We start from the raw sequence: 57,671 nt of genomic DNA on the forward strand, positions 1-57,671 counted from the left end.
TATCGGCGTTCGCGCCCATCGGTGCACCCAGCCAGGTGCCGTGGGGCGAGAAGGCCTTTACCCGTTACCTCGGCGACGACCGCGAACAATGGAAGCAGTGGGACGCCAGTGCGCTGATTGCCGGCGCCGACGAGCGTTTGCCGTTGTTGATCGACCAGGGCGACGCCGACGATTTCCTCCAGGCCCAGCTCAAGCCCGAACTGCTGCGTGCCGCCTGCGAAGCCGCCGGCCATCCGCTGACGCTGCGCCTGCAGCCCGGTTATGACCACAGCTACTACTTCATCGCCAGCTTCATCGGCGAGCACATCGCCTACCACGCGAAGGCGCTGAAGGGCTAAGTCGCCGGGGTTCAGAGCAGCGGTTGCGCCGGGCTCGCCAGATGGAAATCGCTAAACGCGAACCGGCCGTCACGCAACACGGTTTCCCCTTGTTCCATGCGCAGTTCCGTGGCGAACATCGGGCCATCGTGGACCAGGGTGTGGAACTCGCCGTTCTCGCCGCAGGGGTCGCAACGCTCGGGCAGCTCGGCCAGCAATGACGCGTCGAACGATCGACCGCTGAAACCGGCATCGAGTTGTTGGGTATCCACGCAACAAAGACGGGTGCGCAGGCCGCCGGCGATCATCTCCCGGGCCAGGGAAGCGGTATCGGCGCCGAACAGCGGGGTCTCGATCCGCCAGCCATGGCGATCGCACAATGCCTCGCGCCAGGCGCGTACATCGGCCAGGAACAGGTCGCCGAAGGCGATGGTGTCGATGCCGGGCCACCGTTCGCGCGCGGCAGTCAAGGTCGCGGCGAAGGCGGCTTCGTAGGTGTCGTTGTCGCCGCCGTGGGGGATCACCGACTCCAGCAACGGCAACCCCACGGCGGCGACCTGCGCGTAAAGCACGTCTCGGCGGATGCCATGCATGGCGACACGATCGAAGTCTCCGTTGAGCGTGGTCAGCAGGCCGACGACGCGGACATCGTCGCGCTGGCGCAGATGGTGCAGTGCCCAGGCCGCGTCCTTGCCGCCACTCCAAGCGAGCAGGAGATTCTTTTTCATGCGGTCGGCAGCGGCGTGGCGCGCGGGCTCAAGCGGCGGTCACGTCACGCAGTTCCCAGGCGCTGCCGGCCAGCAGGCGCAAACGTTGTTTGAGCACGTTGCCGGGGATGGACGTGGTGACCACCAGGTCGATGTGCAAGTCATCCTGGGCGCCTTCCACGGTCGCGCTGGCGTCGGTCGCGGCAAGGGAGCGGTCGACCTCGTCGGGCTCCTCCTGCTTGCGGCGCCAACGCTCGAACAAGGCATTGCTGCGCAGTGCGTCCTGCAGCTCCGCGGCGAAGCCGGGGCCGCTGTGTGCGGTGAACGACAGGTCGGGATCGGCACCGCGGGCACGGGCCCCGTCGGGCAGGGTGATGTAGTAGCGAGTGGCCATGCAGCCTCCTTCAGCGGTGGATGACAGCCTAGTCGCGACGGCATTGGGTCTTCGTGAAATCACGCCGTCGGTTCAATCCAGGTGCACGTGCGCCCCGTGGCCCTTGGGACAATGGCAGACCGCGGTCGGACCGAATTCGGTGCCGAAGGTCTGACCGTCGCGGTGGCGCTGCCAGTAGAAATTCGGCTCCGGAATCTGGTCGTTGCCAATCTCGGCCATGTCGGCGTCGACATCGAACAACCGACCGTCGACCATCACGTAGCGGGTGTCGATGGTGGCGCGGATGTCCTCCAGCGGGTTGCTGTTGAGCACCACCAGGTCGGCCTGCTTGCCGACTTCCAACGAGCCGATGTCGCTGTCCAGCCCGAGGTAGTCGGCACCATCGATGGTGGCCGCGCGCAAGGCCTCGAAATTGCTGAAGCCGCCGTGGGTCAGCAGCCAGATCTCCCAGTTGGCGCTCAGGCCCTGCAACTGGCCGTGGCCGCCGATCTGGATGCCGACGCCGGCATCGCGCAGGACCTTGGCGGCCTTGGCCACATCGACGTGGTGATAATCCCAGTCCGGCGCGGTCTCGCGGCGGATGCTGCGCGCATCCAGCGTCTCGCGCGGGAAGAAACGGTTGAGCTTGTCGTTCTCCCAGACATTGTCGCGCGCGTACCACCAGTACTCGCCCGACAGTCCGCCGTAGCTGACCACCAGGGTAGGAGTGTTGCGCACGTCGGTCTGTGACCACAGCTCGACCACGTCCTTGTACAGCGGCGCGACCGGGAGGTTGTGCTCGATGCCGGTGGCGCCGTCGAGGATCATCGTCATGTTGTGGTGGAAGGTGCTGCCGCCTTCCTCGACCACCAGCATGCCCAGCTCCCTTGCGGCGGTGTTGATCTGCTGTCGCTGGTCGCGGCGCGGCTGGTTGTAGCTCTTGACCGAGAACGCGCCGTTGGCCTTCATCCGGCGCAGGTGGCTGCGGGCGTCATCGAGCGAGTTCACCTCTGCCTTGAAGTCGCCATCGGCGCCGTACAGGATCGTGCCGGTCGAGAAAATCCGCGGGCCGACCATCTTGCCGGCCTTCTGCAACTCGGCCTCGGAGAACACGAACTCGGTGGTTGCCGACGGGTCGTGCATCGAGGTGATGCCGAACGCGAGGTTGGTGTAGTACGCCCAGTTTTCCTGCGGCACGACCCCTTGGCCGAAGTGCGCGGCGTGGGCGTGGACGTCGATGTAGCCGGGCAGGATGGTCTTGCCGGTCGCATCGATGACGTTGGCGCCGGCCGGCACCTGCACAGCATCGCTGGTGCCAACCGCGACGATCTCGTCACCACGCAGCACGATGGTGCCGTTCTCGATGACCTCCTCGGAATCCTCCGCGTCGCGCATGGTGATGATCCGAGCGTTGGTGAACGCGACCAGTTCGTCGGGCGCGTCGACCGGCACCGTCAGCCCGACCGCGATGCCGCCGCCGTGGACCGGTGCGGCGATGTCCGCCGGCGCGCCGGGCAGGAATGCCACGCTCTCATCGAGCGTGCGCGAGTGGTACCTGTCGCCCACCATCCAATGCAACGATTCCGAGTCGGCCGCCCAGTGCAGGTAGCTGCCGACATCGGCGCTGATCGGCGTCACCGGGATCGCCTTGGAATCCTTGCCCAGTTCGATCGGCTTGCCGATCGAGACCATCGGCGCAACATAGGCTTTGAACAACTCGGTGAACGCGACCCACTTGCCGTCCGGGCTGACCTGCACCGCGTCGACGTACTTGAGGTTGAACACCTCGCGCGCGTCCTCGCCATGCAGCCCGACCGACATCAGCTTCTTCTCCAGCCCACCGCCGGTGAGGTACAGCACGCGGCTGCCGTCGGCGTTGAACTGCGGCGCGCTGCCCTTTTCGGCGACCCGCACCGGCTCACCGCCACCTGCGGGCATCACGTAGACGCCGCGATCGACCGACCACAGGCTGCCGGTCAGGCCGCTGCCGCCGGTCTTGGAGTAGACAATTCGCTTGCCGTCGGGCGAGAACCGCGGGTTGTAGTAGAAGCCCTTCTCATCGGTCAGGCGGGTGCCCTTGCCAGAACCGTTGGCGTTGCGCACGTAGATCGCGCCCAACGCCGCGTCCGACCAAGTGGTGTAGAGCAGCTTGTTGCCGTCGGCGCTGAAGCTGGGCTCGTATTCGTACAGGCCCTCGTTGCCGGTCAGGCGTTTGGGCTCGCCGCCTGGCAGCGACTTGCGCCACAGCTTGCCGAGCGCGTGGAACACCAGCGTGTCGCCATCGGCCGAGGTGGCGACGTCGCGGATCATCTTCGGCGCGAAGCGGCCCTCGTCGATGTCCTGCGTAAAGCGCAGCGGCTCGGTCACGGTCTGCTCGACCTGCGCGGTGAACGGGATTTCGGTCGCCTCGCCGCCCGGCATCGCGATCCGCCACAGTTTGCCCTGCGCCCACAGCACAACCGACTTGGAATCGGGCATCCAGTCGAAGCCGGTGTACGGGCCGAAGATCGCCCAGGCTTCCTGCTGGTCGTGGCTGAGGCCGTCCCACACCGGTCGCACCTCGCCGCTGGCCAGGTCGAGCACGTGCAGCACCGACTTGTCGCGCACGCGCTTGACGAACGCCAGCGACTTGCCGTCGGGCGAGGGCTGCGGCCGCACCGCGCCACCGGGGGTCGCGAGCAGGGTGTCGGTCTTGCCGGTCTGGCGATCGAGCCGCTTGATCGCGTAGATCACCCCATGCGGGTCGCGGTTGTAATTGAACGCGCCACCGTCACTGACATCCTCGGAGTAGTACACGTAGCGGCCGTCGGGCGACACCGCCGGCTCGCCGAGATCCTGCTGGTCGTTCTTGCGCTCGGTCAGCTGCAGGCCTTCCTTGCCGCCGCTGACGTGGTACATCCACAGCTCGCCGGCGCCGAGCGAACGCTCCGAGGTGAAGTGCTTGCGGCCGATGATGAAACGGCCGTCCGGCGTCCACGCCGGGTTGTTGAGCAGGCGGAAGTCCTCCTCGGTGACCTGCACCGGGTCGCTGCCGTCGGTATCAATGCGCCATAGGTTGTTGCCGCCACCACGGTCGGAGGTGAAGGCGAACTCGGCGCCGTCGGGCGAATAGCGTGGCTGCACGTCCCACGCCGGACCGCTGGTGATGCGCTGCGCGGTGCCGCCACCGATGGGCAGGCGGTACAGGTCGCCCAGCAGCGAGAACACCAGCTCGTTGCCATCCGGTGAGACATCGACATCCATCCAGGTGCCTTCATCGGTGCTGAAGCGCACGGTCTTGGTCGGGCCGTGCGCGGCGGTGATGTCCCATTTCTCTGCTTCTTCGTCCTCGCCATCGCGCTGGGTCCTGCCCTTGGCGGCGTCGGGCGCGGCCTGCGCGGGGTCGGTGCCGACCGGGTCGAGCGCGTCCTGCTCCAGTTGCACCGGGTCCCCGGTGGCGTCGCTGGTGTCGCGATCCAGCGGCGGAGTCGGCGTCGGTTGGGGGGCGGGCTGCGGTGCCGGCTGCGGCGGCTTCGGCGGCGGGTCCTGCGCCAGCACGGGCAGGGCAAGGGACGCGGACAGCACGCTGGACAGCGCAAGGACAAGCAGGCGAGGGGTCATGGACAGGCACGCATGGCGGACGAATCGTGCAGCCTAGCCTGCATCCGACGCGCGGTCGTAGGCTGATAGTCCCGGGTCGAGGCGCGGCCGTGTGACCGGCCACCCATTGCCGTTGCCTTGGGGCTCGGCGTGGATTAATCGAAGCGGATGCCGCCCTCGGACGCGAAGCCCACCACCACCGCGCCCTTGCCGACGTTGACCATGCCGGTCAGGCTCATCACGCTTTCGAACACCTCTATGTTGTTCTCGGCGCAGGTCGCGAGCAATTCGTGATAACCCGGCAGGTGGCGCATCTCGTCGAGTTCGCCGCCGTAGCTAAGGCACACCGTCGGGGTCATCAAGCCGGCCTGGATGCGCTTGATGGTGCCGGCGAACACCTTTTCCACCGCCGCATCGAAGCCCTTGATCTTGGCCGCCGGGCCAGTCTCGCCACGGTTGCAATGCAGCACCGGCTTGATGTCGAGCGCGCTGCCGAGCGCAGCGCTGAGCAGGCCGACGCTGCGGTCGCCCTTCTTGCGGGCGCGGGCACGCAGGTAGTACAGGTCGCGCGGCACCAGGTAGCCGTGGGTGTGCAGGGCGAGGTTTTCCAACCGTGCACGGATCTTCGGCGCGCCCTCGCCGGCGTCACGCAGGCGGACGGCCTCCACCGCGGTGATGCCCTGCGCGGCGAACAGGTTCTGAGTGTCGATGACTCGCAGTGCAAACGGCGTGTTGTTGCCGGCGGCCGACCGCGTGGCCCGGTACTCGTTGAGGATCGCGAAGCTGGCCTGCTGGGCGTTGTCGAAGATCGGGCTGCGGCTCTTGGTGATGGTCATGCAGAACACGTAGTCGTAGTCGACCACCATCCGGCCCAGGAACAGCTCCTGGATCTGCTGCACCGTGAACGGCATGGTCTCGGCCTCGGCGCCGCCCTCGGCGACGTGCGCGTGCAGGAACTCCAACGTCGCCTCTTCGTTGCGATGGTCGGCGAGCACCGCCTCGCCTATGCGCACGGTGATCGGCAGCACCGTCACGTCGTGTTGCTGCAGGTACTCCAACGGCAAGTCGCATGCCGAGTCGACAACCAGTCCAATGCGCATGAATCCCCCTGGAGGAAATGACGACGTCGTCACAGAATGCTTGCAGCATAGCGCCGGTGGGGTGGTCGTGCGCGGTGCCGGTGACGAGGCAATCGTCTTGCCATGGTTCGACGGGCTGAGCTTGGTGGAACTTGTCCTGCTGCTCCAGGATCGGCGCGGCACGGCATTCATATTCTCGCCGGCGCCTGACCTGGCACAGCGGCTGGACGCCTGACACGGACTTGTCCGTTTCTGGCCGTTGGCCGCCCACGCGTTTTACGAAATCCTAACGTCACATTCCCTTCGTAGCCTGTGCGGGCCCAGCGATGACGAGCCGATCCCCGCCCTCGATGGCTGGATCGGTGCGCCGCTGCAGCGGACCCCCACACAACCACGAGAACAGCATGTCGCATCGCAATCGAGCCACCCGTGTTTTCGCGCCGCAACCCAGGCCGCTGAGCCGGATCATCCACGGCCTGCTGATTGCCGGCATGGCATCGATGCCGCTGCAGGCCCTGGCCCAGAGCGAGTCGGACGCCGCGGCCGAGCCCACGGAACTCGACGCCGTCCAGGTGACCGGCAGCTACAGCCGCAGCCTCGAGCAGGCGGTGGATATCAAGCGCAGCAACGTCGGCATCTCGGACTCGATTGTCGCCACCGACGTGGTGGACTTCCCCGAGCAGAACCTGGCCGAGGCGTTGCAGCGCATGCCCGGCGTGACCATCGAGCGCAACAAGGGCCTGGGCACCGCGGTCAACGTCCGCGGGCTGCCGTCCGACTACACCCACGTCTCGATCAACGACCTTGCGACGGCCTCGGGCAGCGGCGGGCGCGACGTCGAGTTCGACATCTTCGCCTCGGAGATCATCCAGCAGGTCACGGTGCAGAAGTCGCCCATCGCCTCCGACGAGGAAGGCGGCATCGCCGGTTCGGTCAAGATCTCCACCGCGCGTCCGTTCGACTACAGCGAGCGCAAGCTGGCGTTCTCCGCGGAAGGCGCCCACAACTCCATCTCCGGCGAGACCGATCCCAAGTACTCGTTCCTGGCCAGCGACACCTGGGGCGACTGGGGCGCGCTGGTGTCGTTCTCCAAGGCGGAGCGCACCAACCGCACCGACTCCAACTCGGGGATCAACTTCCGTCCGATGTCGCGGTTCCTGGGTGCCGGCGGCGACCGCAGCGCGCAGGCGGCCGCGGTGCTCGAGCGCGACGCCGGGATCGTGGTCCAGGATCCGGACAACAGCGACGAAACCAACCTCATCATCTTCCAGGACAAGGTCGGCGACCGCATCTACGTCAACGACCAGGACAAGTGGGGCGCCACTGCGGCGCTGCAGTACCGGCCCAGCCGCGACTTCAGCCTGACCTTCGACGCCATGGTCGGCGGCTACGACACCACCGAGGACGAGTACGACGCCGCGGCCTACTCGGCCTCCAGCCGCAGCACGCTGGACACCATCCACGAGTACGACGCCGCCACCCTGGACCAGTACGGCATGGTGGTGCTGCGCGACGTGTCCTACACCGCCACCCAGCACGAGTTCCTGAGTAAGGAGCGCATCAACAAGAGCGACTTCGGCCAGTACAGCATGGCGCTGGACTGGAAGGGCGACAGCTGGACCGTCGATGGCCTGCTCGGCTACTCCGGCGCGGAAAAGACCCTGGACCACGCCAACCTCAAGCACGTGGCCTATGCGCCGTCGCGCACGCGCTGGACCGACACCGGCGGCGAGACGATCCCCAGCGGCGACCCGGCCACCATCGACATGTACGACGCGCCCGAGAGCTACCTGTTCGAGGCGTACGAGACCAGCTTGGAAAAGGTGAGCGACGACAAGTACGCCGCGCAGGTGAACTTCCGCAAGACGCTGGACCTGGCGTTCTTCCCGGCGCTGCACAACGTGCAGTTCGGTGCGCGCTACACCGACAAGTCGAAGGAGCGCAACCGCGGCGAACGCAACATCAAGGGGCCGGGCGAAGGCGATGAGTCATGGGCCGGCGACCGCACCCTGGCCGACAGCGAGCTGGAGTGGGTGACCGACATCGTTCCGGGCGGGAAGTACGAGGCGCGCGACCTGGCCTGGAAGCAGGTGTCCAATGACTACGCGCGGGCTACCTTCCGCTACCCCGGCTTCTCCACGCCGTTCGACGACGGCGAGTACTACCGCGTCGACGAGGAAGCGACCGCCCTGTACGCGATGGCCGACTTCAACTTCGACCTCGGCCGGTTCCCGATATTCATCAACGCCGGTGCGCGCTACGTCGACACCTCGGTGGTGTCCTTCGGCTACCACCCGATCCAGAACCCCGACGGTACCCCGGGCTTCACCGAGGACCCGGTGTCGCAGAAGGGCGACTACTCGGACGTGCTGCCCAGCCTGAACATGACCGCCGAGCTGTCCGACGGCCTGCTGCTGCGCGCGGCCGCGTCGGAGGCGATGATGCGCCCCGCCCTGAGCGACCTGGCCTACAAGCGCACGGCCAGCTGGAGCTCGTTCCGCTTCACCGACGGCAACCCCAACCTGGCGCCGACCTCGGCCGAGCAATGGGACGTCGGCCTGGAGAAGTACCTGGACAACGGTGGCCTGCTGGCGGCGTCGTACTTCCAGAAGAAGATCGACGGTGTGGTCATCAACGCGCTGACCGGGGTGGTACCGGACGTGGCGGTGTACAACGCCAACGGCACGCTCGCCGGCTACTACGACTTCGACGTGTACCAGCCGGTGAACGCCAGTGGCTCCTACGATGTCGACGGCTTCGAGCTGATCGCGCAGTTGCCGTTGAGCATGCTGCACCCCTCGCTGGAAGGTTTCGGCATCAACGCCAACTACACCTCGCTGGACAGCTCGCTCGCTGGCGAGTCGGCGCTCGGCATCAAGACGCCGATGCCGGGCCTGGCCGAGGAGACCTACAACTTCACCCTGTACTACGACAACGCGCGCTTCGACGCGCGTGTGTCGTACAACTACAAGGACGAGTACGTCGAGAGCCTCGGCTACAACATGTATCCGATCTACCGCGATGCCTACGGCCAGACCGACATCTCGGTCGGCTATTGGGTCACCGACAACGTCAAGCTCAGCCTGAAGGGCATCAACATCACCGACGAGGAGACGACCGGCTACACCATGGACCCGTCGTTCCCGACGATGCACGAGTTGTCCGGCCGCCGCCTCAGCCTGGGCGTGCGGGTCGACTTCTGAGCCGGCAGTCACGCGTGGCGATGAGTCGATGAGGGCGCGGATGTCCTTCGGTCGCGCGATGGGGGTGGTGGCGCTGGCCGGACTGCTGGCGGATGGCGTGCCGCCGACGTCCGCGTCCGCCCGCGCCCCGGTCCGCATCGCCTTCATGCCGGACATCCACTTCCACGATGTCTACGCGGAGTTCCAGGACGGGTCCTTCCCGGGGGTGCGCAACCCCCGGAACAGCCGTAACGCCACCGTCCGCACCATGCAGGCGCAGCTGACCTCCACGCGCCTGTTCAACGAGAACTACTTCGCGTTCATCGCCGCGCTGGACAACGCGGTGGCACGCGGCGTGAAGTACATCGCGCTGCCCGGTGACTTTTCCGACGACGGCCAGCCGGTCCACATGCGCGGACTCGCCCGGCTCATGGACGAGTACTCGGCCAGGCACGGCATCGAGTTCTTCGCTGCTCCGGGCAATCACGACCCGGTCCGTCCATTCGAGCAGGCCGGAGGCAAGGACGACTACCTCGGCTACGATCCCGCCACTGGTGCGATCGGCTTTTCGCAGCCCATCTACAGCCGCGGCGGCAACGCCGATTGCAGCACTCCGTATGCGGGCGGGTGGTCCAGGGTAGGCGTGAGCTACTGCACGCAGGAAGTGCGGCACATGGGGTACGCGGGCATCACGCAGGTGCTGGCGCAGCACGGCTTCATGCCGAAGCCGCAGTACCTCTACTACGAGACGCCCTACAGCACCTATAACTACGACGATTACGACTACCCCACGGCGCTGGAACAGGCCGACTGGGTGAACCGCCAGTACGAGATCTGCCACACCTTCTGCAAGACGGTCACCGACACCTCGTACGTGGTGGAGCCGGTCGAGGGCGTCTGGTTGGTGGGGCTGGATGCCAACGTTTATGTACCAACCGGCCCCGGGCCCAACGACCTTACCGGCTCGGGCAACCAGGGCTACAACGCGATGATCCGCCACAAGCCGCATGTGATCGAGTGGCTGCGCAGTGTCGTGGCCCGCGGCGAGGCCCGGGGCAAGCAGGTGATCGCGTTCAGCCACTTCCCGATGGCCGAGTTCTACAACGGCGCATCGGACGATATCGAGGCGCTGCTGGGCGCGGACGCGATGCAGCTGGTGCGCCGGCCTGCCGAGGACACCACCCGCGCGCTGGCCGAAACCGGCCTGAAGGTGCACGTCGGCGGCCATATGCATTTCAACGACATGGCCGTGCGCAACTACGGTGGCGGTACCGCGCTGTTCAACATCCAGGCGCCGTCCCTGGCCGCCTATGTGCCGGCCTACAAACTGATGACGCTCGACGGCACCGCCCGGATCGAGGTCGAGACCGTGCGGCTGGACGAGGTGCCGCGCTTCGACGAACTGTTTGACCTCTATCGCGCCGAGCATGCCTACACCAAGCCCGCGCTATGGAACCTCTCCATCCTGGACGCGACAAGCTATGGCGATTTCACCCATCGCTACATGACCGAGCTTGTACGCCTGCGTCTGTTGAACGACGACTGGCACTGCGACATGCGCGAACTCGTCAAAAGTCCGCTGACCGGCGCCGACCTGCTCGTGCTGTCGCAACTGCAGACTGAGGTCACGCTGAAGGAGCTGGCCAATACTGGTGCGCGCGCTGGGCTTTCGACGGCATTCTTCGACTGCCTGTCCGACGCGGGCGGCAGCGGCGCAAGCAATCCCGCGTTCGCGGCGGACCTCGCCGCCGCAGAAGCCACGGCGCGTGCGCTGGCGCGGGCCAGCGGCATGCAACTGGAGGACCTAGCCCGGTGGCAGGCACTCGAAATGGTCGGTGATTTCGTACGCCTGGCCAATGCCGGCGACCTCGCATTCGCCGATATTTCCGCCGAGCGCGCGGCCCACTACCAACTGATCGCCCGGGCCCTGCGACAAACCGATGCGAGCCTGGTCATGCACGGCGAGCGCGTCAGCAATGCCAACACCATCGGCGACGTGGTGCAGGCGCGTTTCAAGCCGTTGATGGCGATCATGCTCAAGCTCGCCGCAGGCGCGCCGTCCGAGCATGTCCGATTGGACCTGGGGAGCAACGAGCTGATCGACTTGTCGGACAAGCCCTCGCCGTTCTGAGGGGCCGGACCACGGTCACGGTCACGGCCACGAGTACGCGCCGTGCACCGTGCACGGCCGGTTCTTTGCGTTTTGGGGCGCCACGTCGCACTGCCCGGGCCTTTCGGCACACTGCGCCGGCGGCATCGTTTACGGCATGATCAGCCTTCCGGGGGCGCCGCTCCCACTTCAGTCCGGAGCTCCCATGCGCCGCACCCTCGTCGTATCCGCCCTCACCCTGGCCCTGTGCGTCGCCTGCTCGCCCGGCGCGCCTACGGCTGCCACCACTCCTGAGACCACCTCCGCCCAGGCCGGCGCAGCTACCACGGACGCGCGCCTCAACGAATGGTTCGAGCAGAAGTACGAGGAGCAACTGCAGTTCAGTCCGATCCGGATGGCGTTCCTCGGCCGCAAGGATCGCTACTCGGAACTCGACGACATGTCGCGCGAGGGTGCGGCCAAGCAGCTGGCCTGGCAGGTCGCGGCGGCCGAGGAGATGAAGTCCACTTTCGATTACGACGCACTGGGTGATGACGCCAAGCTGTCGTGGGACCTGTTCGTGTACCAGACGGAGGCCGCCAAGGCCGCCGACCGCTTCAGCGACCACCACTATCCGTTCGAGCAGATGGGCGGGGCGCAGTCGTTCCTGCCGACGTTCCTGATCAACTTCCACAAAGTGGATGAGGAGTCCGACTACACCGCCTATGTCGCACGCCTGCGCGAGGTGCCGCGTGCGTTCGGGCAGTTGATGGACCACGTCAAGCGCTCGGCCGGACTCGACATCCGCCCGCCGCGCTTCGCCCATGAAGGCGTGATCGAGCAGGCCGGCAAGGTCATCACCGGCGCACCGTTCACTGATGGCGAGGACAGCGCGCTGTGGGCCGACGCGCAGGCCAAGGCCGATGCGCTGGTGAAGGCCGGCAAGATCGACGAGGCGCGCGCGCAGGAACTGAAAGACGCCGCCCGCGCGGCGCTGGTGGAGGCGGTGCAGCCGGCCTTTGCCGATGTCATCGCCTGGTACAAGGCCGACCTGCCGAATGCGCTGGTCAACCCGTCGGGCGTCGGCACCACCCACCCGGACGGCGCCGCGTACTACACCGAGCGCCTGGCGGCGTCGACCACCACCGACCTCACCCCGGACCAGGTCCACCAGATCGGACTGGACGAGGTCGCGCGCATCCGCGGCGAGATGGAGGCGCTGAAGGACAAGGTCGGCTTCGAGGGCGACCTGAAGGAGTTCTTCCACTTCGTCCGGACCGACCCGCAGTTCAAGTACCCCGACACCGACGCCGGCCGCCAGGCCTACATCGACGACGCCACCGCGGCGATCGACACCATCAAGAAGCAGTTGCCCAATTACTTCGGCCTGCTGCCGAAGGCGGACCTGGTGGTCAAGCGGGTCGAGTCGTTCCGCGAGGTCGACGGCGCCGCGCAGCACTACTACCCGAGCACGCCGGATGGCAGCCGCCCGGGCGTGTACTACGCACACCTGTCCGACATGAACGCGATGCCGAAGACCGAGCTGGAGGTCATCGCCTACCACGAGGGCCTGCCGGGCCACCACATGCAGATCGCTATCGCGCAGGAGCTGGAAGGCGTGCCGGAGTTCCGCAAGCAGGCCGGCTTCAGCGCGTACTCGGAAGGCTGGGGCCTGTACTCGGAGTGGCTGGCGCGCGAGATGCCCGGCACCTACGCCGACCCGTACTCGGAATACGGCCGGCTCACTTCGGAGATGTGGCGCGCGATCCGGCTGGTGGTCGACACCGGCCTGCACGCCAAGGGCTGGACCCAGGAGCAGGCGGTGGCGTTCTTCGCCGAGAACAGTTCGATCCCGCTGGAGGCGGTCCAGGCCGAAGTGCGCCGCTACATCACCTGGCCGGGCCAGGCGACCAGCTACAAGATCGGCATGATCAAGATCCAGGAGCTGCGCGCGAAGGCCGAGACCGAGCTGGGTGAGGACTTCGATATCCGCGGCTTCCACGACGCTGTGCTCGGCGGCGGCGCGCTGCCGTTGATGCTTCTGGAGCGCAAGATCGACCAGTGGATTGCAGGCGAGAAAAAGGTCTGACGCCCGTCATGTCAGGCACCATGCCGGGAGAAACATCACCGGAAATGCGATGAACCACTGGGTCGTCATCTACGCGATCGGCGCCGCACAAGCGGTGCTGCTCGCGCTTGCGTTGTCGCGGCGGCGGCCCAATCAGGCCGCGAACCGGGTTCTGGCGGCGTGGGTGGCGATCATCGGCGTGGACCTGGCGATCAAGGCGATGTTCCTGGCCGAGCCGACGGTGTGGTTGTTCAAGCCGGCCCGGTTCGTCGCGTTGTTTCCATTCCTGTACGCCAGCCTGTTTTATTTGTACGTGCGGGTGTTGACGACCGGGCGCGCGCCACGTTGGCGCGACGTGGGGCATTTCGCCGTCTTCGCCTTCGTACTGGTCTGGGCGGGTGGGTTGTTCCTGCTGGGTGCCGAGGAAACGGCGGCGGTGTTCGATCGCTTCCAGAACGGCAACGGGTCGTGGTTGCCTGCGTGGTTCAATCCGCTGCTTTTCGCATACGCGTTCGCCTACATCGTCGCCGCGTTGGTGCGGGCGCAGCGCTACCACCGGCAGCTCCGCGAGCATCGTTCCGATGCCGACCGTCAGCCGCTGCGCTGGATCACGATCATGGCGGTATGCCAGTTGGTGATCTGGGGCATTGCAGCGGTTCAGTCGGCGGTGCGCATCCCCGTGGTCGATTACTACCTGATCTACGGTGCGGTCGCGGCGTGGGTGTGCGTGGTCGGCTACTTCAGCCTCGGGCAACCGCCCGTGGTGGAGCTGTCAGCTGCGTCGTCGGCCACGCCCATCGATGATGGCCCGGCCAAGGCGGACGACCCGCGCTTCGACGAGGTCGAGTCACGGCTGTCGCGACTGATGCGCGAGGAGCGGCTGTACCGGGAACCGGCGCTGACCATCGGCCAGCTCGCCAAGCGCAGCGGTTATCCGGAGTACCTGGTCTCGGCGGTCATCAACCGGCGCCTCGGCGGCAACTTCTGGGAGTACATCAACCGCCAGCGCATCGACGCGGCCAGCGCCTGCCTGGCCGATCCCGAGGACGCACGCACCATCCTCGATATCGCCTACGCGTGCGGGTTCACGTCCAAGTCCACCTTCAACGCGGCGTTCAAGCGTCAACGGGGTGAGACGCCAAGCGGCTATAGGCGCGGACATGCCGGGTGATCGCCGGCCACCGCAGGATCAGCTCGCATATCGCCAGATTGATGAGCCACGACAACCACGCTGCGGCGATGTAGACGGGAATGAACGGCCACTGCAGTATCACGCCGGTCGCCAGTATCAAGCGCAGGGTGATGGCCGCGGTCGTCAGCGCCGCGCTGCGGAACATCCAGCGTCGGTGCGCGGCGGTGTTGCCGGCGATCGCGTGACGGATCCCGATTGCCGTGACCACCGGCCACAGCAGCGACAGCGCGGTGAACCCCAACGTGCTAGCGAGGCCGCCTTGTGCGTTTTCCGCCAGCGAGAGCCCCGAGCCGGCGCCGATCGCGACCGCGGCGACATAGAGCCAACCGCCCAGTCGGTGCAGCCGCGGCAGGCGACAGCGAACCGACGTGCTGAGCTGTAGCGGTACCAGCAGCAGCGCCAACCCGGCGGCGAAGAAATGCGCCGGCACGTCCCAGCCGGAGATCGCGAACTGGGCCGCGAACGGGTCGCCCGGACGGAACTCGCCGTACATGTACGCAAACGCGTAGCCCGCCACCCCCACGCAAGCCAGGGTGAACACTCCGCGAATCGACCATCCGGCCAATTTCCCCAGCCAATCAAACATCTCTTGCTCCCGGATCGATGAACCGGGAGAAAGAGTGACTGGCTTGGCTTTGAAGGTCGTCCCAGACGGCGTAACCGGCCCCGGCCGGGGTGCGAAACCGGGGAGTCGTACGGCTTGGTCCCCGGTGTGACTACTGGTCCGCGGCCGGATACGCCCGTGGCAGGCCGCCGTTCTCGCGCGGCACCCGTGGGTCGCAGGTAGCGGTCGCGCAGTTCGGTCTGGCGGCTGCTGGATGCCGAGTTGGATCGATCGCGAATGGCCTTGCTCCGCGATTGTTTCCATAGCCGTGGGTTATACCGCTGGCCAGCATTGCTGCACGACAAAGCGAAATGCCACTGCCACCCTGCGGTCATCGACAGGTGCTCTGCTGGCAGGTTTTGCATGCTGACTGGCCACCGACATTCATTTCGAGGGAAGGCTCGCATGGTCCGCAATTTCAGGAAAACGATACTGTTCTGTGCTGTCATCGGTTGCTTGCATGCCACCGCATCCGCGCAGGAAATCGCCACGCAGCCCGCTCCGGAGCAGGCCGTACCGGAGCAGCCCGTAATGGAGCAGGCAGTACCGGCACAGCCCGCAACGACGGCAGAACAGGCTCCCGCCACCGCTACAGCCACGGATCTCGACAAGGTCGTGGTGGTGGGCAGCCGCCTGGTCGGCAACAGCGGAACCGGCATGGCCCCGGTCATCATCCTGGGCGAAGACGACATCGCCGACACCGGGGCGGTGTCCGGCGAAGAACTCCTGCAGACCCTGCCGCAGGTCGGCGACCTCATGTTCGACAACACCGACACCGGGGCCAACATCAACGCCGCGCGCGGCGACGTCGGCTCGATCAACCTGCGCAACATCGGCACCGGCAACACGCTGCTGCTGGTCAACGGGCGTCGCGTCGTGCCGCATCCGGGTACACAGACCGAGAACTTTGTCCCGCGCCAGACCGGGAACATCAACGCCATTCCGCTGTATGGCGTCCGTCGCATGGAAACCCTGCTCGGCGGCGCCTCGGCCCTGTACGGCTCCGACGCGGTGGCCGGCGTGATGAACGTGGTGATGGACACGACCTACCAGGGATTCAAGGTGCAGAGCCAGTTCGGCGGCTCCGAAGGCACCGATTTCCGCGAGGGCAACATCAACTTCAAGGCCGGCAAGTGGTTCAACGACGGCCGCACCCGGGTGACCTTGCTTGGTGGTTACACGGATCGATCCAACCTGGCTTCGTCCGAGCGCTGGTACAGCGCCGACATGGACAAGCGCTCGCGGCTGGAAGGCACGCCGTTCGAAGGTTATACCGCGTTCGATGACCGCCTGTCCGCCTCGTCCTGGGGATCGTTCCAGACACGCGACAAGGATGCGGTCAGTCAGAACGGGGAGCGGATCACCAGTGCATCCGGTTACTTCCATATCGAGCCGGGATCGGGGTTGGGTGAGTGCGCGGCGGGCATCGATGAGAATGCATGCATCGTGACTGGATCAACGAAGCCACGCGAGCTGCGTTTCAATGCCGCCTCGCAGCGCAACCTGCTCGGAGGCGTCGAGCGCAAGAACGTGTTCGGCACCATCGAGCATGACATCAACGACAACTTCGTCGCATTCGGCGAACTGAGCTACTACAACTCTCGCTACGAGGGCATGCGCGAGCAGGCCGCGTCGGTGGGTTCGGCGCCGATCGTGGTGCCTAAAACCGGCTATTACAATCCGTTCGGCGCGATGTACCTGCCTGACGGCTCCCTCAATCCGAACCGTCTGGAGGGCATCGACGCGCCGGAAGAGGGGCTGGACGTGAGGATGGTCAGTTATCGCGCGACCGATACCGAGCGTCCCTACACGGTGGATGACAATGCGTACCGGGTCGTGGCCGGTATCCGCGGCATGGTGGGCGCGTTCGATTGGGAAAGCGCGGTGCTGTACTCGGCCGCGAAGACCCGCGACGAGCAGCACGGATCGATCAGCAATACGTTGTTCACGCAAGCGCTGGGACGCAGCGATCCAGGCGCCTACAACCCGTTCAATGGCGGCGATCCGCTGGACTGGTCAGGGCGGGACGGCACGCCGAACGACCCGGCCACGATCGCCTCGTTCACGGTTCCGGTGATCCGCAAGAGCCGCAGCACGTTGTTCCAGGTGGATTCGCGTCTCGTGCGCGACGATCTGTTCTCGCTTCCGGGCGGCGACGTTGGCCTGGCGACGGGCGTCGAATGGCGCCGCGAAACGCTCACCGATAACCGCGACATCCACCACGACGGCACGATCACCTATACCGACCCCATGACCGGCGCGATCACCAGCGACATCCTGGGTGCGAGCCCTGCGCCGGACAACGAAGGTGAGCGTTCGGTCAGCTCGCTCTACGCCGAGCTGGCGGTGCCGCTGGTCTCGCCGCAGATGGAGGTGCCGCTGGTGCGCTACCTGGACCTGCAGCTGGCCGCTCGCTATGAGCATTACTCGGACTTCGGCAGCGTCTCCAAGCCGAAGGTCGCCCTGGCATGGGGACTGTCCGATGACCTGATGATGCGTGCCAGCTGGTCGCAGAGCTTCCTGGCGCCGAACATCATGCTGACCAACTCGAACGACCTGACGCTCAGCAACTCGCGGACCGACTACTACGTTTGCGAAGCCAATATCCGCAACGGCGACATCGACAGCATCAACCAATGTGGCGAAAGCTACAGCACGGTCGAGCAGCGCAGCGGCAACAAGGAGCTGGAGCCGGAAACCGCCGATACCTGGTCGGCCGGTTTCGTGTTCCAGCCGAAATTCCTGCCTGAGAGCGCCGGCAACCTGACCCTTACCGCGGACTACTGGTCGATCGAGCAGGAAGACGTGATCGGCATCCTCGGCGGACGGACCCAGTTGGCGTTGGATTACCTGATGCGCATGCAGGACTCCTACAACCCGGCGGTGATCCGCAACGATCCGGATGACGACCGCCTGGAGCAGTTCGAAGGCACCGGCCTGGAGGCGGTGGGCACGGTCGCACGGATCGATGACGTCTACATCAACCGCTTGCCGCGTACCACGCGGGGCCTCGACTTCTCGGCCGGCTGGCGCCTGAAGACCGAGAACACCGGCACCTTCAATGTCAAGCTCAACGCGTCCCGGTTGATCGAACTGACCCAGGAGTTGACCGCGGACGAGCGGCAGATTCTTGAGGCGCAGGAGCAGGGCATCATCGACGATGGTTTCAACATCAGTGGAGCCGGCAACACGGTGGGGCTGAATGGCACTCCGGAATGGCGCGCGTCGCTAAGCACGTCGTGGCGGTACGGCGACTGGAAGCTGGGCACGTTCACCCGCTACGCGGGCAAGTTCGAATCCACCAGCGCGTCGCTCGACGACGGCAGCCTGTTCAAGGTTCCGAGCTGGAGCCGGACCAACGTCTACGTGGAACGCCGTTTTGGCGAGACCGACAGCTTCCTCAACAATTCGTCGATCCGTTTCACCGTGCGTGATGTCACCAACAACGAACCGCCGCTGTCATCCACGACATCCGGCTTCTACACCAAGGTGCACAGCGCCCGTGGCCGCGGCTACTACATGACCCTGACCAAGGAATTCGAATAGAGCCGGATCGGAGAGACCAGTGACTGCTTACACGATGATGCATCGGGCGCGCATCGCATGCGCGCTCCTGCTGGCCCTGCTGGTTGCGCCCGGCGGCCTGCCGTCGGCAACCGCGCAAGCGCGGCAACTGCTTAATTACGAGGCGATCCACAAGCCGGAGCATGCCGATCGCGGCATGGTGGCCAGCCAGAACGAAGTCGCCAGCGCGATCGGCGCCCAGGTCCTGCGCGATGGTGGAAACGCGGTGGATGCCGCGGTGGCCACGGCGTTCGCGATGGCGGTGGTCTTGCCGCGCGCGGGCAACATCGGTGGCGACGGCTTCATGCTGGTGTACCTGGCGAAGGAGAAGCGCACGGTCGCGATTGACTACCGCTCGGTGGCGCCGGAGGCGGCAACGCTGGAGCGCTATCTCGACGACGACGGAAAGGTAATCGGCGACAAGGCCGGCTACATGGCCGCGGGCGTACCCGGCACTGTGGCGGGGCTGGCACTAGCGCACCACAAGTACGGCCGGATGCCGTGGTCGTCCCTGCTGCAACCCGCCATCCGCTTGGCCGCCGAAGGGATCGTGCTGACGCGTGATGAGGCCTTCGCACTGGACTGGGGCAAGCAACGGCTGGCGCGCAGCGCGGCGGGTGCCAAGGTGTTCCTGCACGCCGACGGCAGCGCAATGCGTGCCGGCGAACGCCTTGTGCAGCAGGATCTGGCATGGTCGCTGCGGCAGATCGCCGAGCACGGTGCGGACGCGTTCTATCGCGGCGAGATCGCTGAACGCCTGGCTGCCGGCATGGAAAAACACGGCGGCCTGATCACCCGCGCCGACCTTGCGGCCTATCGCGCCATCGAGCGCGATGCGCTGCTGGGCAGCTATCGCGGCCATGGCATCGCCACCATGCCGCCGGTCAGCGGTGGCGGCGCCAGCGTCATCGAGATGCTCAACATCCTCGAAACGAAGGATCTGGCCGGGTTCGGCGCGGGATCCGCCGACGCGCTGCACTACATGGCCGAGGCGATCAAGCTGGCCTGGAGCGACCGCAGCCGGTTCGCCGGGGATCCGGGATTCTGGGACATCCCGGCACGCGGCCTGACATCAAAGGCGTACGCCGCCACGCGCGCGAAGCTGATCTCGCCGACGAAAACGCTGCCGGCGCCGGAACTCGCAGCCGGCGACCCGTGGCAATACGAGAGCACTGAAACCACGCAGATCTCGGTGATCGACGCCGACGGCAACGCGGTCAGCAACACCTACACGCTGGGTTCGGATTTCGGCGCCGGGGTGATGATCGAAGGCACCGGCTTTCTGCTCGGCAACCTGATCGGCAACTTCCCGATCACGGCGCAGGCGAGGGCGGGCAAGGACGCGAAGAAGACCATGGCCAATCTGCTGGGCCCGGGCCGGCGTCCGGTGTCGAGCATGTCGCCGACGATGCTGTTCCGTGACGGCAAACTGTGGATGGTGACCGGCAGCCCGGGCGGCAACACGATCCCCGGCACGGTGATGCAGACCATCGTCGATGTGGTCGACTTCGATATGAACATCGCCGAAGCCACCAGCATGCCGCGCATCCACCAGGAAATGCGCAGCGGCGACCTGCGGGTCGAGCGCGGCTTCAGCCCGGACACTCTGCGGCTGCTGGAGGCGCGTGGCCACGAGGTAACGCAGGACGAAACCATCGGCAGTACCCAGTCCCTGCTCAAGAACGAGGACGGCGTTGAAGGCGCCGCCGATCCGCGCCGCCCGGGAGCCGCCGCCGTCGCGCAGTGACGGAGCATACGTCTGGGGCTACTGGTCCGCGGCCGGATACGCCCGCGGCAGGCCGCCGTTCTCGCGCGGTACCTGGGGCCGCAGGTAACGGTCGCGCAGTTCGGTCTGGCGGCTACGCATCTCGATCGGCTTGCCATCCAGCCACACCTGCAACGCCACCGCGCTGACTTCCAGCGGGTCGCCGCTCCACAGCACCAGGTCGGCGCGCTTACCGACGGCGATGCTGCCGAGCTTGTCGGCGACACCGAACGCCTTCGCCGGCACCGAGGTCAGCCCGGCCAGGCCGTCTTCCCATGGCAGCCCATTGGCGACCGCGTTGCCGGCGAGCTGGCGGATCTTGCGCGCGTTGTGGCTGGCATCGCCGCCCTGGCTGAAGCCGACTGCGACGCCGGCGGCATCCAGCCGCGCCGCGTTCTCCATGCTGGCGCCGAGCTGGTCGAAGCTGGCCGGCAGGTTGGCCAGCGGGTCGACGAATACCGGTACGTTGGCCGCTGCCAGTTGCGGGGCGAGCTTCCAGGCCTCGGCGCCGCCAGCGATTGCGATGTTGACGCCGTGGCGCTCCGACCAGCGCAGCAGCTGGCGGATGTCGGCGGCGCGGTCGACTTCGGCTACGACGCGGCCACCGCCATCGAGGTATTTCTTCAGCGTTGCGCGACCGGCCGGGGTCAGCAGTGCGGCGTTGGCGTCGGGGGCGATCTTGCCGCGCGCCTCGCTGATCAACTGGTCCAGGATCATCCATTGGGCGGCGCGCGAGCGGCCGCTGAGGCCGGCGGCGTCGCTGCCGAGGTCGACGAACAACACGTTCGGGCCGGCCGGGTCGACGCTGCCGTCGAGCCGCATCACTGCGCCCTGGCCGCCGATGATCGAGCCGCCTTCATCGCTGCCGGCGCTGATCAGGGTCCAGCCGATGCCCTCGATCCGGCTGACCGGGATCAGTATCGAGGCCGGGTTGAAGGCCAGGGTCACGTCGAACTCGGGGCGCACCGTCATCTGGTGGGTGTCGGCGCCGAGCGCGAGGGTGTTGTCGACGGTCGAACGCTCGCCGGAAACTTCCTCGATGCCGATGCCGGTGATGCCGCCGAACAGGGTCGGGGTCAGGCGCCGTTCCTGGGCGTCGACAACCTGGGCGCCGGCCGGGGCGGCCAGTGCGGCGCCGATCGCACGGATGGTGCCATCGCTGACCAGCACATCGGTATTGGTCAGCGTCGCCGGGGTACCGCCGGTATGCACGGTGGCGTTGCGGATCAGAAGATCCTGCGCGCTGGCGCCCAGCGCGACGAACGACAGCGTCGCCAATGCCAGCAATGACAGGGAGGCGCGAACGACCTGCCCCTTGCCGTCGCGGCTCACAGCACACCTCCGGCGCGGATCCGGTCGCCGGTCGACTGGCCCAGCATGAAGTCGGAGGTTGGTTGCCGTGACGGGTCATCGCGGTCGTACACGCGCGCGCCGTCGACATAGACCTGCTCGGCCTGCGCGTAGACGCTGAACGGGGTGCCGTTCCAGATCACCACGTCGGCCATCTTGCCGGTCTCCAGGGTGCCGGTCTGGTCGGCGATGCCCATCGACTTGGCCGGGTTGGCCGTCAGCCACTGGATCGCGTGTTCGGGAGTGATCTCCATGCCTGCCAGCTTCGCGTGGGCCATGACCTTGGCCGCCTCCTGGTTGAGCCGCTGGATGCCTTCCTCCGAGTCGCTGTGCACGATCGCGCAGCTGCCGGCCGGGCGGTCGACCAGCGCGATGTTCTCCTGGATGCCGTCGAAGGCCTCCATCTTGAACCCCCACCAGTCGGCCCACAGCGCGGCGCAGGTGCCTTCCTCGGCGAGTCGGTCGGCCAGCTTGTAGGCCTCCACGCCATGGTGGAACGCGGCGATCTTGAAGTCGAACTCGTCGGCCAGGTCCAGCATCGTCGCCATCTCGTCGGCGCGGTAGCAGTGGATGTGGACCAGGATGTCGCCGTTGATCGCGCCGGCCAGCGTCTCCAGCTTCAGGTCGCGCTTGCCGCCGTTGCCGTTCTCCTTGCTGTTGTCGGTGTCGGACTGCCACCAGCTGCGCTTCTTCGTTGATTCATCGGACTTGCCGTTCTTCTTGAGGTACTCGGCCGCCTCGATGAACGCCGCGCGGTAGCCGGCGACGTTGCCCATCCGGGTCGACGGGCCGCCTTTGTCGCCATACACGCGCTTGGGGTTCTCGCCGCAGGCCATCTTCAGGCCCCAGGGCGCGCCGGGGAACTTCATTGCCTGGTAGCTCACCGCCGGCACGTTCTTCAGGGTCACGCCACGGCCGCCGACCAGATTGGCCGAGCCGGGCAGGATCTGCAGCGAGGTGACGCCGCCGGCGCGGGCCGCGTTGAAGCCCGGGTCTTGCGGCCACACCGAATGCTCGGCCCAGACGGCGGCGGTCACTGGCGCCGTCGCCTCGTTGCCGTCGCTGTGGGCGCGCGCGCCGGGACTGGGATAGACGCCCAGGTGCGAGTGCACGTCGATGATGCCCGGAGTCACCCACTTGCCGTTGCCATCCACCACAGTGGCGCCGGCCGGCGCGGCCAGGCCGGTGCCGACTTCGACGATGCGGCCATCGGCCATCAGTACATCGGCGTTGTCCAGGCGCGCACCGGTACCGGTGAGCACGGTCGCGCCGCGAACCAGCACCGGTGGCGCGGCGATGCGTTCATAAGTACTGGGGTAGGGGTCATTGGCGAACGACGATGAGCGGTCGCCGCTGTCGGCGTGGGCACCGCCGGCGAGCGCAAGCACGAGGGCGGCCGCTAGCGCGGCAACAGGTAAACGAAGCATTTTGAACTCCCCGGGGTTGAGTGCCTGCGCTGGCGATGACGATGCGACAGTCTGCCTGCACCCTAGCGGTGGTCCGTGGCGGTGCCAACCCTGACGATGGTCATGGATACCGCGACCATCGCAACGTTTGCGACGTGTGCGCGGCACACTGTCGGCTACGGGAGGACTGCGTCATGGAACAAGCGATCTATCTGCTGCTGGGTGCCGTGTTGACCTGGGCTTTTTATTTCGTCCGGCGCAAGGTCGAGCGGCGCACCACGGTTGACGCGATCGAACGCAACCAGAAGCTGTTGACCCTCAAGCAGGGCCTGGAGGGAGCCAATACCAGCCTGGAGGAGCTGCGACGGTTCGAGGGCCAGCTCATCGGCAAGGCCGAGGCCGCGGTCCGCATGGCCGACCGCTACGTCAGCCAGGTCGAGCTGGTCGTGCGGGAATGTGATGAGCAGTCGTTGGACGAAGCGGCGATGAACCTGCGGGCGATCCGCTCGTTCCAGCAGGTCGACGGCCACCTCGACGGGTTGGTCGTGCGCCTGCGTGCGGAGCTGGAGGGCGACGGCCTGGCCGCCTTCGAGGCGGTACATCTGGGCTGGCTGGGGTATCGCGAGCGATATGCGCGTTTTATTGCCGAGACCTATTCAGGCGGCTCGATCCAGCCGCTGATCCATGCCGTCACCCTGGAGAGCATCACCGTCGCATGGATCACCGAGCTGGAGACCCAACTGGGCGACGGGGATCTCGACGAGGACGTGGCGGACTGACGCCGTGCCGGGCGTTGCCGCCGGCACCGCATCGACCGGCGTTACATCGACCAGCACTGCAGCGACCATAACGACTCCCTGATAATGTCGGTCTCCGATCAGGTGATGAGGGCAGGCAATGGATACCACGGCGCAAGAAATCGTCGAGTTCTGGCGTGATGCGGGACCGGAACTGTGGTTCAGGGGGGGTGCCAGGTTCGATGCCAGCTGCCGCGAACGCCTGCTGGATGCGCACATGGCAGCGTCGCGGGGCGAACTGGAAAGCTGGGGCGAGTCGGCCGACAGCGCCCTGGCTCTGGTACTGCTGCTGGATCAGATCCCCCGCAACGTCTTCCGTGGCAGCGCGCACGTTTATGCGACCGACCCGATGGCGCGCGCGGTCGCCGAGCGTGCCATCGGCCGCGGCTTCGATGCGCAAGTGGATGCATCGCTACGGACGTTCTTCTACCTGCCGTTCGTGCATTCCGAGGCGATGCTCGACCAGCAGCGGGCGCTTGAGCTGTACCAGTCGATCGACCAGCCCGATGCCGACAAGTGGGCCGTGCACCACCATGGCGTCGTCGAGCGCTTTGGCCACTTCCCGCATCGCAACCATCTGCTGGGCCGGGCAACCACGCCGACCGAGCAAGCATGGCTGGATGAGGGCGGGTTCAGTGGCTGACCAGCCGCGCCCCGGGCATGACGCGCATGTCCGGGGGTTGGTGAGCCGATCAGTACGTCGGCACGCTGGAGTCGACTTGCTCGCTCCACGCGGCGATGCCACCTTCGACGTTGGACAGGCGGGTAAAGCCCAAGCTGCGGAAGCGTTCGGCGGCTTGTGCACTGCGACCGCCGGAGTGGCACAGGAACGCGATCGCGGTGTCCTTGGGTAATGCTTCCAATTCAGTCTTGGCGTCCCCGTCAAGGGTCTTGAACGGTACCTTGATGGACGCTTTCCCGCGCTCATCGGCAGGGCGCACATCCACCACCATCAGTTCGCCGGCTGCCACCTTGGCCGCCGTGTCGCTGGCACTGATCGAGTTGACCTTCGGCGGTGCGTTCGGGTTTTCGATCACCAGCCCGCGGCCGCGCACGTCGTCGGCCCAGTCAATCGTCAGCCCGTGTGCGCGCTGGGCGCTGGCCAGGTCGAACTGCACCCGCAGGCCTTCGGTTTCGCTGGTGATCGCCGCGGCGTCCACTGGTGCCAGCTGCAGCTTGGCGTTGAAGCGGGTATCGATCTCGACCTGCAGCGCATAGCCGTCACCGGCGTTGGCCACGGCCTCGCCCAGCATTTTTGCCGCCGCCGGGGTGATGGTGATCGGTGGCGGGGTGCGATCGGGCGCAGGCACGCCCAGCGCGGTGTACAGCTCGCCGGAGTTGGCAATCTGCTCGATGATGTCGCTACCGCCAATCAACTCGCCGCCGATGTACAGCTGCGGGATCGTCGGCCACTCGCCGTACTGCTTGATGCCTTCGCGGATATCCGGGTCCGACAGCACATCGACATGCTGGTAGGCAACGCCGGTGGCCCCAAGTGTGCCGACCGCCTTGGCCGAGAAGCCGCACTGTGGCGCGTTCGGCTCACCTTTCATGAACAGGACGACGTTATTGGTGGAAAGCAGTTGTTCGATACGCGAACGCAGGGCGGGGTCGAGGGACATGGCAGGCTTCCGTAATGCGGGTGGAGGTGTCAGGCAATTGTGCAAGTGTACCGAGGCGCGCCTGACGCTGGCATGATCCAGATCAGTTCCGTCCAGATCATGTCCGTCCAGATCATGTCCATTGCCCGCCTGCACCGCGTTCCGCGCCACCCCTATGCCTGCTGGATCGCCCTGCTGCTGTCGCAGTTGCTGGTCGCCGCAGCCTGGTGGCTGTGGAGTTGGAAGGTCGGGTTGCCGCTGATGCTGGCCAGTCACCTGCCATTCCTGTGGGGCACGTTGAAGGCCGACTCGGCGCTGTTCAGCCCGGTGCTGTCGCGATTGCCGACCCGGCAGAACCTGGTATGGCTGACGATTGACGACGGCCCATCCGACGATACCGCCGCGCTGCTGGAACTGCTGGACCGGCACGGTGCGAAGGCAACATTCTTTGTCGTCGGTGAGCGCGCGCAGGCGCGACCGGAGCTGGTGCGTGAGATCGTGCGGCGCGGCCATGGGCTGGGCAACCACAGCCACGGCCATCCGCAGGCGGTTTTCTGGGCACTCGGTCCGGCGCGGATGCGCGCCGAGGTGGCGCAGGCGCAAGCGGTGCTGACCCAAATCAGTGGTGTCACGCCGCGCTGGTTCCGTGCCGTGGTCGGGATGGCCAACCCGTTTGCCGCTGCCGCGTTGCGCGAGCAAGGCCTGGCCCGGGTGGCCTGGAGTGCACGTGGCTACGACGCCGTCATGGCAGACCCGGGGAAGGTCGTGGCACGGATCGAGCGTGACCTCGTTCCTGGCGCGATCGTGTTGATGCACGAAGGCGCGCCGCACGGCCGCAACGTGGAAGCCGTCGGGCTCTTGCTGCGTCGGCTGGACGCGTTGGGTTACCGCACCGTGTTGCCGGAAGCGCTGCTCACCCCGGCTTCACCGCCACCACCAGCCAGTTGTTGAACGGCGTGTTGCCATACAGCGGCGTAAACCGCGAGCGCAGGCCCGCCGCATCGAAACGCTCACGCAACGTGGCTTCGTCGGGGTAACGGCGTGGAGCGGTATTCATCCAGCCCACCAGCCGCGAGAACACGTCGACCGCATGGGTGACGCGGGCACGCGCGCTGCCGTCGTCCAGTCCGGTCCGGATCACCAGCCGGGCGCCGGGAGTCAGCATCGCGATGGTCGTGTCGAGGGTGCGGTGTTGTGCGTCGGGCGCGAGGAACTGCAGCACATCGAGGATCGCGACACTGCCGCGATGATCCGGCAACCCGCGTGCAAGATCGATGCAGTCGAAGGCGACGTCCACCAGGCCCTGTCGTTGCGCCGCGCCGCTGGCGCGCGCGATCTTGCCCGCGTCGTTGTCGACCCCGCGATAGCCCAGCGCCAGGCCGTCCTCGCGCAGCGCATGTGCCAGCAATCCCAGACCGCAACCCAGGTCCAGCAGCGGCTGGGTACTGCCGCGCAACGCCGCACAGACGCCGGGATACAGCGGGTCGCTGCCCAGCTTGCCGCGGCTGTAGTAATAGTCCCAATGGTTGCCATCGCCACCGGGCCCGAATGCGCTGGCGATGCGTCGGGCGCGCTCTCGGGAGAACGGACGTACGGTCGGCCCCATCAGCGGCGGTCGGGATGATCGCCGGACCCTGAGCCCGGCACGGCACTGAGGGTCGTCGTGTGGGCACCATCACCCAGCAGTTCGCGCGCGATCGGAAACGCCTGTGCGGCCCACCGCTGGTACATCGGCGCCGATGGATGCAGGCCGTCGTCGACCAGCATCGAGGCCTCTCCGCCATGCATACGGCTGACCGGGGTAATGTCGACAAAAGCGACACCATGGCGTGCGCACAGTTCAGCGGCAACAGCGTTGTAGGCATCCAGTTGTTCGGCAATCAGGGTGCCGACGCGGCCTTGTGCGATCGCGAACGGCGTCACCCCCCAATCGGGGATCGACAACACCAGCACCCGGTCGGCGCGTCCGTCCACCAGCGCGATCGCACGCCGCAGCAAGTCGTGGAACTCACCGCGGTACTCGGCCACGCTGCGGTCGCGGTACTGGTTGTTGACCCCGATCAGCAGGCTGACGAAGTCCCAGCATCCCAGTGGCTCCTCCAGATCCATGGCGCTCGACAGCTCGTCGGTGGTCCAGCCGGTGGTGGCGATCACGCGTGGCGCGGCGACATCAATGCCGGCATGGCGCAGCTGTGCGGCCAGCACCACCGGCCAGCGGTCGACCTCGGACACGCCCTCGCCGATTGTGTAGCTGTCACCGAGGGCGAGATAGCGCAGCTGGCTCATGTCAGGCCACCGCGACCCGCGTTGGCAGGGTTGTGATAGCTGGCACCGGGTGTTCGGCTGCGGACGGGTTCGCCCGCGCCGCGATCCGCTCCAGCACCCGCTCGATACGGCGGAACACTTCGGCCAGCTGCTCGGGTTGCGGCAGCAGGGTGACCCGGAAATGGTTGCGGTAGGGCACGTTGAAGCTGGAACCCGGGACGACCAGGACGTCTTCGGTTTCCAGCAATTCCAGCGCGAAGGCGTGGTCGTCGAAGCCGGCGATGCCGGTCACGGCCGGGAACGCGTACAGCGCGGCGGCAGGGGTGACCAGTTCCAGGTAATGGCTGGCGGCGACCGCCTCGATCACCACCCGGCGCGCTTCGTGCAGCCGACCACCCGGGGCGCACAGTTCGCTGATGGTGTCCTCGCCATGCAGGGCCGCCTCGATGGCGAACTGCCCGGGGACGTTCGAGCACAAGCGCAGCGCGCCCAGCAGGTCCATCGCGTGGTGGAAGTCCGTGCTCAACGCCGGATCGCCCGACAGCACGGCCCAGCCCACCCGCCAGCCGCAGGCGCGATGCACCTTGGACAGTCCGCCGAACGACAGGCACGGCAGGTTGCCCGCCAGCGGCGCGATCGGCTCGAACGTGGCGTCGTCGTAGAGAATCGAGTCGTAGATCTCGTCGCACATCAGCAACAGGCCATGACGCGCGGCGATATCGACCAACTGCAGCAGCAACTCGCGCGGGTAGCTCGCTCCGGTCGGGTTGTTCGGATTGATCAGCACGATCGCGCGGGTGCGCTCCGATACCAGTGATTCGATTTCCACCGGGTCGGGCAGGAAGGCATTCTCCGGCGCGCAGCGGTAGTACACCGGACGGCCGTCGTTGAGGATGGTCGCGGCCGACCACAACGGGTAATCGGGCGATGGCAGCAGCACCTCGTCGCCGGGGTTGAGCAGGGCGCGCAGCGACAGGTCGATCAGCTCGCTGACGCCATTGCCGATGAACACCCGCTCCGCCGCCACGCTGGGCGTGCCACGTTGCCGGTGGAATTCCGCAATCGCCTCGCGCGCCGCCGGCAGGCCTTGCTGATGGGTGTAGGGGTCGGTATCGGCAATACGTCCGGCAATCGCCCGTTGCAGGTGCGGCGGGGCGCGGAAGCCGAACGCACCGGGATTGCCGATGTTGAGCTTGATCAGTGTGCGGCCCTGCGACTCCAGTTCACGTGCCCGGCGGGCGAGCTCGCCGCGGATCTCATATCGGACTTCAGACAGGCGGGCACGGGTTTTCAGCTGGGACGGTGGCATCGCGGTCAGGCTGGAGGAGGATGTCCCGCCAGACTATCCGATTCCCGCGCGGTTTCGCAGTTACAGGGTTTGCCCCGGCCATCGCAGCTGCGTCATCGCCGCGTCTGCCGAGCGGTCCTGTCGCGCAGACGGGCAGGACATATAGGTAAAATCGCCGCATGCGCCGATTCCACCACTTTCCGTGACTCCCGAGCTCGCCCTGCAGGCGATCGGCTGGCCCCTCGATGACGACGGCCTGCCCGCGGTCGCCGAATGGCGCGAGCTGATGGCGCAGTTTCCGCAAGCCCGCCCGGCGCGCGTGGTCGAGCAGCATCGCAGCGGCTATGTCGTCGCCGACGGGCCAGACCACAGTTTCCCGGTGGAGTCGTTGCCCGAGTGGCAACGCGCGCCGAGCTACAAGCAGGGCATGACCCCGACCGAGCAGCGCGCCGGTGTGGGTGACTGGGTACTGGTGCTCGACGCCATCGAGAAAGACCAGATCGTCGCCCTGCTGCCGCGGCGCACCGCGATCAAGCGCGGCGCCGCCGGTGAGCATTACAAACAGCAGTTGATCGCGGCCAACATCGACACCGTGTTCGTGGTCTGCGGGCTGGACGCGGACTTCAACCCGCGCCGGATCGAGCGCTACCTGTTGCTGGTCAGCGGCAGCGGTGCGGAGCCGGTCGTGGTGCTGACCAAGGCCGACGAAGCGGACGATATCCCCGGCTCACTGGCCGCGTTGATTGAACTGGCCGCGCAGGATGTCGCGGTGCGCGCCGTCAATGCCCGCGACCCCGACAGCGTCGCATCCCTCAACCCATGGTTGCGGCCGGGCACCACCGCGGTGCTGGTCGGCAGCTCCGGTGCGGGCAAGTCGACCCTGACCAACACCCTGGTGGGCAGCGAGCGCATGAAGACCGGTGCGGTGCGTGAAAGCGACGAGCGCGGCCGCCACACCACTACCCACCGCGCCCTGATTCCGTTGTCGACCGGCGCCTGCCTGATCGACACCCCCGGCATGCGCGAGTTGAAGCCGACCGGGGAGGAGGTTGTCGCCGAGAACTTCGGCGATATCGAAGCGCTGGCGGAGCACTGCAAGTTCCGCGATTGCAAACACGCCCAGGAGCCGGGCTGTGCGATCCGCGCGGCCATCGAAGCCGGCAAGCTGGACCCGCGCCGTTTCACCAACTACCTCAAGCTGGAAGAGGAAGTTGCCGGCGCCGCGGAAAAGCTGGCCGCGCGTCGCGCGCAGAATGTCGCGGCCACCCCGGCTGCCACGGCAACGGGAAAGAATGCGGCCGTAAAGCCTGCGGGAAAGTCGCCCGGGAAACCCCCCGGAAAGCCCCCGCGGCAACGGCCCCAGGTCGACGACGACTATGGCGAAGACTGACCCCGACATCGCCCACCACACCGCGCTGGACGAGTGCATGGTGCAAACGGCGCGCGGGATCAAGGTGCTGACCCTTGCCAGTTGGCCGGCCGCAACCGCAAGCACGTTTCTGGCCGACCACGCCCGCGGCGTCACCCGGTTGCCGCAGGTCGCCTACCCCCGCCACGACTTCAGCGAAGCCCGCACCGAGCTGGCCGCGATCGCACGCGAAGCCGATGCCAGCCACCCGCTGGGTCAGTACCTGATCGACGCCACTTCCAGTTGGGAAACCGCCGCCCGGCTGTGCGAAGCGCTTGGCACCCCGGCAGTCACCGAGCTGTCGCAACAGCTCTACGGCAGCGTTGATGCACCACTGCCAGGTAACGGACCAAGCGCGCGCGTGGCGGCGCGGCATTTCATCGAGATCGCGGACCAGTTCGACCGCGAACTCGTCTCGCCTGCCGAGCAGGTCGAGATTTCGGCCACCGCCCTGCAACTGCAATTGCAGGGCGACCTGGACGACTACTTCAACGACCGCATGATCGAAGTCGTGCTGGATCCTGACCTGATCGCCAAGGCTGCCGCCGGCGCGACCCGCATCCGCCTGCGCACCGGCGCGGCTTTCACCGATTACGACCGCCACCAGCTGTTGCAGCACGAGGCCTTCGTCCACTCGCTCAGCGCGCTCAACGGCCGCGAGCAGCCAGTGCTGGGCAGCCTGGCGTTGTCCTCGCCACGCGCAACCGCGACCCAGGAAGGGCTGGCGACCTTTGCCGAGCAGATCACCGGCGCCATCGATATCAGCCGGATGAAGCGCCTGAGCCTGCGTATCGAGGCCATCGCGCAAGCGCTGGAAGGTGCGGATTTCATCGAGGTATTCCGCTTCTTCCTCGACAGCGGTCAAACCCCGCAGGAAAGCTTCGCATCAGCCCAGCGCGTATTCCGTGGCGTGCCGACCAGCGGCGGTCACGCCTTCACCAAGGACACCGTCTACCTGCGCGGCCTGATCGGCGTCCACACGTTCTTCCGCTGGGCCCTGCGGCGACGCCAGCTGCGCCTGTGCCGCTGGCTGTTCGCCGGCAAGATGACATTGGGCGACGTGCAACGGCTGGCGCCACTGTTCGAATCCGGCGTGCTGCTGCCACCGCGCTGGCTGCCGACCTGGGTCGCCCGCGCCAACGGCCTGGCCGGCATGCTCGCGTTCTCGCTGTTCGCCAACCAGATCCGGCTGGACACGATCGACGACACGGACTTTGCGGATATCTGAGGATGAAGCGGTGACAGCCGGCGGGCGGTGCTTATTGCCCGCCGCCAGCCACCAGGGCAGGTGATTCGGTCTCGATAGAGTCGCTTCCCGGCCCGTCCTGAATCTCGCTGATAATCGACTTGAATAGGCTGATGAACTCCTCCGCCGCTTTCGATGGGCGCCGGTCCTCAAGAAAGACGCAATCGACGTTGAACCGGATCGGCGGCGCAAACGGGCGGAAAGAAACATCGTCCTGCACCGTGGCGCGGGCGGTGAACTCGTCGACCACCGTCATCCCCGCGCCATGGCGGGTCAGTGCGGCAGCGGTATAGAAGGTCTGGTTCGACACGACTTCGCGGATGGCAACGTTGCTGCGTCGCAACGCGCTGGCGAGTGCATCACCGACCGGCCCGCTGGCGGTCAGCCCGACCACTTCGCGTCCATGCATCAGCGACAGGGGAACCGATTCACCCACGTCGGGGACATCGTCGTTCTGGAAAAGCAGCACCATCTGCGCGGTTTTCAGCACGCGTCGCTTCATGCGCGGGTGCAGTGGTGGCGCGTAGGCAATCGCGATGTCGCAGGTACGCTCATAGAGCGCCTGGAACAGTTCGTCGTGGTGCAGGGTCTGCACGTCGAACGTGATTTCCGGATGCATACGGCGGAAACGGGCGACCGCCAATGGCGCGACATGCAAGCCCAGGGACGGCACCACGCCAAGGCGGATGTGGCCACCGCCGATATTCTTGATATTGCTGATGGTCTTCTGCAGCGACCCCAGGCGCTCGAATATCTCGTTGACTTCCACAAACAGCGCATGCGCTTCGTCAGTGGCAACCAGACGGCCGCGCACCAGCGTGAACAGCTGCAACCCGAGCTTGGACTGCGCGTGGTGCAGCACCTTGCTCACCGAAGGCTGGGACACATGCAGCGCACGCGCAGCGGCACTGATCGAGCCGGTCGTATAGACGGCGTGGAACACTTCAATTTGACGAAGGCGCATCCCCTGATCTTAGGGCAGCCAGATCAAACATGCCCAAAGTGACCACGCGGCGCAGACGCCGGTGGCGCGCGCGGCTACTTTTCCAGCAGCGCTTGCAATGCCCGCTCGCCGGCCCCCATCGCCAGCGTCCAGCCCAGCATGCCGTGACCGACGTTGACCACGACGTTGGGTTGAATCCGCTGGATGATCGGCACCGAGCTGGGCGTCATCGGGCGCAGTCCCGCCCACGTACTGTCGATCGCGTCGTACGCGGCGGCGGCAGGGAGGGAATCACGGGCCATCGCCACCAGATGCTCCGCCCTGCGCGGGTCGACGGACGCGTTGCGATTGCCGACCTCGGCCAGGCCCGCCACGCGCAACTTGTCACCCAGGCGACAGAACACCAGCTTGCGATCGATGTCGGTGATGCTGACCCGTGGCGCCATGGTTCCCGGCGCGGCCGTGAACGAGTAGCCCTTGACCGGCAGCAGCGGCAGTCGCGTGCCCATGTCCCGCGCAAGGGCCACAGCGTCCACGCCAGCGCAGGACACCAGCTTGCGCGACCGCAGTTGCCTGCCGTCGCGCGCTTCCAGGCAGACACCCTCCGGCGTGGTCGCGAGCTTCGCCACGTCGAAGTCGAAGCACGCCGTCACTCCGTAATCGGCTACCAGCAACGCCAGCAAGCCCACGCAGAATCGCTGCGGATCACCTGCCTCCTCCGCCGGCGAATGCACCACGCCGACCAGACCGGACGCGCCTGCCAATGCCGGCTCGATGTCGATCGCCTGCTGCGCGCTGAGGATGCTTTGCTCTACGCCGTGCTTCTGCTTGGTCGCCACCATGGCGGCGGCAGCGTCCAGCGCGCCAGCGTCACGGAACAGGTGCATCTTGCCCGGAGTGGTGTGCTCGAAGTCGATGTCATGGCGCTGCAGCAGGTCGTCCATTGCCGCGCGCGACTGCGCCGCCAGGTCGAGTACGGCAAGCGTGTTCGCGCGGAATTTTTCCGGCGTGGCATTGGCGAGGAAGGCGATGCCCCAGCGCAGGAAGTCCGGATCCAGCGACCAGCGCATCGACAACGCCTGGTCCATGCCCAACGCAATCGATGGCAGCTTGGTCCAAAGCGATGGGCTGGCCATCGACTCGGTATAGGCGTAACTGAGTTGGGCGCCGTTGGCGAAGGACGCGCCCATCGCCGGGCCGGACGCGCGATCAACGATGCGCACCGAGAGACCACGGCGGGCCGCAGCATATGCGGTCGCGATGCCGACTACGCCCGCACCCACGACGGTAAGGTCGATGACGGCATCATCGTCGCCGCACGCGCTCTTCGGAGGATCAAGCTCACCCGGGGCCGGGAGGGACGTTTTGACGGTGCTGGCCATTAGTGCGTTACCAGTTTGCCCACGCCTTCACGCCGAGGGTCGGCGGCCCATTCGAGTACGCCATCGCGGTAGAACACCCCATGCAGGCCGGAATCCTCGCCGGAACCCGAGCGTATCGTCATTCCACGCTGCGAAAGCGTGTCCAGCACGGCCTCCGTAAAACTGGACGCCTCGCCGTTGAAGCGGCTGCCGCGAGCTACCAGGTTCGGCAGACCCACCGCGTCCTGCAGCGACATGTCCCAAAAGACCAGGCCGACCAGCGTCTTGCCGATATAGGCCGGGATGGCGGATCCGCCGGGCGAGCCCAGGGCGCCGACAAAGCGTCCATCGCGGTCGAGAATGATGATCGGTGTCATCGAGGATCGCGGGCGCTTGCCGCCGGCGATCGCATTGGCGGCACCGTCGTCGCCAGCGCCGCTGGACCAGGAGAAATCCGTCAGCTCGTTGTTCAGGAAAAACCCGTCAACCATGCGGCCGGACCCGAAAAACGACTCAATCGTGGTGGTGACCGAGACCGCATTGCCCCATTGGTCGACCACGACAAAGTGGCTGGTGCCGCCGGGCTCGTCGGTACGGTCGGGTCCGCGCGAACCCGCGCCGGGCGGCTGCCCATGTTGGGGGGCCGGGCCTGCCGTGTTCCCGATCAACCCGCGGCGCTGGTCGACGTAGGCCGGGTCGAGCAGGCCATCGACGGGGACGTCGTCAAAGGCCGGGTCGCCGACGTAGTGGTCACGATCGGCGTACATGATGCGGCTGGCTTCGGCGAACAGAAACCATGACTGCGGGTCTTCGGAACCGCGCTGGTCGATATCGGTCTTGTCGAGCAGGGCCATCAACTGCAGGAGCCCCACGCCACTGGTCGGCGGACGCGGCACGCAGATGATGTAGGCGCGCAGGGGGCGGCACAGCGGCTCGGTCTTTTCCGGCGTGTAACCCGCCATGTCCTGCATGCTGAGCTGCCCGGGACGCGGCAATTGATGGGTGCGCGCAACGATGGCGCTGGCAAGGTCACCGCGATAGAACGCCTGCTCGTTGCCCTGCGCGATCTTGCGCAGCGTCTGGGCATAGTCGGCGTTACGCAGCAGGTCGCCGGTCCCCTTCAACTGGCCATCGGGGGTGGAGAAAAATTGGCGCACGTCCGGCGCGGACGCCTGCGGGAACGTCCCCTGGATGTGTTCCTCAAGCCGGGGGGTGATGACGAAACCCTGCTCGGCCTGCTGGATGGTTTCCGCGAACAACTCTTCCCACGCCAGCTTCCCGTGCTCACGCTGGGCCTGTGAGAAAACCGCAACGGTACCGGGAACGCCCGTGGAGCGTCCCGAAAGCATCGCGTCACCGCGCGGCAGTGGCTGATGGTTTTCGTCCTCGAACAAGGTGCCGTCGGCCAGTGCAGGCGCGGCTTCGCGGCCGATGTAGCTGGTCACCGCCTGGCTGCGCGCATCGTAGGCCATGATGATGGCGCCGCCGCCAATACCGGAACTCTGCGGCTCCACCAGACCGAGCATCATCTGGACGGCAACGGCGGCGTCCATGGCGGTCCCGCCGCGGCGCAGCACCGCGGTTCCCGCATCCACGGCAAGCGGGTGGGCGGCGACCACCACGCCTGCGGTCTTGCCCTCGCCAGCGCCGGTCCCGGGGTCGCGGGGCAATGCGAGGCAACCGACCAGCAGCGTCGTGCCGACCAGTGCAAGCAGTGCGCGGGCAGGCCGGTTGAAGCAGGCGGCGAAATCGGGACGGCGGGCGGCTACGCCGTTGGCGGCAGAACGGAATTGGCTCATGCCCAGATCGTAGCCGCACAGCTGAATGGGCGCCCCTCACATTCAATGGCACGCAGATAGCTGTCAGTTATGGGTTCTGTGGGGGGAACCAACGCTCCGCCCTAGCTAACGAAGTTCATGAAGGTGGTAATGATCAAGGCGTTGGTGAAGTCGATGAAGAACGCGCCCACCAGCGGCGCGACCAGGAAGGCACGCGGCGCCACCCCGTAGCGCTCCACCAGCGTTTTCATCACCGCCATCGCATTGGCGGTGGTGCCGAGCATGAAGCCGATGAAGCCGCCGCTCATCACCGCGGCGTCGTAGTCCTTGCCCATGGCACGGAACACGACCACGCAGAACGCAACCACGATGGCGACCTGGATGACCAGGTTGAGGGCCAGCGGCATGGCCATTCCGGCCAGCTCCCACAGCTTCAGGTTCATCAGTGCCACGGCCAGGAACAGGGCGAGGCAGATGTTGCCGATCAGGTCGGTGGTGCGCACCGACAGGCCAATCCAGCCCGTCGCATCGTCAATGTTGCGCACCGCTGCGCCCACCAGCATCGCGCCGATGTAGGCCGGCAGGGTCAGGCCCAGCGCCTCAAAACCCCTGCCGATCCAGACCCCCAGCCACATCGCCACGAGGATGAAAACGATGCTCTTGAGTGCGCTGAACTCGCGTTGTGCGTCGTTCTGCTCCGGATCCACGCTCAGCTCGGTCACATCCGGCACTTCCGTCGGATGGCCGCCGGGAGTCTTCAAACGCCAGCGCCGGATCATCACGGTCGCCACCGGGCCACCGACCAGGCCACCGCAGACAATGCCGGCCATTGCCGAGGTGATCGCAATCGACTCCGCGCCGACCAGCCCGGCCTCCTCGAACAGTGGCGCGAACGCCAGCCCGGTTGCGGGCCCGCCGGCCATCGTGGCCGATCCCACCAACACCCCGAACAGCGGATTCAGGTCGAACATCGCCGCCACGCCCAGACCAACCAGGTTCTGCACGACCACAAACCCCGTCGCCAGCCCCAGGAAGATCCCCACCTGGCGCCCGCTGATACGCAGCAGGGAGAGGCTCGCGTTGACACCCAGCGTGGTGAAGAACGCCACCATCAGCGGTGTCTGCAGCGAGGTGTCCAGTTCAAACAGCGTGGTGCCTTGCCCGTGGGCGATCAGCACGATCAGCGCAATCACCAGGCCACCCACCACCGGCTCTGGGAGGTTGTAGCGCCGGAATACCGGAATGGCGCGGCACAGCGCGTATCCGCCCAGGAGTGCCAAGCCGCCCAGGGCGACGGTTTCCACCGCGTCAAGTCGAAGCAATTGATTTCTTCCCGTGTTCTCGAAAGGTGATCAGGCGTTTATCCACTGTCACGGACAAGTGCCAATGGTTGGCACGTGATGAAGCATCCGCCCGGCAAGCGCATCGGTCTGCTCGCCATCGCTGATGGCAAGCGCGCCGTTGACGATAAGGTGGCTGACGCCCACAGAGAGCTTGCGCGGCTCCACGTAGGTCGCCTGCGCCGCGAGTGTTTCCGGATCAAACACCACGACATCCGCGAAGTACCCGGGCTTCAGATAGCCGCGCTGTTGGAGACCCAGGATATCGGCGGTCAAACCGGTGGAGCGATGGATAAATGTACCGATGTCGAGGACTTCCTTCTCCCGTACATAGCGCGCGAACTTCTCCGGAAAGCTGCCATATTGGCGTGGATGACCGTTGGAACCATCCGAACTGGTAACTACCCAGGGCTGCTGCATCAGCAGCTCCACATCGTCCTGACGCATGTTGAATGAGGCAATCGAGGCACTGCTGCGCACGCCGGGCGGGCGCTCGTCCTGGCCGATGATGCGCAGGGCCGCGTCTTCCGCGGAAAGACCCCAGTCGGCGGCGACCTCTTCCAGGGTCTGGCCGGTCCAGTCCTCTCCGAGCGAGGTCAGCAGGATGGCATCCGCGCCACCGCGTCGTCGCAGGTTGTCAGTCATTTCGAGTTGTATGTCCACCAGTTGCGCGGGGTCGGCAAGACGCTCCAGCAAGCGCTTGCGCCCGCCCTCGCGTGACCACGCCGGAAGCAAGGCCGCCGCCAGACCGGTGCCGGAGGCCAGCCACGGGTACTGGTCGGCCGTCACCCGCAATCCATCCGCACGTGCCTCGTCGATCAGCTCAATCAGCTCGGCAGCCTTGCCATGCACGTCCACGCCAAGTGCCTTGATATGGGCGATGTGGACCGGCATGCCGGCGCGCCGGCCAATTTCAATGGCCTCGCTGGTGGACGCAATCAGCCCGATGCCATAGGACGATTCGTCGCGCTGGTGGCTGTCATACAGTCCGCCACGGCGCGCGGCTTCAGTGGCCACCGCTACTACCTCATCGGTCTCGGCATAACTCTGGGGCACATAGAAAAGGCCCGTGGACAGGCCGAAGGCACCCTCACACATCGCCGATGCCACCAGCTCGCGCATCTGGGACAGCTCCGCAGCGTCCGGCTTGCGTGCGCTCTGCCCAAGCACACGCGAGCGCACCGCACCGAATCCGACATACGGCACCAGGTTGGTACCGACCCCTTGGCGCTTGAACCACTCACGTTGTTCGGCGATATCCGGACTGCCACCCCCGTCCACGCCAATGCCCAGTGTAGTTACACCTTGATACAGCCATGGAGCATTGCGGCGCTGGGCGGGATCGTCGGCACGGATATAGGTATTGGGGTGGCCATGGGGGTCGACGAAGCCCGGCGCGACCACCTTGCCGCTGGCATCAATGGTGCGCTGCGCCCGGTAGTGTGACGACGCGTCCGAGCCCACCCAGACGATGCGGTCACCGATGATGGCGACGTCAGCCTGCCGCAGTCCACCGGCGGTCCCGTCGTGCAGGGATCCTCCGGCAATGACCAGGTCAGCCGCAGGGAGGTCGTCAACGGAATCCGGAGCGCAGGCACCCAGCGCCGTGGCCAGGATGGCGACCGAAAACAACTTCCTTACGGGTTGTCCCGCGAGCGTGGCCAAGTGCCGTCTCCCTCAAAACAGAGCAATGGGACTCGACCATAGGTCAGTGGGGCGGTTGGCGTAATTGATAAAACACGGCTCTTCCATAGCCATGCGTTATGGGCTGTCTGTATGCGATCAGGGCGCGGGCGTCAGCCGGCCGTCGGCCTGGATCACCTGGTCGGCGTCGCCCGACGGGACAAGTTGCACGCGCGACCGGATCGGGACGCCGTCGTAGCTTGGGATGTCGTGGGTCAGGCGCTGGAAGATCCATGGCGGCACATCTTCGGCGACCCGCAGCCTTACTACGGCCGCGTCGTCGTGCCGCAGCAGCTCGGCCAACGCCGGCGAGAACACCGCCTGCACTTCGCCGACCTGGCGGACCTGCCGCATCACGTTGATCCCGTGCCAGAGCGACAGCACGGCCAGCACCACCACCAATACACGGCCCCAGCGTGCCAGTCGCGGCCAGGCGCAGGCGACCAGCCCGGCGGCGAACGCGGCGAAGCCATAGCCGTACTGGTTGCTGGCACCAGCGAGCACCAGCACCGGGCCCAGCGCGGCGGCGCCACCGGCGAGCAGGGCGACGGCCCAGCGCCAGCCGACCCGCCACAACGCGGCCAACAGCGCCAGCATCAGCACGCAGGAGACGATGAAACGCGTGTCGCCGAACCCCCGTGCGAGCGTCGCGTGGGCTTCGAACACGCTGATCTGCGGCAGGAAGGCGTAGTACTCGAGCCAGCGCTGCGGGATGTTCGCCAGCGACCAGGCATAGGCGGCGTCCGGCCCGTCGACACCGGCCAACACGGACAACCGCAGCAGCAGGTAGGCCAGCGCCGGCACCACCGACCCCGCGAACGCCCAGCGCCAGCTCCCTCTCGTGCGGTCCAGCCACCAGGCCACGGCCAGCAGCGCGGGGATCGAGAGCGCGGCCTCCTTCGCCAGCAACGCGACCGCGGTCAGCCCGGCGGCGGCGATCGCGATGCGCCATCCCGGCCAGCGCGAGGTCGCGACCCAGGCCACCAGCAACCCGCAGCCCACCCAGAGCAGGTCGCCGATAGTGCCCACCCAGCCGTGCACGTACATCGCGTAAGGCCCCAGCGCGAACATCAGCGCAGCCAACGCGGCCCGTCGCGGTGAAACCTCCAGCCGGCCCAACAGGCCGGCCAGCAATGCGGCATTGAGTGCCCCGGTAGCCACGACCACGGCATGGAATGCCTGCGGCTGGTCGAACAGGTGGTGCGACAGCCACAGCCACAGGTTGAAGGTCAGCGGACGGTACTGGAACAGCACCAGGTCGAACCAGTCGACCCACGGCAGCGTCGCGCTGGGCGCAACGTTCGCTGCCGCCGCCCATTGCAGCTCGTCATGGCTGAAGTAGCCAGGGTTGGAAACCAACGGCCACTGCACCAGCACCGTCAGCGCGGCCACCAGCAGCATCCACCCGCCGGCCTTCAGCCGGTCCCGCGTCCATTCCTGCATGCCTGTCCCCGCTGCAATGTGCCCCGATTCTGGGTCAATCGCGCTGCCGTTGCCACGAACGGTAGAATCGAGCGTCCTTCCAGCCGTGCCCTCCCGCAATGTCCAATACCGACGATTTCAAGCAAGCCGCCCTCGACTACCACAGCCAGCACCCGCCCGGGAAGATCAAGGTCACCCCGACCAAGGCGATGGTGACCCAGCGTGACCTGGCGCTGGCGTACTCGCCCGGGGTGGCCTATGCCTGCGAGGCGATCGTCGACGACCCCAATACCGCCCGCGACTACACCGCGCGCGGCAACCTGGTGGCGGTGATCACCAACGGCACCGCAGTGCTGGGCCTGGGCGACATCGGCCCGCTGGCTGGTAAACCGGTAATGGAAGGCAAGGGCATCCTGTTCCAGAAGTTCGCCGGCATCGACGTGTTCGACATCGAACTCGACGAGCGCGACCCCGACAAGCTGGTCGACATCATCGCGGCGATGGAACCGACCTTCGGCGGCATCAACCTGGAGGACATCAAGGCGCCGGAGTGCTTCATCGTCGAGCGCAAGCTGCGCGAGCGGATGAAGATCCCGGTCTTCCATGACGACCAGCACGGCACCGCGATCATCGTCGGCGCGGCGGTGTTCAACGCCCTGGAAGTGGTCGGCAAGAAAATCGAGGACGTCCGCATCGCCACCACCGGCGTCGGCGCGGCGGGCATCGCCTGCCTGGACATGCTGGTCGCGATGGGCGCACGGCACGAGAACATCTTCGCCTTCGACCGCGATGGCGTGCTCTACCGCGACCGTCCCGGCCTGGACCCGGAGAAGGCGCGTTACGCCCGCGACACCGACAAGCGCGAGCTGGCCGAGATCGTCGCTGGCGCGGACGTGTTCCTGGGGTTGTCTGCCGGCGGCATCCTGAAGCCGGAAATGGTCGTGACCATGGCCGAGCAGCCGATCATCCTGGCGCTGGCCAACCCGTACCCCGAGATCCTGCCCGACGCCGCCAAGGCGGTGCGTCCGGACGCAATCCTCGCCACCGGCCGCTCGGACTATCCCAACCAGGTCAACAACGCGGTCTGCTTCCCGTACATCTTCCGCGGTGCGCTGGATGTCGGCGCAACCGTGATCAATGAGGAAATGAAGCTCGCCTGCGTGCATGCGATCGCCCAGCTGGCGCGGATGGAAGCCGGCGACCTGGCTTCGGCCTACGGCGGCGACGTGCCGACCTTCGGCCCGGAATACCTGATCCCGCGCCCGTTCGACCCGCGCCTGATGGTGATGGTGTCGTCCGCCGTGGCGCGTGCGGCCATGGCGTCCGGCGTGGCCACCCGTCCGATCGAGGACATAGCGGCCTACGAGGAGAAGCTCGGCCAGTTCGTCCACCGCACCGGCCTGCTGATGAAGCCGGTCTACGACCGCGCCCGCAGCGACCGCAAACGCGTGGTCTATGCCGAAGGTGAGGAAGAAGTCGTGTTGCGCGCGGTGCAGACGGTGATCGACGAGGGCTTGGCCACGCCGATCCTGGTCGGCCGCCCGGAAGTGATCCAGACCCGCATCGACCGGCTCGGGCTGCGCATGCGCCAGGGCGTGGATTTCGAGCTGACCAACATCCACGACGACCCGCGCTTCCACGATTATTGGCAGCAGTACCACGCCCTGACCGAGCGCCGCGGCGTCACCATCGAGGCGGCCAAGAGCCTGATCCGCTCGCGTCCGAGCCTGATCGCGGCCTTGATGGTGGAGCGGGGCGAAGCCGATGCGATGATCTGCGGCATCGTCGGGCGCTTCCACAAGAAGCTTGGCTACCTGCGCAGCATCTTCGACTTCGATCGCGGTATCGCCGGCACCGCCGCGATGACCGGGGTGATCAACGACGCCGGCGCGTGGTTCTTCCTGGACACCCACGTCCAGCTTGACCCCAGCGCCGAGCAGATCGCCGAGGCGACCCTGCAGGCGACCTACCGGCTGAAGCTGTTCGGGGTGGAGCCGAAGGTCGCGCTGCTGTCGCACTCCAACTACGGCAGCCACGACAACCCGTCGGCGGCGAAGATGCGCAAGGTGCGCGAGCTCCTCAAGGCACGCCAGCCCAAACTCGAGGTCGACGGCGAGATGATGGGCGACACCGCATGGAACGAGGCGCTGCGCAAGCGCATCTTCCCCAACACCACCCTGAGCGGACGCGCGAACTTGTTCGTGCTGCCCAACCTGGACGCGGCCAACATCACCTACAACATGTTCCGTGTTGCCACCGACGGCGTGGCGATTGGCCCGATCCTGATGGGGTTGGACAAACCGGCCCACATCCTGACCTCGGATGCGACGTCACGCCGGGTGGTCAACATGACCGCGATCGCGGCGGTCGACGCCCAGATCCGCGCCAGTCGTGGCGGATAGGTAAGCGCGCCGCCATCGCGGCGGCGCGGTAGAATGACGGCATAGATCCCACTTGATTACGAGGCGCGGCCAAGGGGTCGCGAGGCGCATGACCCAGACCTACGAGAGCCCGCTCAACGAGCTGCTGCAGAACGATCCGGACCCTACCGAGACCAAGGAGTGGGTCGAATCGGTGGAAGCGGTAATCCAGCGCGACGGCACCGACCGCGCGCACCAGTTGCTGGAGCGCATGGTCGAAGTCTCGCGCCGCGCTGGTGCGCACCTGCCGTTCGACCCGACCACCGAGTACATCAACACCATCCCGACCCAACTGGAGGCCAAGAGCCCCGGTGATGCGGCGATGGAGTGGAAAATCCGCTCGATCATCCGCTGGAACGCAATGGCGATGGTGGTGCGGGCCAACCGCAAGCCCGGCGACCTGGGCGGGCACATCGCCACCTTCGGTTCCTCGGCGACGCTGTATGACGTCGGTTTCAACCACTTCTGGCGCGCCCCGAGCGAAGACCACCCGGGCGACCTGCTGTTCATCCAGGGCCACGGTTCGCCGGGCATCTACGCGCGCTCGTTCCTGGAAGGCCGCTTCAGTGAAGACCAGCTCGACAACTTCCGCATGGAGGTCGACGGCCGCGGCATCAGCTCCTACCCGCACCCGTGGTTGATGCCGGACTACTGGCAGACCCCGACTGTGTCGATGGGCCTGGGCCCGATCAGCGCGATCTACCAGGCGCGCAACTTCAAGTACCTGGAAGGCCGCGGCCTGATGCCCAAGACCGACCGCAAGGTCTGGTGCTTCCTCGGCGACGGCGAGACCGACGAGCCCGAATCCCTCGGCGCGATTTCGGTCGCCGGTCGCGAGGGCCTGGACAACCTGATCTTCGTCGTCAACTGCAACCTGCAGCGCCTGGACGGCCCGGTGCGCGGCAACGGCAAGATCATCCAGGAACTGGAAGGCCAGTTCCGCGGCGCCGGCTGGAACGTCATCAAGAACATCTGGGGCAGTTACTGGGATCCGTTGCTGGCCCGCGACACCAGCGGCAAGTTGCGCCAGCTGATGATGGAAACCGTCGACGGCGAGTACCAGAACTGCAAGGCCTTCGGCGGCGCGTACACCCGCGAGCATTTCTTCGGCAAGTACCCGGAGACCGCACAGCTGGTCGCCAACCTCAGCGACGAGGACGTCTGGCGCCTCAACCGCGGCGGCCACGACCCGCACAAGGTCTACGCCTCCTACCACCAGGCGGTGAACACCAAGGGCATGCCGACCGTGATCCTGGCCAAGACGGTCAAGGGCTACGGCATGGGCGTGGCCGGCGAGTCGCTCAACCCGGCCCACGGCACCAAGAAGATGGATGACGATGACGTGCGCGCGTTCCGCGACCGCTTCGCCATCCCGGTGACTGACGACCAGCTCAAGGACGGCGCGGTGCCGTTCTACCACCCCGGCAAGGACTCGCCGGAGATCGAATACCTGCTCGAGCGCCGCAAGGCCCTCGGCGGCTTCCTGCCGCAGCGCCGTCGCAAGGCTACGCAACAGTTTGAAGTGCCGCCGCTGGCGACCTACGAGCGCCTGCTCAAGTCCACCGGCGAGCGCGAGATCAGCACCACGATGGCGTTCGTGCAGATGCTCAACATCTCCCTGCGGGACAAGCAGGTCGGCCCGCGGCTGGTGCCGATCGTCGCCGACGAGGCGCGCACCTTCGGCATGGAAGGCCTGTTCCGGCAGATCGGCATCTACGCCCCGTTCGGCCAGAAGTACAAGCCGGTCGACCGCGACCAGCTGATGTACTACCGCGAGGACACCGCCGGGCAGGTGCTGCAGGAAGGCATCACCGAGGCTGGCGCGTTCGCCTCCTGGCTCGCCTGCGCCACCAGCTACAGCAGCAACGACCTCGCCCTGCTGCCGTTCTACATCTACTACTCGATGTTCGGTTTCCAGCGCGTCGGCGACGCCGCCTGGCAGGCCGGCGACATGCGCGCGCGCGGCTTCCTGCTCGGCGCCACTGCCGGCCGCACCACCCTCAACGGCGAAGGCCTGCAGCACGAGGACGGCCACAGCATGGTGCAGGCCGGGCTGATCCCGAACTGCCGCAGCTACGACCCGACCTTCAGCTACGAAGTGGTGACCATCATCCAGCACGGCATGCAGCGCATGCTCGCCGACCAGCATGACGAGTACTACTACGTCACCCTGATGAACGAGAACTACGCCCACCCGGCGATGCCCGAAGGCAGCGCCGAAGGGATCATCAAGGGCATGTACCTGTTCCACGACGCCGGCAAGCCGAAGAAAGACCAGCTGCGCGTGCAGCTGCTGGGCAGTGGCACCATACTGCGCGAAGTCATCGCCGCGGCCGAATTGCTGGAGAAGGACTTCGGCGTGATCGCCGACATCTGGTCCTGCCCCAGCTTCAACGAACTCGCCCGCGACGGTGCCGACGTCGAACGCCAAAACCGCTTCCACCCCGAAGCGAAGACCCCACGCAAGGCCCACATCACCGCCCTGCTGGAAGGCCGCCAGGGTCCGGCGATTGCCGCCACCGACTACATCCGCACCTACGCCGAACAGGTCCGCGCCTACGTCCCGATGCACTACACGGTACTGGGCACCGACGGCTTCGGCCGCAGCGACACCCGCGCCAACCTGCGTCGCCACTTCGAGGTCGACCGCTACTACGTCGCCCACGCAGCGATCGCGGCGTTGGCAGCGGAAGGCAAGATGACCGCGAAGGATGTGGCAAGGGCGATCAAGACGTACAAGATCGATGCGGAGAAGCCGAACCCGTTGGGGGTTTGAGGTAGGGTAAAAAGATGGGCCGACTCCTGCAGATGCTCTACTTGGAAAGCTGCCGCGACTATGGATCTTTCCTGGGTTGCACAGCTGTAGCGCGCGGTGACTCGCGCCCGGAGAGCAATTAATCGCATGCACGTATAGGCGGCTGGTCACTTACCCTCAACGTCGGCTAAGCTACATGCGCAGGCCCCGCGTAGTGTTTAACCTTCGCCGACAGACTGAGGCGGATAGTTCAATGGTTGCTAATACAGCTCCGCGCGCAACTTGGCGTGTCGGAAGTGAAGTTGGTATATGTGAAAGCCTGCGGGGCCTGCACTTTCGAACTTCAGGTTGATCGCCCTGTGCTTACGCTGGCTCAATTGCAATCGGCTTTTAGCCATCGTCAGCTTGCAGCACATTTGGATATGAGTGCTGCTGCGCTTCTCGAAGGTCTATATGGCCGGCGGCAGCGGTGCAAGGTTTTCTTGCTGCCCAAAAAGTCCGGTGGCTACCGGAGGATCGCAAGCCCCAGAAAAACCTGCCGCAAGATCCAGACGGCAGTTAGGCCCGTTTTGGAAGAAATATATAGACGGCCCGACGGCGCTTTCGGATTTATTGCCGGCGAGAGCATAGTTAGCAACGCCAAAATTCACGTTGCTCGTCGAACATTAATAAATCTGGACTTGGAAGATTTCTTCGGAAGTATCTCCTTTTATCGCATAAGAGGACTGTTTTTATCTCAGCCCCTCGGGCTTCCGTGGGCAGCGGCCAACATACTGGCGCACGCATGTACATATCAGGGGCGACTGACGGCCGGCGGAATCACTTCGCCAGTATTGTCCAATATCATCGCAGCGGGTCTAGACAAGCGACTTGGGCGCCTCGCAGGTAGATATGGTGCGAGGTACAGTCGTTATGTGGACGATATAACAATTTCGTTTGCTCAGCCAGCAAGTAGGCTGGCTGAGTTCGCGCAACTAGATGATAGTGAGCATTACGTAATCGCGCCGCATCTTGCAGGAGAAATCACAGCGGAAGGATTCTCAGTAAATCATGCAAAGTTTCGCGTGGAGACTGGAGTTTCGCGGAAATCTGTTACTGGTTTGGTGGTAAATAAAAAAGTAAACATTCCCCGCCGATGGCTACGCAGACTCGAATCGAAGATCTATGCGGTAGAGAAATTCGGTGTCGATAAAGTTGCGTTGGACATGTTTCCAGAAGAGCAAGTGCAAGTAGGTAAGCACAAGGTTCTTCGCCATATTCACGGTCAATCTGCATACCTTTCGATGGTGCGTGGCAGGACTGATTGGGTCGCAGCGGGCATTGCTGCCCGGTTCAACGCGGTAGCGGGTGAGTCCGGTTTAAAAGTGCCGGACATTGAGATAATCACCGAGCTTAGCCGATCGAAGTTTGGAATCTGGATCGTCGCGGGAGCTGCGACCGACGACCTCTACGATCCGCCTAATGGAAATGGCAGCGGCTTCACGACGGCTGACGGGCACATAATCACCGCATATCACGTCGTTTTTGACGAAAATGATGTTGCGTTTCCATATATCAGCGTAAGGCGGGAAAATCACCCCTCAGTGTTGCTGTCATGTCAAGTAGTGAGTGGATGCAAAGCACGCGACGTGGCAATACTTGAGCTCGCTCAGGAGTCACGAGCCGAGACCAGAGTTCGTTTCACTAGTGGGAAGCTTCCCGATAGCGGTGTCGAATGTTGGACTGTCGGATATCCCCAGTATTTTCCCGGCCATAAGGCGGTTCTTCAAAAACATGTCGTTGGAGGGTTGGTAATCGCCAGCGGCGTACACAAAATAAGGCTCCTAGGTGGGTCGATTCTTGGCGGATTAAGTGGTGCCCCCGCGTTCGATGCTGAAATGCGATTGCTTGGATTTGTGCATAAGGGTCTTGCGAACGCTGGAAATGCAGATGAGTTGATCAGTATTCGACATGTCAATGAGATGATATCCGCAATTACTTAAAAATAACGCATTAGGCATAACGCATTAGGCGGATGTCTCAGCATCTATTCCTCGAATTAAGCGTAACAATGCGTAGAAGCGTTGGGCCGGCGTGTCAGGTCGCGAAAACGGGTCAGGTTCACTTCCCAATAACCGCTTCTGGCCGAGAGCAGACCTAAGCGCCACGCGAATTTTGAACTCAGTCGAGGCTGGAATCCCGGTCGGCCTCTGAGGCGCGCGGTACACGTCAGTAGAATGACCTTCCTGCAACCACTCCGATATGCGCTGCCATGCGTCCCAACAGCTTCATTCGACTGCTCGCGGTTGCGATCTTCCTGACCGCACCGCTCTCGCTGGCCGCTAGCGAGTCATCGCCCACTCCGACCATCGGCGAGCAACGCGAGGCGGTGCTGTTCTGGCCGCAGGCGCAGCGCGAGGCGGAGTTCCGGCAGATGGATCGGCGCTTCCCCAGCGACCGCGTCGAGCGCGGTACGCATGTCCGCGAGTTGGCGGAAGGCCAACCGCTGACGTTGGGCGAGGCGGCCGATTCGTCGTGGTTGGGCAACTACATGGACCAACACCACATCGCCGGCGTGATGGTGCTGCAGGACGGTCGTGTCCGCGTGCAGCGCTACGCGTTGGACTTCGGGCCGGAGCAGCGCTGGGAGTCGTTCTCGGTCGCCAAGTCCGTCACGTCCGCCTTGCTCGGCATCGCGCTGCAGCAGGGGCATATCGCCAGCCTGGACGACGCGCTGGTCACCTACATTCCGGAGTTACGCGACAGTGCGTACGCCGATGTCACGGTGCAGCAGTTGCTGACGATGACGTCGGGCGTGCGTTGGAACGAGGACTATGCCGACGCGGAGTCGGACGTGGCGCAGATGTATCGCGGTGCCTGTGTCGACGGCCGTGCGCACGTGCTGTCGTACTTGATGAAGCTGCCGCGGCAATGGCCGGCCGGCACGCACTGGAACTACAACACCGCCGAGACCGACCTGCTCGGCATCGTGGTGGAGCGCGCGACGCGCCGTTCGCTGGCCGCCTACCTGTCAGACGTGATCTGGAAGCCGTATGGCATGGCGGACGATGCGACCTGGATCAAGGACGAATGCGATGGCAGCGACACCGGCGGCAGCGGTCTGTCGGCGACCTTGGCCGACTACGCGCGGCTGGGGCAATTCATGCTCCACGGTGGCCGCATCGCGGGCGAGCCGGTGATCGCCGAGGCCTGGCTGCAAGGCGCGGTGCGTGAGCAGGAAAGCGTGGACGCGCCCGAGCGCGGCTACGGGTACCTGTGGTGGACTGATACCGATGGCAGCTATGCGGCGATCGGCATCTTCGGCCAGATGGTCTACGTCGATCCCGCGCGCCGGCTGGTCATCGCCCAGGTCGCGGCCTGGCCGCAGGCGACGTCGAAGGAGCTGGTCGCCGCGCGGCGCGGGTTCGTGGCCGCGGTCAAGCATGCAGTGGATGCGGATCGGTAAAGTGCAATACACGCAATGACGGACGCTCGGCACGCTGAAGGATCTACTCCCCCTTCGAGTGCCCCGCGGTTTCCGCGATGAAGTGCTGGTACAGGGCCCTGTTAACCTCGGTCCGCACTTCCGTGTCCCGGGTTCCGTTGGTGATCACCACGAAGCCGTACTTTTTCTCCGCGTCGAAGAACATGGAGCTGTATAGCCCGTAGGCGGACCCGGTGTGTCCGCTCAGCACGACTCCGGGAATCAGAGCCCTGTCGATGCGAATGGCCAGGCCGTATCCGGCATCCTCGTCGACTTCGACCGTGGGCGTCTGCATCGCCTTCGCGTGTTCGGCTGCGATGATCCGCACGCCATTCCATTCGCCATGGTTCATGTGCATCAGCATGTACTTGGCCAAGTCGGGCGCCGAGACCTTGAGACCCCCGGTCGGAGAGAACATCGGCGTGCTGTAGCCCATCGTGTAGCCGTCCAGGCGCTCACCCAGGGGCGCATACGCCTGGTCCGAGCGCACGAATCCCTCGCCCTCGCGCCAGCGGTAGATCCGCGCGAAGCGGTCCGCATCCAACGCTTCCGGCGCATAGCCGCCGTACAGCCCGAGCGGATCGAGCACATGTGCCTTTACGTAGGCATCGAACCGCTGCCCGGATACACGCTCCACGATCGTCCCGACCAGGTTGTAGCCGAGGTTGGAGTACTCGTACCGCTCGCCGGGGGCACGGTCGGCGTAGCTGTCCTGCCAGGTGGCGTTGACGCCTGGATTGATGATGTCGAGGCTGCTGTATCGCTGCTTGTCGGTGATCGACGAGGTATGGTTCAGCAGCATCCCGAGCGTGATCACCCGGTCCGGGAATCCGGGGTTGCGCAACGGGAATCCGACCAACTCGCCGACGTCATCATCCAGCGAGATTCGGCCTTGCTCCACCAGCTGAAAGATCGAGGTCACGGCGAACGACTTGGAGATGGAGGCGATCCGGAAGACGTCGTCCTGTTCGAGGGGAATCCTCGCCTCCCTGTCCTTCCAGCCGAGGCTGTTGCCATAGACGACGGCATTGTCCTTGACCACCACGACTGCCAGGCCAACCGTCCCGTGCTCGGCCATCAGCTCTTCCAGCCTGTGTTCAATGCCTTGGGCCATGGCAGGCTGCAGGCAGGCCCACGACAACACAAGCGCCGCGCACAGTGCCAGGACGCGGCTCGAATTTCTGCTTTCCTTCATGACCCCTCCAACAGGTATTACTGACTATTCAAAGAAGCGTTGTCGATCACGAACCGGTATTTCACGTCGCCCTTGAGCATGCGTTCGTAGGCCTCGTTGATTTCATCGGCGCGGATCATCTCGATGTCCGCCACGATGTCGTGCTCGGCGCAGAAATCCAGCATTTCCTGCGTCTCCGGGATGCCGCCGATCAGCGAGCCCGCCAGGCTGCGGCGTTTCGCGATCAGGTTGAACACCTGCGGCGAGGGATGCGGCGTGGCCGGCGCGCCAACCAGGGTCATCGTGCCGTCGCGCTTGAGCAGCACGAAGAAGGCATCCAGATCGTGTGGCGCGGCGACGGTATTGAGGATGAAGTCCAGGCTCTTGGCATGCGCCGCCATCTCATCGGCATTGCGCGAGACGACGACCTCATCCGCGCCCAGTGCCTTGGCCGCCTCGCGCTTGGATTCGGACGTGGTGAACGCGACGACGTGGGCACCCATCGCATGCGCCAGCTTGATGCCCATGTGCCCGAGCCCGCCGATACCGACCACGCCGACCTTCTTGCCCGGCCCCACCTTCCAGTGGCGCAGCGGCGACCAGGTGGTGATGCCCGCGCACAGCAGTGGCGCCACGGCAGCCAGTTGTTCTTCGGGGTGGCGGACGCGCAGCACGTAGCGTTCGTGCACGACAATTTGCTGCGAGTAGCCGCCCAGCGTGTGGCCGGGCGCGTCCGGCGTCCGGCCGTTGTAGGTGCCGACCATGCGGTCGCAGTAGTTCTCCAGGCCAGCGTCGCACTCCTCGCAATGCTGGCAGCTGTCGACGATGCAGCCGACGCCGACCAGATCGCCCGGCTTGAAGTCGGTGACGTCGGATCCGACGTCTTTCACCTTGCCGACGATCTCGTGACCGGGCACGCACGGGAAGACGGTGCCCGCCCATTCCGCACGCACCTGGTGGAGGTCGGAGTGGCACACGCCGCAATAGGCGATGTCGATCTGCACGTCCTGCGCGCCCGGCGCACGCCGGGTGATCTGCATGGGTTCGAGTGGTTGGTCGCCCGCATGGGCGCCATAGGCTTGGATGGTCATGGTGAGGACTCCTGTGTCGATCGGAAAACTAGTTCTTGGAGAATACGACCTGCACGTTACGCCCGCCGAGTGCCTGAGGTCAGGCTATGCCGTGGGGAACACGCTGCGTGCAGTCAGTCAATCTTGATCGCGACCTTGCCGGCATGCTCGTTAAGCTGCGGAGGCTTTGAGCGCTTCGAGCACGATGCGGGCGGACATTGATCGTCTTCGCGGCCTTCTCGAACTCCCACGCATAGATGTTTCCATGCGTTTCCAGCCGATAGGCCAGGCAGTTGTGCACCGTCAGCTCGGTCGATGCGGACGAGATCAAAAAATCAGCAGAGCGATCCGATGACGAGTGGCGCTTGGCCGTCCCGTTGGCCAGCGACGATGCTGAAGCCATGGTGGTCGCGCAAGATCTCGTTCGCGACGCTCGATGAGCTGCCTTTACCCCAATCGGTCGGAAAGCCGCGCATCCCAGCCGCCGAAACACGCTTAAGCTTGTCTGCCCGCGATGACCCGGTGTACAGCCGCGTCAATCGCGGGGCAGGAAGCGGAGGTCACGTGGCGACACTTACGATCGCGATTGCAATACACGAGCATGTGCAGGCGCTGGACGTCGCCGGGCCGGTCGACGTGTTTGCCGAGGCAAACGGTCATGTTCCGGCCGGGGACCATTACAAGACGGTCCTGGTTGCAGCGGATCGTAAGCCGCTGCGGACATCCGGCGGCATGCTGGTGGTGGCCGACACGACGTTCGAAGAGGCGCGACGCGACTTCGACATCATCCTGGTGGCAGGCGGGCCGGAGCTGCCGGACACGGTGCCCGATGCCGAACTGCTGGAGTGGGTGGGGGAAGCGCCGCGCAGGTCGATGACCTACGGTTCGATCTGCACGGGCGCATTCGTGCTCGGCCACGCCGGCCTGCTCGATGGCCGGAGGGTCACGACCCACTGGCAGAGTGCCGCCCAGCTGGCACGCATGTTCCCCGAAGCGAAAGTCGAAGCCGATTCGATCTATGTCCGGGACGGCCGACTCATCACGTCTGCCGGCGTCACGGCGGGGATCGACCTTGCCTTGGCGCTGGTCGGTCAGCGTCATGGGCCGCAGGTGGCCGTGGCCGTCGCCAAGCGGCTCGTCGTGGTGGCGCAGCGTCAGGGCGGCCAATCCCAGTTCAGCCCCTATCTCACGCCTCCCGTCGATCCCACGTCATCGGTGGCGCTCGTCCAGCAACACGTCGCGGCGCATCCCGCCCAGCGGCACGCGCTCAAGTCGCTTGCCGGCGTGGCAGACATGAGTCCGCGGAACCTGATCCGCCATTTCGTCCAGGAAACCGGAATCACCCCGCACGAGTTCGTCCTGCGGGCACGGATCGACGCGGCCCGCAAGGTCCTGGAAAGCAGCGACCTGCCATTGAAGACCGTGGCATACGACTGCGGTTTCGGGACCGCGGACCGCATGCGGATCGTCTTCAGGGAACGCCTTGGCGTGACTCCCGCGCAATACCGCGCCCGGTTCCGGCACCAGGAAACATTCCCGGTGTCATGAAATCGCGCTGTTCTGTCACGATCCGGCGCAAGCGTTCGATTGTGGCCAGGCGGGCAACTGCCGACACTTGAGGGCAGTATTTTCCTGGAGTGGATTTCCATGATCGAGACCATCGCAGGCATCCGGGTGCCCGACAGCCCGCTGGTGCGCGCGGCCACGCAGCTTGTGCGCGACACCGAAGACGACCTGCTCTACAACCACAGCCGGCGCGTATTCTTCTGGGGGGCGCTTTCCGGCAACCGGCGCGGCCTCGAATACGATCCGGAACTGCTTTACCTGGGTGCCATGTTCCACGACATGGGCCTGACGGAGCGGTACTCGAGCGCCGACCTGCGCTTCGAGGTCGACGGCGCCAACGCGGCGCGCGACTTCATGAACGGCTATGACGTGCCCGAGCGCGACGTCGAGGACGTCTGGACGGCCATCGCACTGCATACGACGCCCGGCATCCCCGGACACATGCGGCCGACCGTGGCCTTGGTGACCGCTGGCGTCGAGATGGACGTGCTCGGCATCGCCTACGACGAGTTCAGCCAGGAGCAACGTCACGAGGTCTGTGCCTGCCATCCCCGGGAGGCGGACTTCAAGGAAGGCATCATCGACCACTTCGCCGATGGCATCAGGAAGAAGCCGGAAACCGCGTTCGGCAACGTAAAGGCGGACGTGCTGGCGCTGAGGGTGCCGGGATACCGGCGGACCGACTTCTGTTCCATCATCCTCGGTTCCGCCTGGCCGAATTGATCCACGGTTCCGCGCCACGAGGGAGCCCATGAGGCCGATCGTATTCCTGGGCCTGAGCCTCACCGGACCGGAAGCGCGTGCTGTCCTGGATGCGGAGTACCGCGCACCCATCGTCCGCGGCGACCTGGATGCCATCGTTGCACCGGCGCAGGTCGTGATCGTCGACGGCCTGCTTGACCCTGACCTGCGGCTCGATCCCGAAGAAGCCGCCCGGGCGCTCGATCGCGGCCTGGTACTCCACGGGGCCGCGAGCATGGGCGCGGTGTTGGCGGCGCGGCTGGAACCCCTGGGCATGAAAGGTGCTGGGCAGGTGTTCCAGATACTGCGGACGCTGGGTGGCGACCGGGAGGATCTGGTCCAGGCACTGTTTGTGCGCGACGGGTTGGAGCTCAGGCCGCTCACGGTGCCGCTGATCAACGTGGTGGCCGGCCTTTGGTCGAGCGGATTGGGGACCGGAGAACTTGCTGCGCTCGTCCGCGTGCTCCGCGCCATTGCGCTGGATGCGCGGACCTGGGAGAACATTGAGGCCGCCGTTGCCGGTGCGGGTTTCCGCCTGCCACCTGCGATCCGCCTGATGGACGCCAAGCGTGAGGACGCGCTTTGCCTGCTTCAGCAACTCAGGTAGCCGAGGAAAGCCTGCGACTCAGGCGTGCACCAGGCGCGCCACGGACTCGGCAACCGGTGCCTCGCCTTCGGTCAACTCGATGATGATGCGGCTCACCGCCGGGTGTTCGATGATCTCCAGTAGCGTCGCGGCCACATCATCGCGTGGCACGTCGCCGTACGGGATGGCCAGCCCCGCGCGCACCTTGCCGGTGCCGGGCGCATCCAGCAGCGTGCCGGGGCGCAGGATCACCCAGTCCAGGTCGGACTCGGCCAGGTGCACGTCGGCGAGTTTCTTCACCGCCATGTAGTGCTCGAACGTCTCCGACACCTGCTTGCCGCGGGAGGCCTCGGGGAAGGCCGAGACCAGCAGGAAGCGCTGGATGCCTGCCTGCCGCGCCGCTGCGACCGCCAGATCCAGCCCGCGGCCGTCGATGGCGTCGATCATCTCCACGCCACCCTTGCCGCCAGCGCCGGCCGAAAACACGACCACGTCGCTGCCGGCCATGCGCTGCGCCAGCCCGTCGGCGTCGAGTTCCAGCAAGTTTCCCTCGACCGGGACGGCGCCGAGGGCCTCGAGTTCGTCGGCTTGCTCCGGCTTGCGGTACAGCGACCGCGGCTCATGGCCGCGCGCCGCGAGTTGCCGGGCGAGGCGGCGGGCGACCTTGCCCGAGCCGCCGATGATGAAGACCTTGCGCATGATGGATTCCTCTCAAGCCAGATAGACGTCCGTGGTCGTGATCGCGGCATAGCCGAACGCCAGCGCGGCCATCGCGGTGGCATGCACGTGGGCCGCGGGTACCACCGTTTCGCCGAACTCGAGATCCATCGTGGCGCAGGCATCGTGCACCACGGTGACGGGGTAGCCGAAGTCGGCGGCGGCGCGGGAGGTCGCCTCCACGCACATGTGGCTCATCGCACCGATCACCACCAGTTCCTCGACACCCTGTTCGTCCAGCATCGGCTTCAGGCCGGTGTCGCGGAACGAGTTGGGGTAATTTTTGACGACGACAGGCTCACCATCAACGGGCGCTACAGCGGGGATGATCTGCACCCCGTCGCTTCCCGGCACGAAGACCGGCGCATCGGGCGTGGCGACCTCATGCCGGACATGGATGAGTAGATCGCCATTGGCGCGAGCCGCGGCGATGAGGCGGGCGGCGTTGGCCAAGGCGGATTCCATGCCGACCAGCGGCACTTTGCCGGTGGAAAGGTACTCGTTCTGAAGATCTACGACGACGATTGCTCGCTTGCTCATGGGATTACCTCTTTAGAAAGTGTAGGACTCGCCGTCTGCCGGAACCAGTACGCGCTCGGGATCCATGCCCGTTGCCTTGATGTGGTCGTGTAGATCCTGGCGCGTCTGCATGGCGTGATTGACGGCTTCCATGTGGCTGCCGATCACCTTGGCCTGTGGCGCTGCCTGGTAGGCCCGGTAAAGATCGTCCTTGCCCATGATGATGGAGCCGTCCAGGCCCTGCAGTCGCGCATAGCCGGTGTTGAGGACGATCACATCCGGCTGGTACTGCTGGATCGAATTTTCGACCTGGGTGTTCCAGATGGTGTCTCCGGCCAGGTAGACCGTCTTGTAATCAGGGCGCTGGAAAACGACGCCCATCACTTGCCCGAGAGCTTCTCCGGCAACGGCCATGGTTTGGTCATCGCCATGCTGTCCACCGGTGATGCTCAGCTGCGTGCCATTGAAGACGGTGTCGCGGGTCAACACGCGCACGTCCGTGAAGCCATCCTGGCGGATGCTTTCGGCATCGGCTTCGTTCTGGACAAACAGTGGAAGGTTCCTGGGCAGGCTGCGCTTGGCCTCGTCATCCCAGTGATCCGCGTGGGTATGGGTGACGATGATGGCATCGGCGTCCATCACCTCGGACATCGGCATCGGCAACTCGACCAGCGGGTAGCGCAACTCGCTGTTGTAGGTGCCCTCGAAGCCGGGGTAGGCGTCCTTCGCCGCGAGCATCGGGTCGATCAGGAACGTGGTGCCGGCGTAGTCCAGCTTGATCGTCGCGTTGCGGATCTGCTGGAAACCGACCGCGCCGGCGTCTTCGGTGTTGGCGTCCGGGGTGGCTGCGGTGCTGGTGGCGCCGCAGGCGGCGAGCGCGAGGGCCAGAGTCGCGACGGCAGCGCCGCGCAGCAAGGTTCGATGGGTCATGGGAGTCTCCTGGGATGAGTCGGCACTGAGCCGGAAGGTGTCTGTGACGGCCGTGGTGTCAGGCCCGGCCGGCGGTACTGTGTGGAATGACGGCCATTGTCGGGAGACTGCGCGTCCAGCACCATTGGCCCAAATGACATTTATCGATATAATCAGGCCATTCTTTTTCACGCCCTCCGGAGACCTCCATGCAGCCCGTTCGCGTTGCCGTGCTGGCGTTCGATGGCATCAACCTGTTCCACCTGTCCGTTCCCGGCCAGGTGTTTGGCGTTCAGCCCGCGCCACCGGGCCTGCCGCCCTATGAGGTGCGCTATTGCGCGCCCACACCCGGCCCGGTGCGCACGATGCAGGGGCTGCAGATCGACGTGCCGGACGGGCTGGACGCGATGCGGCGGGCCGATATCGTCATCGTGCCGGCGTGGGATCACCCGGAGACGCCCGCGCCTGCCGAGCTCACGCAGGCGTTGCAGGCTGCGCATGCGCGCGGCGCACAGGTGGTCGGGTTGTGCCTGGGCGCGTTCGTGCTGGGCGACGCGGGCCTGCTCGACGGCCGGCGCGCCACCACGCACTGGGCCGCCCGCGACGTGTTTGCCCGCCGCTTTCCCACCGCCGATTTTCGCCCGGACGTGCTGTACATCGACGACGGCGACATCGTGACGTCCGCCGGAACCGTCGCCGCGATCGACTGCTGCCTCAACCTCGTACGTGTGCGTCACGGCGCCGACGTGGCCAACCGCATCGCGCGGTTGCTGGTGACGTCGCCGCACCGCCAGGGCGGGCAGGCGCAGTACATCGAGCAGCCGGTGCCCGAGCTACCCAGCGAGAGCCGTTTGCCGGGCGTTCTGGACTGGGCGCGGGCGCGTCTGGTCGAACCGCTGTCGGTGGACGCGCTGGCCGATGCCGCCCACATGAGTCGCCGCACCTTCACCCGCCGCTTCCGCGAGGCGACCGGCACCACGGTCGTGAAATGGCTGGCGTCGGAGCGGCTGGCGCGCGCGCAGCAGTTGCTTGAAACCACCGACCTGCCGATCGAGCAGATCGCCACCGAGGCCGGCTTCGGCACGGCGCTGTCGCTGCGGCAGCATTTCGCTGCGCAGTTGGGGACGCCGCCTTCCGCCTATCGACGGAACTTCTGCGGCGACGGCAGCCGGCGTCTGGAGTCCCCGTTTGCCGGACGCACATAGTTCACTGCATCACGTCCGCTATCGGCCGGCATGACGGAAGTAGCGACACTTACGGGGTTGGCTCCATCAGGTGTGCTCCGTGCGGAGCCCGATCCTCGAGCCGCTCTCGCGGCGGCGCTGACGCGAGAGCGGTGTTCGG

At 65.7% G+C, this 57,671-nt stretch carries 43 protein-coding genes (1 of these 43 cut by a window edge); 21 read left to right on the forward strand and 22 right to left on the reverse strand.

Annotated features, from left to right (window positions below):
- Positions 1–338, forward strand: partial view of an S-formylglutathione hydrolase gene (gene fghA / locus ACW5DN_RS12360; RefSeq protein WP_456963116.1) — the 3' end only. 493 nt of this gene lie to the left of the window's left edge; only the last 338 of its 831 coding nucleotides appear in the window; its start codon lies off the left edge, out of view; the stop codon is at positions 336–338.
- A gap of 11 nt (positions 339–349) precedes the next feature.
- On the opposite strand, the gene ACW5DN_RS12365 is transcribed toward fghA, so the two are convergent.
- From ACW5DN_RS12365 to ACW5DN_RS12380, 4 genes are all read right to left on the reverse strand, one after another.
- A complete protein-coding gene (locus ACW5DN_RS12365; protein ID WP_456963117.1) occupies positions 350–1,045 on the reverse strand; it encodes a Dph6-related ATP pyrophosphatase in 696 nt (231 codons plus the stop codon).
- A 28-nt stretch (positions 1,046–1,073) separates the two neighbouring features.
- On the reverse strand, positions 1,074–1,418 hold the full coding sequence (locus ACW5DN_RS12370; protein WP_456963118.1) for a hypothetical protein: 345 nt from the start codon (positions 1,416–1,418) through the stop codon (positions 1,074–1,076).
- 72 nt (positions 1,419–1,490) lie between these two features.
- Positions 1,491–4,997: an amidohydrolase family protein gene (locus ACW5DN_RS12375; RefSeq protein WP_456963119.1), complete on the reverse strand. Its 3,507-nt coding sequence runs from the start codon at positions 4,995–4,997 to the stop codon at positions 1,491–1,493.
- A gap of 134 nt (positions 4,998–5,131) precedes the next feature.
- Positions 5,132–6,076 carry a DegV family protein gene (locus ACW5DN_RS12380; RefSeq protein WP_456963120.1) on the reverse strand — a complete coding sequence of 315 codons (945 nt, stop codon included), beginning with the start codon at positions 6,074–6,076 and terminating at the stop codon, positions 5,132–5,134.
- A gap of 40 nt (positions 6,077–6,116) precedes the next feature.
- Here ACW5DN_RS12380 and ACW5DN_RS12385 point away from each other — a divergent pair, with 40 nt between their 5' ends.
- From ACW5DN_RS12385 to ACW5DN_RS12405, 5 genes are all read left to right on the forward strand, one after another.
- A complete protein-coding gene (locus ACW5DN_RS12385) occupies positions 6,117–6,290 on the forward strand; it encodes a hypothetical protein (RefSeq protein WP_456963121.1) in 174 nt (57 codons plus the stop codon).
- 169 nt (positions 6,291–6,459) lie between these two features.
- Positions 6,460–9,258 (forward strand): TonB-dependent receptor, encoded by a 2,799-nt coding sequence (locus tag ACW5DN_RS12390; protein ID WP_456963122.1) that lies wholly within the window; start codon positions 6,460–6,462, stop codon positions 9,256–9,258.
- A gap of 40 nt (positions 9,259–9,298) precedes the next feature.
- Positions 9,299–11,368: a metallophosphoesterase gene (locus ACW5DN_RS12395; protein ID WP_456963123.1), complete on the forward strand. Its 2,070-nt coding sequence runs from the start codon at positions 9,299–9,301 to the stop codon at positions 11,366–11,368.
- 184 nt (positions 11,369–11,552) lie between these two features.
- Positions 11,553–13,415 (forward strand): DUF885 domain-containing protein, encoded by a 1,863-nt coding sequence (locus ACW5DN_RS12400; RefSeq protein WP_456963124.1) that lies wholly within the window; start codon positions 11,553–11,555, stop codon positions 13,413–13,415.
- A gap of 49 nt (positions 13,416–13,464) precedes the next feature.
- A complete protein-coding gene (locus tag ACW5DN_RS12405; RefSeq protein ID WP_456963125.1) occupies positions 13,465–14,565 on the forward strand; it encodes a helix-turn-helix domain-containing protein in 1,101 nt (366 codons plus the stop codon).
- On the opposite strand, the gene ACW5DN_RS12410 is transcribed toward ACW5DN_RS12405, so the two are convergent.
- On the reverse strand, positions 14,510–15,172 hold the full coding sequence (locus tag ACW5DN_RS12410) for a DUF2306 domain-containing protein (RefSeq protein ID WP_456963126.1): 663 nt from the start codon (positions 15,170–15,172) through the stop codon (positions 14,510–14,512). The two genes, ACW5DN_RS12405 and ACW5DN_RS12410, sit on opposite strands and share 56 nt — an antisense overlap.
- Positions 15,173–15,721: 549 nt before the next feature.
- On the opposite strand from ACW5DN_RS12410, the gene ACW5DN_RS12415 reads away from it, so the two are divergent.
- Both ACW5DN_RS12415 and ggt read left to right on the forward strand, forming a co-directional pair.
- Positions 15,722–18,736: a TonB-dependent receptor plug domain-containing protein gene (locus tag ACW5DN_RS12415; protein ID WP_456963127.1), complete on the forward strand. Its 3,015-nt coding sequence runs from the start codon at positions 15,722–15,724 to the stop codon at positions 18,734–18,736.
- Positions 18,737–18,755: 19 nt separating this feature from the next.
- A complete protein-coding gene (gene ggt / locus ACW5DN_RS12420) occupies positions 18,756–20,501 on the forward strand; it encodes a gamma-glutamyltransferase (protein ID WP_456963128.1) in 1,746 nt (581 codons plus the stop codon).
- Positions 20,502–20,519: 18 nt separating this feature from the next.
- Here ggt and ACW5DN_RS12425 read toward each other — a convergent pair whose 3' ends face one another.
- Positions 20,520–21,812, reverse strand: coding sequence for an amidohydrolase family protein (locus ACW5DN_RS12425; protein WP_456963407.1), 1,293 nt, complete (start codon positions 21,810–21,812; stop codon positions 20,520–20,522).
- Positions 21,813–21,847: 35 nt separating this feature from the next.
- Positions 21,848–23,296: an amidohydrolase gene (locus ACW5DN_RS12430; protein WP_456963129.1), complete on the reverse strand. Its 1,449-nt coding sequence runs from the start codon at positions 23,294–23,296 to the stop codon at positions 21,848–21,850.
- A gap of 173 nt (positions 23,297–23,469) precedes the next feature.
- On the opposite strand from ACW5DN_RS12430, the gene ACW5DN_RS12435 reads away from it, so the two are divergent.
- Complete coding sequence (locus ACW5DN_RS12435; protein WP_456963130.1) at positions 23,470–24,054, forward strand: lysozyme inhibitor LprI family protein; 585 nt, start codon at positions 23,470–23,472, stop codon at positions 24,052–24,054.
- A 118-nt stretch (positions 24,055–24,172) separates the two neighbouring features.
- Entirely contained in the window at positions 24,173–24,715 is a 543-nt protein-coding gene (locus tag ACW5DN_RS12440) for a DUF924 family protein (RefSeq protein WP_456963131.1), read from the forward strand.
- A gap of 49 nt (positions 24,716–24,764) precedes the next feature.
- On the opposite strand, the gene grxD is transcribed toward ACW5DN_RS12440, so the two are convergent.
- Positions 24,765–25,694, reverse strand: coding sequence for a Grx4 family monothiol glutaredoxin (grxD, locus tag ACW5DN_RS12445; RefSeq protein WP_456963132.1), 930 nt, complete (start codon positions 25,692–25,694; stop codon positions 24,765–24,767).
- A gap of 72 nt (positions 25,695–25,766) precedes the next feature.
- Here grxD and ACW5DN_RS12450 point away from each other — a divergent pair, with 72 nt between their 5' ends.
- Positions 25,767–26,624, forward strand: a complete 858-nt coding sequence (locus tag ACW5DN_RS12450) for a polysaccharide deacetylase family protein (RefSeq protein ID WP_456963133.1) — start codon at positions 25,767–25,769, stop codon at positions 26,622–26,624.
- Here ACW5DN_RS12450 and ACW5DN_RS12455 read toward each other — a convergent pair.
- The 3 genes from ACW5DN_RS12455 to ACW5DN_RS12465 are packed head-to-tail and all read right to left on the reverse strand — an operon-like array spanning position 26,587 to position 29,247.
- Positions 26,587–27,279, reverse strand: a complete 693-nt coding sequence (locus ACW5DN_RS12455; protein WP_456963134.1) for a methyltransferase domain-containing protein — start codon at positions 27,277–27,279, stop codon at positions 26,587–26,589. The genes ACW5DN_RS12450 and ACW5DN_RS12455 overlap by 38 nt on opposite strands.
- Positions 27,279–27,959, reverse strand: a complete 681-nt coding sequence (locus ACW5DN_RS12460) for an SGNH/GDSL hydrolase family protein (RefSeq protein WP_456963135.1) — start codon at positions 27,957–27,959, stop codon at positions 27,279–27,281. Before ACW5DN_RS12460 ends, ACW5DN_RS12455 begins: the two co-directional genes overlap by 1 nt.
- Before the next feature lies 1 nt (position 27,960).
- Positions 27,961–29,247 (reverse strand): aminotransferase class I/II-fold pyridoxal phosphate-dependent enzyme, encoded by a 1,287-nt coding sequence (locus tag ACW5DN_RS12465; protein WP_456963136.1) that lies wholly within the window; start codon positions 29,245–29,247, stop codon positions 27,961–27,963.
- Between the two features lie 166 nt (positions 29,248–29,413).
- Here ACW5DN_RS12465 and rsgA point away from each other — a divergent pair, with 166 nt between their 5' ends.
- Together rsgA and ACW5DN_RS12475 are read left to right on the forward strand one after the other, a co-directional pair.
- On the forward strand, positions 29,414–30,616 hold the full coding sequence (gene rsgA, locus ACW5DN_RS12470) for a ribosome small subunit-dependent GTPase A (RefSeq protein ID WP_456963408.1): 1,203 nt from the start codon (positions 29,414–29,416) through the stop codon (positions 30,614–30,616).
- A complete protein-coding gene (locus ACW5DN_RS12475) occupies positions 30,603–31,862 on the forward strand; it encodes a flavohemoglobin expression-modulating QEGLA motif protein (protein WP_456963137.1) in 1,260 nt (419 codons plus the stop codon). The genes rsgA and ACW5DN_RS12475 overlap by 14 nt, the downstream gene beginning before the upstream one ends.
- 31 nt (positions 31,863–31,893) lie before the next feature.
- Here the strand turns inward: ACW5DN_RS12475 and ACW5DN_RS12480 are convergent, their stop codons facing one another.
- The 6 genes from ACW5DN_RS12480 to ACW5DN_RS12505 all read right to left on the reverse strand — a co-directional run bounded on the left by ACW5DN_RS12480 (position 31,894) and on the right by ACW5DN_RS12505 (position 40,428).
- Complete coding sequence (locus tag ACW5DN_RS12480) at positions 31,894–32,844, reverse strand: LysR family transcriptional regulator (RefSeq protein WP_456963138.1); 951 nt, start codon at positions 32,842–32,844, stop codon at positions 31,894–31,896.
- A 74-nt stretch (positions 32,845–32,918) separates the two neighbouring features.
- Positions 32,919–34,205 (reverse strand): FAD-dependent oxidoreductase, encoded by a 1,287-nt coding sequence (locus tag ACW5DN_RS12485; protein ID WP_456963139.1) that lies wholly within the window; start codon positions 34,203–34,205, stop codon positions 32,919–32,921.
- Positions 34,205–35,983 carry a gamma-glutamyltransferase family protein gene (locus tag ACW5DN_RS12490; protein WP_456963140.1) on the reverse strand — a complete coding sequence of 593 codons (1,779 nt, stop codon included), beginning with the start codon at positions 35,981–35,983 and terminating at the stop codon, positions 34,205–34,207. Before ACW5DN_RS12490 ends, ACW5DN_RS12485 begins: the two co-directional genes overlap by 1 nt.
- 101 nt (positions 35,984–36,084) lie before the next feature.
- Positions 36,085–37,284 (reverse strand): sodium/glutamate symporter, encoded by a 1,200-nt coding sequence (gltS, locus tag ACW5DN_RS12495; protein ID WP_456963141.1) that lies wholly within the window; start codon positions 37,282–37,284, stop codon positions 36,085–36,087.
- A 48-nt stretch (positions 37,285–37,332) separates the two neighbouring features.
- Entirely contained in the window at positions 37,333–38,967 is a 1,635-nt protein-coding gene (locus ACW5DN_RS12500; RefSeq protein ID WP_456963142.1) for an N-acyl-D-amino-acid deacylase family protein, read from the reverse strand.
- 117 nt (positions 38,968–39,084) lie between these two features.
- Positions 39,085–40,428, reverse strand: coding sequence for a hypothetical protein (locus ACW5DN_RS12505; protein ID WP_456963143.1), 1,344 nt, complete (start codon positions 40,426–40,428; stop codon positions 39,085–39,087).
- A gap of 98 nt (positions 40,429–40,526) precedes the next feature.
- On the opposite strand from ACW5DN_RS12505, the gene ACW5DN_RS12510 reads away from it, so the two are divergent.
- The 4 genes from ACW5DN_RS12510 (at position 40,527) to ACW5DN_RS12525 (ending at position 49,027) form a co-directional block, all read left to right on the forward strand.
- Complete coding sequence (locus ACW5DN_RS12510) at positions 40,527–42,809, forward strand: NADP-dependent malic enzyme (RefSeq protein ID WP_456963144.1); 2,283 nt, start codon at positions 40,527–40,529, stop codon at positions 42,807–42,809.
- Positions 42,810–42,897: 88 nt separating this feature from the next.
- The gene (gene aceE / locus ACW5DN_RS12515; protein ID WP_456963145.1) at positions 42,898–45,603 is read left to right on the forward strand and encodes a pyruvate dehydrogenase (acetyl-transferring), homodimeric type; all 2,706 of its coding nucleotides are present in this window, start codon (positions 42,898–42,900) and stop codon (positions 45,601–45,603) included.
- 275 nt (positions 45,604–45,878) lie between these two features.
- Positions 45,879–47,564, forward strand: a complete 1,686-nt coding sequence (locus tag ACW5DN_RS12520; protein ID WP_456963146.1) for a reverse transcriptase domain-containing protein — start codon at positions 45,879–45,881, stop codon at positions 47,562–47,564.
- A 269-nt stretch (positions 47,565–47,833) separates the two neighbouring features.
- Positions 47,834–49,027, forward strand: coding sequence for a serine hydrolase domain-containing protein (locus ACW5DN_RS12525; protein WP_456963147.1), 1,194 nt, complete (start codon positions 47,834–47,836; stop codon positions 49,025–49,027).
- 43 nt (positions 49,028–49,070) lie between these two features.
- Here the strand turns inward: ACW5DN_RS12525 and ACW5DN_RS12530 are convergent, their stop codons facing one another.
- Positions 49,071–50,240, reverse strand: a complete 1,170-nt coding sequence (locus ACW5DN_RS12530; protein WP_456963148.1) for a serine hydrolase domain-containing protein — start codon at positions 50,238–50,240, stop codon at positions 49,071–49,073.
- A 17-nt stretch (positions 50,241–50,257) separates the two neighbouring features.
- Positions 50,258–51,310: an NAD(P)-dependent alcohol dehydrogenase gene (locus ACW5DN_RS12535; protein ID WP_456963149.1), complete on the reverse strand. Its 1,053-nt coding sequence runs from the start codon at positions 51,308–51,310 to the stop codon at positions 50,258–50,260.
- Positions 51,311–51,679: 369 nt separating this feature from the next.
- On the opposite strand from ACW5DN_RS12535, the gene ACW5DN_RS12540 reads away from it, so the two are divergent.
- The 3 genes from ACW5DN_RS12540 to ACW5DN_RS12550 all read left to right on the forward strand — a co-directional run bounded on the left by ACW5DN_RS12540 (position 51,680) and on the right by ACW5DN_RS12550 (position 54,203).
- Positions 51,680–52,837 (forward strand): GlxA family transcriptional regulator, encoded by a 1,158-nt coding sequence (locus tag ACW5DN_RS12540; RefSeq protein WP_456963150.1) that lies wholly within the window; start codon positions 51,680–51,682, stop codon positions 52,835–52,837.
- A gap of 99 nt (positions 52,838–52,936) precedes the next feature.
- A complete protein-coding gene (locus tag ACW5DN_RS12545; protein WP_456963151.1) occupies positions 52,937–53,578 on the forward strand; it encodes an HD domain-containing protein in 642 nt (213 codons plus the stop codon).
- A gap of 28 nt (positions 53,579–53,606) precedes the next feature.
- The gene (locus tag ACW5DN_RS12550; RefSeq protein WP_456963152.1) at positions 53,607–54,203 is read left to right on the forward strand and encodes a TfuA-like protein; all 597 of its coding nucleotides are present in this window, start codon (positions 53,607–53,609) and stop codon (positions 54,201–54,203) included.
- 18 nt (positions 54,204–54,221) lie between these two features.
- Here ACW5DN_RS12550 and ACW5DN_RS12555 read toward each other — a convergent pair whose 3' ends face one another.
- From ACW5DN_RS12555 to ACW5DN_RS12565, 3 genes are read right to left on the reverse strand one after another with little or no spacing between them, the layout of a single operon-like run.
- Complete coding sequence (locus tag ACW5DN_RS12555; protein WP_456963153.1) at positions 54,222–54,881, reverse strand: SDR family oxidoreductase; 660 nt, start codon at positions 54,879–54,881, stop codon at positions 54,222–54,224.
- Between the two features lie 12 nt (positions 54,882–54,893).
- Entirely contained in the window at positions 54,894–55,439 is a 546-nt protein-coding gene (locus ACW5DN_RS12560) for a cysteine hydrolase family protein (RefSeq protein ID WP_456963154.1), read from the reverse strand.
- Positions 55,440–55,451: 12 nt separating this feature from the next.
- Complete coding sequence (locus tag ACW5DN_RS12565; RefSeq protein WP_456963155.1) at positions 55,452–56,348, reverse strand: MBL fold metallo-hydrolase; 897 nt, start codon at positions 56,346–56,348, stop codon at positions 55,452–55,454.
- A gap of 188 nt (positions 56,349–56,536) precedes the next feature.
- On the opposite strand from ACW5DN_RS12565, the gene ACW5DN_RS12570 reads away from it, so the two are divergent.
- Positions 56,537–57,532, forward strand: coding sequence for a GlxA family transcriptional regulator (locus tag ACW5DN_RS12570; RefSeq protein WP_456963156.1), 996 nt, complete (start codon positions 56,537–56,539; stop codon positions 57,530–57,532).
- Positions 57,533–57,671 lie beyond the last annotated feature (139 nt).

Source organism: Lysobacter sp. A289 (assembly GCF_054072675.1).

Bases quoted from the DNA above. Each gene is read 5' to 3' on its own strand.
- ACW5DN_RS12545 (WP_456963151.1), top strand. From the start codon at position 52,937: ATGATCGAGACCATCGCAGGCATCCGGGTGCCCGACAGCCCGCTGGTG.
- ACW5DN_RS12565 (WP_456963155.1), bottom strand. From the start codon at position 56,348: ATGACCCATCGAACCTTGCTGCGCGGCGCTGCCGTCGCGACTCTGGCC.
- ACW5DN_RS12435 (WP_456963130.1), top strand. From the start codon at position 23,470: ATGGAACAAGCGATCTATCTGCTGCTGGGTGCCGTGTTGACCTGGGCT.
- ACW5DN_RS12560 (WP_456963154.1), bottom strand. From the start codon at position 55,439: ATGAGCAAGCGAGCAATCGTCGTCGTAGATCTTCAGAACGAGTACCTT.
- ACW5DN_RS12550 (WP_456963152.1), top strand. From the start codon at position 53,607: ATGAGGCCGATCGTATTCCTGGGCCTGAGCCTCACCGGACCGGAAGCG.
- ACW5DN_RS12460 (WP_456963135.1), bottom strand. From the start codon at position 27,959: ATGAGCCAGCTGCGCTATCTCGCCCTCGGTGACAGCTACACAATCGGC.
- ACW5DN_RS12530 (WP_456963148.1), bottom strand. From the start codon at position 50,240: ATGAAGGAAAGCAGAAATTCGAGCCGCGTCCTGGCACTGTGCGCGGCG.
- ACW5DN_RS12505 (WP_456963143.1), bottom strand. From the start codon at position 40,428: ATGCAGGAATGGACGCGGGACCGGCTGAAGGCCGGCGGGTGGATGCTG.
- ACW5DN_RS12450 (WP_456963133.1), top strand. From the start codon at position 25,767: ATGATCCAGATCAGTTCCGTCCAGATCATGTCCGTCCAGATCATGTCC.
- ACW5DN_RS12405 (WP_456963125.1), top strand. From the start codon at position 13,465: ATGAACCACTGGGTCGTCATCTACGCGATCGGCGCCGCACAAGCGGTG.
- ACW5DN_RS12390 (WP_456963122.1), top strand. From the start codon at position 6,460: ATGTCGCATCGCAATCGAGCCACCCGTGTTTTCGCGCCGCAACCCAGG.
- ACW5DN_RS12395 (WP_456963123.1), top strand. From the start codon at position 9,299: ATGTCCTTCGGTCGCGCGATGGGGGTGGTGGCGCTGGCCGGACTGCTG.
- ACW5DN_RS12410 (WP_456963126.1), bottom strand. From the start codon at position 15,172: ATGTTTGATTGGCTGGGGAAATTGGCCGGATGGTCGATTCGCGGAGTG.
- ACW5DN_RS12570 (WP_456963156.1), top strand. From the start codon at position 56,537: ATGCAGCCCGTTCGCGTTGCCGTGCTGGCGTTCGATGGCATCAACCTG.
- aceE (WP_456963145.1), top strand. From the start codon at position 42,898: ATGACCCAGACCTACGAGAGCCCGCTCAACGAGCTGCTGCAGAACGAT.
- ACW5DN_RS12400 (WP_456963124.1), top strand. From the start codon at position 11,553: ATGCGCCGCACCCTCGTCGTATCCGCCCTCACCCTGGCCCTGTGCGTC.
- ACW5DN_RS12490 (WP_456963140.1), bottom strand. From the start codon at position 35,983: ATGAGCCAATTCCGTTCTGCCGCCAACGGCGTAGCCGCCCGCCGTCCC.
- ACW5DN_RS12555 (WP_456963153.1), bottom strand. From the start codon at position 54,881: ATGCGCAAGGTCTTCATCATCGGCGGCTCGGGCAAGGTCGCCCGCCGC.
- ACW5DN_RS12465 (WP_456963136.1), bottom strand. From the start codon at position 29,247: ATGCCACCGTCCCAGCTGAAAACCCGTGCCCGCCTGTCTGAAGTCCGA.
- ACW5DN_RS12525 (WP_456963147.1), top strand. From the start codon at position 47,834: ATGCGTCCCAACAGCTTCATTCGACTGCTCGCGGTTGCGATCTTCCTG.
- ACW5DN_RS12455 (WP_456963134.1), bottom strand. From the start codon at position 27,279: ATGGGGCCGACCGTACGTCCGTTCTCCCGAGAGCGCGCCCGACGCATC.
- ACW5DN_RS12430 (WP_456963129.1), bottom strand. From the start codon at position 23,296: ATGCTTCGTTTACCTGTTGCCGCGCTAGCGGCCGCCCTCGTGCTTGCG.
- ACW5DN_RS12365 (WP_456963117.1), bottom strand. From the start codon at position 1,045: ATGAAAAAGAATCTCCTGCTCGCTTGGAGTGGCGGCAAGGACGCGGCC.
- ACW5DN_RS12375 (WP_456963119.1), bottom strand. From the start codon at position 4,997: ATGACCCCTCGCCTGCTTGTCCTTGCGCTGTCCAGCGTGCTGTCCGCG.
- ACW5DN_RS12370 (WP_456963118.1), bottom strand. From the start codon at position 1,418: ATGGCCACTCGCTACTACATCACCCTGCCCGACGGGGCCCGTGCCCGC.
- ACW5DN_RS12535 (WP_456963149.1), bottom strand. From the start codon at position 51,310: ATGACCATCCAAGCCTATGGCGCCCATGCGGGCGACCAACCACTCGAA.
- ACW5DN_RS12480 (WP_456963138.1), bottom strand. From the start codon at position 32,844: ATGCGCCTTCGTCAAATTGAAGTGTTCCACGCCGTCTATACGACCGGC.
- ACW5DN_RS12440 (WP_456963131.1), top strand. From the start codon at position 24,173: ATGGATACCACGGCGCAAGAAATCGTCGAGTTCTGGCGTGATGCGGGA.
- ACW5DN_RS12475 (WP_456963137.1), top strand. From the start codon at position 30,603: ATGGCGAAGACTGACCCCGACATCGCCCACCACACCGCGCTGGACGAG.
- ACW5DN_RS12485 (WP_456963139.1), bottom strand. From the start codon at position 34,205: ATGGCCAGCACCGTCAAAACGTCCCTCCCGGCCCCGGGTGAGCTTGAT.
- ACW5DN_RS12510 (WP_456963144.1), top strand. From the start codon at position 40,527: ATGTCCAATACCGACGATTTCAAGCAAGCCGCCCTCGACTACCACAGC.
- ACW5DN_RS12540 (WP_456963150.1), top strand. From the start codon at position 51,680: ATGCTGAAGCCATGGTGGTCGCGCAAGATCTCGTTCGCGACGCTCGAT.
- ACW5DN_RS12415 (WP_456963127.1), top strand. From the start codon at position 15,722: ATGGAGCAGGCAGTACCGGCACAGCCCGCAACGACGGCAGAACAGGCT.
- ACW5DN_RS12380 (WP_456963120.1), bottom strand. From the start codon at position 6,076: ATGCGCATTGGACTGGTTGTCGACTCGGCATGCGACTTGCCGTTGGAG.
- grxD (WP_456963132.1), bottom strand. From the start codon at position 25,694: ATGTCCCTCGACCCCGCCCTGCGTTCGCGTATCGAACAACTGCTTTCC.